Here is a 50,621-nt window from a genome sequence, read left to right as displayed (position 1 = left end):
TCATATTACCGTCCAAATTGCTCTGTACGCCCCGAGACTTACCGCTAGAAAAACAGGTTCATCGTGACGCTTGCTTCAAAGACCCGCCGTGTCCTTCTTGCCGCCGTGAGCGCATCGACACTCTTCGCTTTCCACGTGCAGGCACAGGACAGTTTTGGCCGCCTGCCGCCGGATGCTGTGCTCGTGACACCGCAGGGCGAGATTCTCGATTATGTTCCGGAATCGGGCGAAGTGCAGACGATGCGCGACCGCAACGGCCGCACCGTTCTGGTCGATAACTGGGGCAATGTTGTCGCCACCGTCATGCGCAATGGCCGGTCCGGCAACGCCGTCAACCGGCGCCAGGCCAATGTCGATGTCTACTCCAACCAGGGCTTTGACAACGAGGCCTACGATTCCGATCGCGGCTACGGTTTTTCAGAGCCCGGCGACGTAACAGGTTCCATTCCGGATTTCCGCGAAGTCACGCCGCAGGGTGTGGAGCGGGGGGAACTGCCCAACACCCTGTCCGCACCGGCAGACGAAAACGACATGGCAGCCCTGCCTGCCGAGGACGAGACCAACCCGCAGCGCCAGTCGACGCTGCCGCGGGCCATGGCGGTCACGAAGAAATCCAGCGCCGAGATTACAGCGCTGCAGGTCTTCCTCGACCGCGAAGGCTTTTCACCCGGTGTCATCGACGGCAAGATGGGCTCGAACGTCACCAAGGCGATCGAGGCCTGGCAGCAGGCGAAAGGCGAAACGCTCGATCCGAACAACACGGACGATATTCTCGAGCGCCTGCGCCTGAACGGCGGCCTGCCGATCACCAGCTACACGATCACGGCGGCAGACGCTGCCGGCCCTTATGTCGCCTCGATCCCGGAAGACTACGCGCACAAGGCCGTTTTGCCGCATCTGTCCTTCACCTCGACCACGGAAATGCTGGGCGAGAAGTTCCACATGGACGAAGCCTATCTGCGCGAACTCAATCCCGGCGTCGATTTCACCGTGCCCGGTTCGACCATCAAGGTGATCAATCCCGGCGAGACCAAAAAGGGCAAGGTCGCCCGCATCGTCGCCGACAAGGCGCGCAAGCAGGTCCTTGCCTATGACGACGCCGGGTCGCTGATTGCCGCCTATCCGGCCACCATCGGTTCGTCCGACACGCCGTCGCCGTCCGGTACGGTGCAGGTTGACCGCATCGCCTTTGATCCGGGTTACACCTACAATCCGAAGATCAACTTCAAGCAGGGCGAAAACGACAAGGTCCTGACGCTGCAGCCGGGGCCGAACGGCCCTGTCGGCACGATGTGGATCGCCCTGTCGAAACCGACCTACGGCATTCATGGCACACCGGAACCGTCAAAGATCGGCAAGACCCAGAGCCATGGCTGCGTGCGCCTGACCAACTGGGATGCCAACGAACTGGGCAAGATGGTCAGCGTCGGAACCGTCGTCGAATTCCTCGACTGACGCGCCTGGGGCGGTCGTTCAGGTGCGTCATCGGCTGCAGGCTTTTCGCCTGTGACCGGCGTCTGCGCTGATCATGACGTCATCAGCTATTGTCATTAAAATTCTTTGCGGCGATGGTCTATCTGTCTCGAACAGCAAGACCGACAGCACAAGGAATGCCACGCATGGCCGCGGAACGTCCCCTTCCCAATCTCTGGCACGCAACCGCCCCGTCTGCCCCTGAGACACGTCCGCTGGCCTCGGACATTACTGTTGATGTCGCAGTTGTTGGTGGCGGATTTACCGGCCTATCGGCAGCGCTGCATCTGGCGGAAACCGGCAGGACGGTCGCCGTCGCGGAAGCCAGAACGATCGGCTTTGGCGGCTCCGGCCGCAATGTCGGCCTGGTCAATGCCGGCATGTGGGTCAAGCCCGACGATCTCATCGCAACCCTCGGCAGGGAGGCCGGAGACAGGCTCCTGACCGAACTCGGCAATGGCCCTGCCCTCGTGTTTAGCCTGATCGAAAAACATGCCATCGCCTGCGAGGCCGTGCGCAACGGCACGCTGCATATGGCCATCGGCGAGGATGGCCTGAAGGACATCAGCGCGCGCGCGGCCCAGTGGAAGAAACGCGGCGCACCGGTCGAGCTTCTCGCTTCAGCACAAGCCAGCACGCTCTCCGGCGCCGAAGGCTTTTCCGGCGCCCTGATCGATCGCCGCGCCGGCACGATCCAGCCGCTTGCCTATGCCCGCGGGCTGGCGCGCGCCGCAATCGCTGCCGGTGCACAGATCTACACGGAAACGCCGCTCGTGGCGGCCGAACGCAAAGGCGACCTCTGGACGTTAACCGTGGGAGGCGGCACGATCACCGCCCGCCACGTCATTCTGGCGACCAACGCCTATGGCAGCCTTGTCGCGCAGACGCCGTGGAAGGAACACACCCGCGAATTGACAATCCTGCCCTATTTCCAGTTTGCCACCCACCCGCTGTCCGACAACATCGCCAAGACGATCCTTCCGGAACGCCAGGGATGCTGGGATACGGGCATGGTGATGACCTCATTCCGGATGGACCAGCAGAACCGGCTGATCTTCGGCAGCATCGGACGCCTCGATGCCATGGCGGAGGGTACCCACAGGGCCTTTGCCAAGCGGTCGCTCAAAAAGCTCTTTCCCTATGTCGGCGACGTCCAGTTCGAATACTGGTGGGATGGCCAGATCGGCATGACCACGAACAACCTGCCGAAAATGCACGAACTGGCGCCCAACGTCGTTTCAGTCAGCGGCTATAACGGCCGCGGCATCGCGCCCGGCACGGTCTTCGGACGGGCGCTTGCCCAGCATGTCAGCGGGCAAGCGACGGCCCTGCCGCTGGCCGCCTCGTCGTTGACGCCGGACCCCTGGCGCAGCCTCAAGTCCGCCTTCTACCATGTCGGAGCGCAGGCGAAGCATTTCATCGACCACCGGTTCTGACAGGAGCGGCGTCAGAGCTGTTCTCTGATAATCGCCGCCGCGATCAAGCGGCGCGACGCATCGAACCGACCCTGCGCAGCGGCACAAGACGACGGACTTCATCGGCAAAGACGCGTGCGTTGTCACAGGCCTTTTCGAGATTGCTGATCCGGCTTGCGTCCATCGTCTGCAACGTCCCGCCACAGTCGAAAATATCACGGAACGCCGAGCGCTCGATGATCGGCGTGTCCAGCACCGCCACCCGACGCAAGGCGAGCAGTTCCTTGACGACCTGCAGCGCCCGCGTCGTGACCAGCGAGTTGACCCGGGTGAGCACGACGGAATGCGGAATGCGGATGCCAGCCTGTTTTTCGAGCAGGCCCAGAAGCTCCAGAACCTGCGCACCGCCCCGCGCATCCATCGCACAGCCCTGGATCGGGATGAGCACATGATCGGAGAGCCCGATGGCCGTTGCCATGAGCGTGTTGCGTGCGCCGGCCAGATCGACGATGAAATAGTCGGTATTGCCGCTGTTTTCGCGAATATGGCCCTGGATCGAGGCCATGGTGACGTGGGAGATCACCTCGACATTGCGGATCGGACCGGAAGTTTCCTTCCAGTGCGAAATCCAGTGCTGCGGATCGGCATCCAGAATGGTGACGCGCGCGCCATGGCGCGCCAGCTCGGTCGCGAGAATAAGAGCGGCCGTCGTCTTGCCTGCGCCGCCCTTGGTGTTTGCTAGTGTGATGACTGGCATCGTTGTCCCTGTCTGTATTCCTGCCCGAGCCCCGGCATGGCTCCCGTAAAGCGCAAAACCCATCGCGCTCCGGTTAACCAAAACTTACAGAACATGGTTAACAAAGGTTAAATACAGACACCCCTAACATTAACTATATTAGGCGTTCATGATGTACGAATGGCGATCAGACGGAGACGCCGATGTCAGTTTTCGTTGACATAGATCACAGCAAATTCATCGGCATAGGCCTGCCGCCAGCCCGGCAGTTGCCGGAAGGTCGGAATACGGTCGTCCGCCGGCGGCAGCAGCGCCCAGCGGATATCGTATTTCCCGATCTGTGCCTGCAGCAGTGACTTTCCGGCGGCTGTGTCCATCTCGAACGTGGATTTCATGAAGCCACCGAGGAACAGTTGATCGGTGCGACCGTCGATATAGGTCTGGATGCCGTGGAAAATCAGCGACCCGCCGAAGTCATAGGCATTGAAGACCTTACCGGTCAGCCCCTCCTGACGGGCAAAGGCAAGCGCACCGGTGGCCCCTGTCTTTTCGCTGGGCGAGACCCCGGAATAGGCGACAAACAGAGTGCCGACAGCCAGCCAGCCGGCAATCAGCGCGGCGCTGATCGGTTTTGCATGGGCGGCGATGAGCGTTTCGAGCCCGTCCCGCGGCACTGCCATCCACCGTCGGCTGGACAAGGCGGGAAACTGCGTCGCGACATCGACAGCCACGACGATCGGCACGAGAAGCAGCCACAGATACTGGAAACGGCTGTAGGACAGGAACAGATGCAGCGTGAAGAGGAAGAAGGCCACATAGGTCCAGCGCATCCGGAAGCCCGAAAGCAGGATCGCTGCGATGCCAATCAGAAGGGCCGCCTCCCCGCCGTGATCGGATCTTGCATTGAAGGGTCGCCACTCGGAGATGAGTGCCACAGCCTCATTGCCGGATGCCACCGTGAAGGTCGCAAGGATCGCCTTGAAACCATAGGGATTGATCATCGTTATGAGAACACTGAGCAGACCGAACAGCACCCATCTGGCAATCAGCGCCCGCTGTTTGAACCCGACGCGCGAAAGGCAGTCGAGCCCCGCAAAGGCAGCAATCACGAAGCCGAACGTGAACGTCGCGTGCAGATTTGCCCACAGCATGATCAATCCGAGCGCCCAGAACGGCGGTGCCCGGTGTTCGCGCGCCGCCTGAAAAAGCAGGACGGTCCACAGGACGATGATGGGAAAGCTGAAGATCAGTGGCCGCGCGTTGTAGACCGGAGCAATGGCGATTGTAATCGCCAGCGTGACCGCAACGGCAAGGATCGGTTTCAGCGACGCACTGAGGTTCCAGGCGAGGAAAAACATCGTCGCCGTCACGGCCGTGATCGTCATGAAGGCGACGCCGCTCCAGCCGAGGTTCGTGTATCCGGCTGCAAGGATCACCTGCGCCAGCCATTCCTTGGCAATCCAGGGCTGGCCGGAAAAGGTGTAGGAATAGGTATCCACGGTCGGCATGGTTCGCGAGGCGGTGAGATCGAGACCGACCTTGACCTGCCACCAGTTGTCCGGATCCTGAAGCAATGCCTTGGCATAGAGGCAAAGGAACAGGGTGACAAAAAAGCCTGCCGCCAGACAGAAAACCAGCCGGATACGCTGCGCCTCCTGCTCCCCCGGTCGCCCGCTCGCCGGTGTTTGCGCTGCCGCATCATCCTGAAGATCTACAGTCGTACCGGTCACAGCCATGGCGCTTTCACTTCAGGTTTTTCCGGGCATTGCGTGTTTCAACCGGGCGGAAGACGACATACGCCGAGGCCAGATAGAAAAGCACCGAATAGACGATAATTCCGAGCAGATGAACGAGGGGATTGGCCGTCACGCCAAATGAAAGGGCGACAAGCACGATGAGCAGATTAGCGCTGTAGGAGACGGCAAAACACAGGCCGTAGCGGACAGCGACGCCGGCACCGCCGCGCCGCGCATCCGAAAACGTCCAGCGGCTGTTGAGGACAAATCCCAGAACCAGGCCCGCAGCGTAACCTGCAGCGTTCGACGGGAGATCGCCATAACCAAGCGCAAGACAGGCGAGGATGACTGAGTATCCGAGCGCAGTGTTCAGGACGCCGACGGCCGCGAAACGCAGCAGCCGGCCGATCTCAAGGGCCCGGTTTGACAGCATGGACAAAATACTGCGCTCCCATCGGCAGGCGGGCGAGGTAGCGCTCGAGCGGCCTCAGCCTCGCCAGAAAATGCGGAAAGAAGATCCGGTAGACGGTTTTCGTCCGGGTCAGGCCAGCCTGCGCCATGCGCCGCTGCATCTGCGGGGCGTTGATGAGCACGGCATTTTCGTCGAACGTGCAATTGCGCACCGCATGCTGTGTCAGCGGGTTCCACGGATTGTGCTCGAACAGGAAGAAGCTTCCGCCCGGCTTCAGGACGCGGCCGATCTCGCCGAGCAGCCCGACATGCATTTCTTCGGGAATATGGTGGAACACGCAGGCCGTGAAAATCAGGTCGAACTGGCCATCCTCGAAGGGGATGGTCTGGCCATCGAACGCCTGAAAGCTGGCCTGGCCCGGGAACCGCGCCTGCGCAATATCCAGCGATTGCGCCGACGGATCGAGAAGCACGATGTCGCTTTCGGGAAAGGCAGCCCGCATCGGGCCGAGCGAATTGCCGACGCCGGCCCCGAAATCCAGAATGCGCCGGGGCTTTTCGCCACGGCGCGCCATCCGTGCGGCGATATCGGCGATCTTGTATTCGGCGAAGAACTGCGGCGCCTCTCCGCTCAGCCGGATGCTGGCGGCATGGGCCTGCTCGTATTCGCCGGCGAACTTGTCGAATTCCGCCTCAAGCACGGTTCCGCTCCTCCAGCAAGGCCTGAAGGTCATGCACAGGCGATGCCTTCGTCTCTGCCGCCCGGTCAAAACGGACGATCTCGTTGACGACATAGAGCGGCCGGCGCTTGGTCTCCATGTACATCCGGCCGAGATATTCACCGAATATGCCCAGCATCAGCAATTGCACGCTGCCCAGGACCAGCACGATAGCGGCAATACTGGTCCAGCCCGGCAGCACATCGCCGCTCAGCCAGGAAAACAGCGTATAGCCCAGCGTCAGCAGGCCGATGAAACCGAAGAGCAGGCCGAGATGCGAGGCCAGCCGCAAGGGCACGATGGAAAAGCTGGTCATGGCGTCGATCGCCAGAAGCAACATCTTGCGCAGCGGGTAATGGGTCGTCCCGGCAAACCGCGCCTGCCGCTGATAATGAAAGGCCGTCTGCTTCAGGCCGATCCAGTTGACCATGCCGCGAATGAACCGGTAGTGCTCCGGCATGGCGTTGAGGTGCTGGAGCGTGCGGCGGTTCATGAGGCGGAAATCGCCGGTGTCGGCAGCGAGATCGATGTCGACCATCTTGCGCATCAGTCGATAAAACAGGGCGGCCGTCGCCTTCTTGAACCAGCTCTCACCTTCGCGCTTCAGCCGCTGGCCGTAGACGACATCAAAGCCCTCGTCCATGCGCGCCATCATGGGTCCGAGCAGTTCCGGCGGATCCTGGAGATCGGCGTCGAGAACCAGAATGCGTTCGCCGCGACAGAACTCAAGACCGGCGGTCAGGGCAATCTGGTGTCCAAAATTGCGGGAGAGATCGATGACGACAATCCGGCCATCCGTCTGGGCAAGGCTGAACGCAGCCTCGCGGGTGCCGTCCGTCGCCCCGTCGATCACCAGAACGATTTCAAACTCGTCGCCCACCTGCGCCTCGCAGGCAGCGGTGACGCGTCGATACATCTCGGCCATGCCGTCGCGTTCGTTGTAACAGGGAATGACGACCGACAGAGCCACAGTTCCCGTCGCAAGTTCCGGCTTTTTCGACACCGCCACACTCCCTTTTCAGAAGGGATGTACGCGATATTGATTAAAAACCGGTATCGGGGAAGGCCGTTTCCCGGCGGCTCTTTGCAAAGCCGCCGGGCTATACCGTCACAAGGCGTGCTAGATGCAGTCCCTGAACAGGCTCTTGGCAGCGTCGAGCGTCAGTTCGACCGGATTGCCGCCAGCCGTCGGATCGACGATGGCCATCGCCGCCATTTCATCAATGCGGTCGGTGCCGACGCCAAGCGCCGACAGCCTGTCGGGAACACCGAGGTCCGCGCGCAACTGCAACACATAGTCATAAAAGCCGTTGAAGCCGCCGGATATCCCAAGATAGGCAGCAGCCATGCCGATCTTGCCCTCGATGGCCGGCCGATTGAAGCGTAGCACCGGCGGCATGACAACAGCATTGGTCATGCCGTGATGGGTGTTGTAGATGGCTCCAACAGGATGCGACAGCGAATGGATGGCGCCGAGCCCCTTCTGGAAGGCGACAGCCCCCATCGCGGCCGCCGACATCATGTGGGCTCGCGCCTCGATGTCAGTTCCGTCCTTGTAAGCGCGCGGCAGGTAGTCCTTGACGAGACGCAGGCCTTCGAGCGCAATGCCGGCCGACATCGGATGATAGAACGGCGAGCAATAGGCTTCCAGGCAATGGGCGAACGCATCCATGCCTGTCCCGGCCGTAATGACCTTCGGCATGCCAACCGTCAGCTCCGGATCGCAGATGGTGATCGCCGGCAGGAACTTCGGATGGAAGATGACCTTCTTGGTATGCGTCTCCGAATTGGTGATGACCGAGGCGCGACCGACTTCCGATCCGGTGCCGGCTGTCGTCGGTACGGCAATGATCGGCGCGATGCCGTCGACGCTGGCACGGGTCCACCAGTCGCCGACATCCTCGAAATCCCAGACCGGGCGGCTCTGTCCGGCCATGAAGGCGACGCACTTGCCGAGATCGAGGCCGGAACCACCGCCGAATGCGATGACGCCATCATGGCCGCCGGACTTGAATGCCTTGACGCCGGCGTCGAGATTGACGTCGGTCGGGTTTGAATCGACATCGGCGAACAGCGCGCGGCCAAGACCAGCAGCATCGAGAATAGCGAGCGCATTCTGCGTGATCGGCATCGGGGCCAGACCACGGTCGGTGATCAAAAGCGGGTTCTTGATACCGAGCGCCTTGCAGTGATCCGCGAGTTCCTTGATGCGCCCTGCCCCGAACTTGATGGATGTCGGGTAGCTCCAGTTGGCTGTGATGGTCATCGGTCAGGCTTTCTTCAGGTGATAGGATTTCGGGCGGGTCAGGTTCTGGAAACCGATGACCGACAGCGATCCGCCACGGCCGGTTTCCTTGACGCCGGTCCAGCAGAGTGCCGGATCGAGATAATCGGCGCGGTTCATGAAAACAGTACCGGTTTCAAGGTCCTGGCCTATCCGGGCTGCGCGCTCTGCATCCTTGGTCCAGAGCGACGTCGTCAAACCGTATTTGCAGTCGTTCATGAGGCCAAGCGCTTCGGCGTCGGACTTCACCTTCATGATGCCGACGACCGGCCCGAAACTCTCTTCGGTCATCACCTTCATCGAGTGATCGACATCGACCAGAACCTGTGGTGCAAGATAGGCGCCGCCGTCATCAGCCGGAAACAGTTTCGGGTCGACAAGCGCTTTTGCGCCCTTGGCAATGGCTTCCGCCGTCTGAGCACGGACCTCCGCGGCAAACCGCTTGTGGGCCATCGGCCCGAGCGTGGTTTCCTGCTCGAGGGGATTGCCGAGCGTATAGGCGGAGGCAAAGGCGACGGCTTTCTCGACGAAATCGTCATAGAGGTTTTCGTTGACGTAGATGCGTTCGATACCGCAGCAGCACTGCCCCGAATTGAACATCGCACCGTCCATCAGCGTCTCGACGGCCGCATCGAGATCCGCATCCTCCATCACGTAACCCGGATCCTTGCCGCCCAGCTCGAGGCCAAGGCCGGTGAACGTTCCCGCAGCGGCGCGCTCGATCGATCGGCCGCCCTCGACGGAGCCGGTGAAGTTGATGAAATCGAAGCTTTTGGCGGCGATCAGCGACGAGGTCGTTGCGTGATCAAGGAAGATATTCTGGAACACGTCTTCCGGCACACCGGCCTCGACAAAGGCCCGCACCATGCGCTCGCCGACAAGGATCGTCTGGCTGGCATGTTTGATGATCACGGTGTTGCCCGCCATCAGAGCCGGCGCGACAGTGTTGATCGCCGTCATATAGGGGTAGTTCCACGGCGCGATGACAAACACGACGCCGTGTGCGACCCGCTCGATCCGGCGCTCGAAGCTGGCGCTGTCCTCGACGACGATCGGCGCCAGCGCATCGGCAGCAATGGTCGCGACATAGTTGGAGCGTTCGTTGAAGCCGCGGAATTCACCGCCATAGCGGATCGGCCGGCCCATCTGCCAGGCGAGTTCCGGCACGACCTCGTCGACCATTTCGTTGAGCCGTGCGACACCGGATAGCACCAGCTTGACGCGGTCCTCGACCGGGCGTTTTGCCCAGTCCTTCTGCGCGGCGCGGGCGCGGGCAACGACCGCCGATGCGGCGGTCGCCTCCATCGCCGGACGTTCCGCATAAACCGATCCATCGATCGGGGAAATGCACTGGATCATGGTCATGATCATCTTCCTGTCTTGTCGTCCTAGAGAATGATTTTGCCACGGAAAGACCCTGGCCTGTCCGTGGCTGATAGGGCGCGACTGCACCCGAAATGTGGCGTCAGGCCCGTTCGAACCCGCGCGCCACCTCCCAATCCGTGATTTTGCGGTCGTATTCCTCCTGCTCCCAATCGGCAGCGCGGGTGTAATGCTCGATCACGTCCTCGCCGAACGCATCGAGCAGCATCTTCGAACCGTTCAGTGCGGCAGCCGCATCGCGCAGCGTGCGCGGGATTTCGCGGATGTTCTTGCCGGCATAGGCGTCGCCGACAAACGGTGCCTCGAGCTCCATCTTGCCTTCGATGCCGGCAATGCCGGCCGCGATCAGGGCCGCCATCGCCAGGTAGGGGTTAAGGTCGGATCCACCGACGCGGCATTCGATGCGGATGCCCTTCGACCCTTCGCCGCAGAGACGGTAGCCGGCCGTGCGGTTGTCCTTCGACCAGATCGCCTTGGTCGGCGCAAACGTGCCGGCGACAAAGCGCTTGTAGGAGTTGATATAGGGCGCGAGGAAATAGGTGATCTCGCCGGCATGGGCGAGAAGCCCGGCCACATAGTGCCGCATCAGCTCCGACATGCCATACTGGCCGTCCTTGTCGAAGAATTTCGGCGTCTTGCCGTCAGCGCTCCACAGCGACTGGTGAATGTGCGACGACGAGCCGGCCGCCTGCTGGTTCCACTTGGCGAGGAAGGTGATGGCCTTGCCCTTCGACCAGGCGATTTCCTTGCAACCGTTCTTGATGATGACATGGCGGTCGGCCATGGTCAGCGCGTCGGCATAACGCACATTCACCTCTTCCTGACCGGCCCAGGCTTCGCCCTTGGTGTTTTCCACGGGAATGCCGGCGCCCTGCAGACCATTGCGAATGGCCCGCATGACGTCCTCTTCCTTGGTCGTCTGGAAGATGTGGTAGTCCTCATTGTAGCCGCTTGCCAGCCGCAGGTTGCGGTAACCGCTTTCCCGTGCGTCGTCATAGGTCTGGTCAAAGAGGAAAAATTCGAGTTCGGTCGCCATGAAGGCCTTGAGCCCCATGGCCTCGAGCCGGGCAACCTGCTTTTTCAGGATGGCGCGCGGCGAATGCGGCACTTCCTTTTGCGTATGGTGGTCGAGCAGATCGCAAAGAACAAGAGCTGTGCCTTCGAGCCAGGGAATGCGCCGCAGGGTCGAAAGATCCGGCTTCATCGTGTAGTCGCCATAGCCGGTTTCCCAGCTCGTCGACTTGTAGCCCGGCACGGTTTCCATCTCGAGGTCGGTGGCCAGCAGGTAGTTGCAGCTGTGGGTTTCCTCCCAGGCACTGTCAACGAAGAACTGCGCATGGAAACGCTTGCCCAGCAGGCGGCCCTGCATGTCGATCTGGCAGGCCAGGACGGTATCGATGCGGCCCTCGGCAACATCCTTCTTCAGGTCTTCGAATGTGTAATTCATGGTCATGGACTTTATCCTGGCGGTTCAGACCCTTGCCGGGTTTCTCATTCGGAGCGTTCGCTCCGGGCCGTGCGCCCGGAGCAACGTGTTCACAGGCCGTTTCAGCCGTTGGTGTAGGGAGGCCCTGCCTTCTGGAGCACAGCATTGTAGTCTTCGAAGATCTTCACGACCTTGGCTGCAGTTTCGCCCTGTCCGGCGATTTCCTTCCAGAACACCTTTGCAGCGTCTTCCACAGCTTTCCATTCCTCTGCCGGAATGGTCGTCAGTTTCAGCTTCGTACCCTCAGCGCGCAGCTTCGCCTCACCGCCCCAGTACCACTGGTCACGATAATTGTTGCCAGCCTCGATGGCGGTCATCACCAGTTTCTTGAGGTGGTCCGGCAGTTCAGCCCACTTCTTTTCATTGACGAAGAAAGAGCCGATCCACGCGCCGGAAATGTTGTTGGTGAGGAAGTAATCGGTCACATCGGCCCAACCGACCGTGTAGTCCTCGGTAATGCCCGACCAGGCCATGCCATCGAGTTCACCGGTCTGCACGGCAACCTGTGCGTCTTCATAGGGAATTGTCACCGGGACAACACCGAATTGGCCAAGGAAGCGGCCAGCCGTCGGGAAGGTGTAAAGGCGAAGCCCCTGCATATCCGCGAGAGAGTTGATCGGCTTTTTCGTGTTGAAGTGGCAGGGATCCTGGCCCGACGAAGAAAGCCATACGACCCCTCCGACCTTTTCATAGGCTGTCTTCCAGATGTCAGCGAGGCCGTATTGCTTGAAAAGCACCGGTACATCCAGAATCTGCTTGGTGGCGAGCGGGAAGTAGCCGCCGAACACCGCGATTTCCGCTGGCGAGGCCATCGAATCGTCATCGGAGTGAACGGCATCAATCGTACCGCTCTGCAAGGCGCGAAACAGTTCGCCCGTCGGGACGATCTGGTCGGCATAAAAAAGTTCGATTTCGAGTTCGCCCTTCGCGGCGATATTGATCGCATCGATGATGGGCTTGGTGACGTGCTCTCCGAGCGCCGCGCCGGCATAGGTCTGGAAGCGCCACTTGATGGCACTCTGCGCTTTTACGATGCCGGGTGTAGCAAGTGTTGCGGCACCGATCGTCACGGCACCGGCCCTGCCCAGGAATTGGCGTCTGCTTGTCATGGCTTTGTTCCCTCTTTTCCAGTTTTGAAGTGCTCCGAAAAGACCGCTTGTTCCGAAGTCCAGAGTTTATTGTTTGTTTTTGCGGCCTGTTATTCCCGTCTTCCATCACAGGGCCGACCGTGAGGTCGGCCACAGGATCATTTTGCGTAGTAGTAGTCCGGCAGCCACGTGGCGATTTCCGGAAACAGCGCGATGATAAGCAAGCTCGCTGTCATGATGCCGACGAACGGCCAGATCGACCTGTAGATATCCCTGATGCCGATTTCCGGCGGCGCCATCGCCTTCATCAGGAACAGGTTGTAGCCAAAGGGCGGCGTGATGTAGGCGATCTGGCAGGTGATCGTGTAGAGAATGCCGTACCAGACAAGGTCAAAACCGAGTTTCTGCACCAGCGGAATGTAGAGCGGCGCGACGATGACCAGCATGGCGGTATCGTCAAGGAACATGCCCATGACAATGAAGGAGACCTGCATCAGGATCAACACCTGCCATGGTGTCAGACCAAGGTCTCCAAGGAAGAAACGCTCGATCGACTTGACGGCGCCGAGACCGTCGAACACCGCGCCGAAGCAAAGCGAGGCCAGGAGAATCCACATGAACATGCAGGAGATACCGAGCGTCTTTTGCAACACTTCGGTCCAGAGTTTCCTGGTCAGGCGGCCCCGAAGCCAGGCAACGCCCGCAGAGGAAGCAGCGCCAACAGCCGAACTCTCGACGAGACTTGTCGTGCCCGTCAGGAACAGTCCCATCATCACTGCGAAGATGCCGAGTGGCAGGATACCGGCCGAAAGCAGGGCCAGCTTTTCGCCCATCGGCACGTTGCGATCCTCAACCGGCAAGGCAGGACCGAGCGACGGATTGATACGGCAACGGATGTAGATATAGACCGCCATCATCGTTGCCATCAGCATGCCGGGAAAAAGCCCCGCCAGCCAAAGCTCACCAACCGGAACGCGGGCGATCATTCCATAGAGAACCAGCACCACGCTCGGCGGAATGAGAATGCCAAGCGTGCTGCCACCCTGCACCACACCGGTCACCATCGTCTTGTCGTAGCCGCGCCGAAGAAGCTCCGGCAGCGCGATCGTCGCGCCAATAGCCATGCCGGCAACCGAAAGACCGTTCATCGCCGATATGATCACCATGAGACCAATCGTGCCCAGCGCGAGGCCCCCGTTGATCGGGCCCATCCACACATGAAACGCCTTGTAGAGGTCTTCCGCTATGCCGGATTCCGAGAGCATGTAACCCATGAAAATGAACATGGGCAGGGTCAGCATCGGATACCATTTAACAAGCTTCATGGCGGAGGAGAAACCGAGTTCCGAACCGCCGTCTCCCCAAAGCAGATAGGCTGCGACCACACCGACACAGCCGATGACAGCAAAGACACGCTGGCCCGTCAGGAGCAGCACCATCATGGCGGAAAACATTGTTATGGCGATGAATTCATAACTCATGCGATCGGCTTTCCGCGGACTTCGGCCACATCCTTGAAGAGTGCGGAGAAGGACTGAGCCAGCATCATTAGGACGCCGAACGTCATGACGATCTTGATGGGCGCCATGTAGGGTGCCCAGGCCGAAAAGCTCTTTTCGCCGTACCGGATGGCATAGGTTGTGCTGGAGATGCCGCCATACAGCATGAAGCCGAGATAGGTGATCAAGGCGAGGCAGGTGACGAGATCGATCATCGCCCGCCTGCGAAGCGACAAGGAGCCATAGAAAAGATCCATGCGCACATGGTCACCCATCTGCATCGCAAAGGCGCCGCCGAGCATGAAATAGGCCGCCATCGTGAACTGCGCGGATTCGAGCGTCCAGTTTGCCGGCAGGTGGAACGCTTTCGAAACGGATGAGTAGAGCAGGATGCCAAGCATGACAAAAATCAGGTACATGGCAAAAATGCCGACACGCCGGTTGAAGGCATCCACGACGCGGACATAGGTCTTGATGAATTCAGGCATCGACCCGGCCTCCCCTGACCGGGCATACCCAGATGCCGCAAAGCGCCTTTGGCAGCACAAACTGATGCATATGCGTTATCTCTCCCGTGCAGCGCCGAAACCTTCAACCGCGGCCAACAAAACCATTCCCCAGGTCTTTTATTTCGGCAGTGACGCCAGGCCCTGGCCCAGCAACCCCACCAGATAATCGGCCATGACCTTCTGGCCGACATCATCGGAAACGAGATCGTTGCGGATCTCGATCATTGCGTTGAGCAGGCCATTCTTCAAGCCATGCTCGATCAATGTATGCGTGACACCGTCGATCGGCCCATAGGGCTCGTTGCGGCGCGTATCGAAGGCCGCGCCTGCCGCGGCCGCCAGCATCGCATCCGCCAGCCTTGCATCGGTGTCGTGTAAAATGCCGACTTCCACAGAACGCGGCTTGCCGTGGTAGACCGGCGTGAAGCTATGCATCGTCACCAGCACAGTCGGCTGGCCCGCTGCCGCACGGGCAGCGATGAGATCGGCAAGCCCGTTGCGGAACGGATCGTAGATCGCCTGCGTCCGCGCCAGCCTTTGTTCGGCCGACAGACCGGCATTGCCCGGAATGTCGTAAATTTCGCTGACCGCCGGCATTGCAGCCTCCGCTTCCGGTGGCCGGTTGCAATCATAGACGAGCCGCGAAAACCGCTGATAGAACAAGGTCGCGTCGAGCTGTTCGACCATTCTTAGCGAAACCGCCAGAGCGCCTGGATCCCAGGAAATATGGCTCTCGAGTGCCTCCGGCCCAAGGCCAAGGTTCCCCATGTCCTGCGGCAGGCGACGCGAGGCATGCTCGCACACCAGGACCACCGGGCTGCTGCCGTGTGGGTTTTCAATGGCAACCGGGCTGCCGTCCGCATCTGTCAAAAGCCGCGCCAAACCCGCACCACTACGCTTAATGTTTCATTAGTGAAAAGAATTCTTCACGAATGCCCCTCTGTCAATCGAAATCTGAAACGATCTCTTCAAAAAACCGATTGACTCGAATTGTGACAGCGATGTTTAATCTGTCACAAAGCTGGCGTAGATCGGCTTCAGGGGAATAAAATTGACCAACGTCGCCACCTCCATGACGGTGTCGGATGTGATCAGCGCCCGTTTCACGACGCTCACCCGCGCCGAGAAACAGCTGGCTGAGATGCTTCTCGACAATTATCCGGTGTCCGGGCTCGGCAGCATCACGACGGTTGCCGAAAATGCCCGTGTCTCGACGCCGACGGTTGCGCGCATGGTGCAGAAGCTGGGATTTCGCGGTTTTCCCGATTTCCAGTCGCATCTGCACCAGGAACTGGAAGCGACGATCTCGAACCCGATCAGCAAACATGACCGCTGGGCGGCGAACGCGCCGGGCACCCATATCCTCAACCGCTTCGCCGATGCCATCATGAACAATATGCGCAACACTTTGGCGCAGATCGAGACGCAGGAATTCGACGGCGCCGCCACCCTGATCGCCGACCGCAAGCGCAACATCTATATCGTTGGCGGTCGCATCACCCGGGCGCTGGCCGACTATTTCTTCACGCATCTGCAGGTCATCCGCTCGGGGGTCACGCAGATCGCCTCGAACTCCAGCTCCTGGCCACATTACGTGCTGGACATGAAACAGGGCGACGTCCTGATCATCTTCGACATCCGCCGCTATGAACTGGAAATGGAAACGCTCGCCAAGATCGCAAAAGACCGCGGCGTCGAAATCATCCTGTTCACGGACCAGTGGAGTTCACCGGTCGCCAAATCGGCGCGCCGCATCTTCCGGATCCAGATCGAGGCACCGTCGGCCTGGGACAGTTCTGTTGTCACGCTGTTTGCCGTGGAGGCCCTGATCGAAGCCGTGCAGAGTTCGATCTGGGAAGAGACACGCGACAGGATGAAGACGCTCGAGGCCCTGTTCGATTCAACCCGACTTTTTCGAAAGCCGCTTTAGGAGGAGTACGGCAGGAACCGGACGCGCGAAAATGCGGCCGGATAGGACGACAAGGAGAAAGGTCCACAATCTTGTGGATCAGAATTTTGAGAATGAAATGAATATGTTCCGGGAAAGATCCAGCCGTCGCGCGGAAACACCTCCTGTCACATAAGCTTCATCGGACCCCAGTATCAGCTTCATCGAAACTGACTGAAATAACCAAAAGGAGAAGACCAATGATGTCACATATGCGCCGCCTGCTTTCACTTTCGACAGCCATGATCGTCGCTTCGACGGCCATCGCATCCGCCGAGCCAAGCGCCGAACTGATTGCCGCTGCCAAGGCTGAAGGCAATCTGACGACCATCGCGCTGCCCCACGACTGGTGCGGCTACGGCGGCGTCATCGCAGGCTTCAAGGCCAAATATCCGGAAATCACCGTCAACGAACTGAACCCGGACGCCGGCTCGGCCGACGAAGTCGAAGCCATCAAGGCCAACAAGGACAACAAGGGTCCGCAGGCACCTGACGTCGTCGACGTCGGTCTCGCCTTCGGTCCGCAGATGAAGGCCGAAGGCCTGACCCAGCCTTACAAGGTCTCCACCTGGGACGAAATTCCGGATACCATCAAGGATGCCGACGGTCACTGGTATGGCGATTATTACGGCGTCATGTCGCTGCTCGTGAACAAGGACCTCGTGGCCAACACCCCGAAGGACTGGTCCGATCTGCTGAAGCCGGAATATGCCGGTCAGGTTGCTCTCGCCGGGGATCCGCGCGCCTCCAACCAGGCCATCCTCGGCGTTCTCGCAGCTGGCCTTGCCAGCGGTGCAGCCGCCGGCCAGGCAGCAGGCGAAGCTGGCCTGAGCTATTTCGGCGAACTGAACAAGGCCGGCAATTTCGTTCCGGTTATCGGCAAGTCGGGCACGCTGGCTCAGGGCGCAACCCCGATCATCGTGATGTGGGACTACAATGCCCTGGCCGCCAAGGACACGCTGGCCGGCAATCCGCCGGTTGAAGTCGTCGTTCCGACCAAGGGCGTCCTCGCCGGCGTCTACGTTCAGGCGATCTCGGCCTATGCGCCGCACCCGAACGCTGCCAAGCTCTGGATGGAATACCTCTATTCGGACGAAGGCCAGCTTGCTTGGCTGAAGGGCTATTGCCACCCGGCGCGCTTCAACGCGATGGCCGCTGCCGGCAAGATCCCGCAGGAACTGCTCGACAAGCTGCCGCCGGCTGAGTCCTACGCTGCCGCCTACTTCCCGACCCTGGAAGAAGTCGACGCCAACAAGGCTGCCGTCACCGGCGGCTGGGACAAGGTCGTGGGCGCAAACGTCCAGTAATCGTCCCGTCAATGACCCCGTCCCGGCCGCATCGGCCGGGACGGGTTTCGCTTGAACAGGTCACGCCGTAGTCCGGCCGGAGAACCCACAGGATGCAATCCGACAAAACCAGTGTCCCGGCAGCGACGGTAACCATGCCGGTTCGCACGCGGCGCACCCTCCCGCTGAATTGGCTGGGCGTCCTGCCATTTGCCATTTTCGTTACGCTTTTTCTGATCATGCCGACGATGAAGATCGTGGTCGGCGCCTTCCAGACACCGGACGGCAGCCTGACGCTCGACAATATCCGCGGCCTGTTCACGCCCTCGATCATGGCGGCCTACTGGATTTCCATCAAGATCAGCCTCGCCTCGGCCATCCTCGGCTGCATCATCGGATTTGGTGTCTCTGCAGCGGTCGTTCTCGGCGGCTTGCCGCAATGGATCCGCGGGCCGCTCCTGACATTTTCGGGCGTCGCCTCCAACTTCGCCGGCGTGCCACTGGCCTTCGCGTTCCTCGCGACGCTCGGCCCGGTCGGCATCCTAACCGTCTTCCTGAAGACCCAGCTTGGGCTTGACCTGCGGCTGCTCGGCTTCAACCTTCTGTCCTTCTGGGGCCTGACGCTCACCTACCTGTTCTTCCAGATCCCTCTGATGGTGCTGATCATCACACCGGCGCTCGACGGCCTGAAGCGCGAATGGCGCGAGGCCGCCGAAATCCTCGGCGCCAGCGGACCGCAATACTGGCGCATGGTCGCCTTCCCGATCCTGTTTCCTTCTCTGCTCGGCACGCTGGCGCTTCTCTTCGCCAATGCCTTTGGTGCCGTCGCCACTGCCATCGCGCTGACAGGTTCGTCGCTGAACATCGTGCCAATCCTGCTGTTTGCGCAGATCCGCGGTGACGTTCTGGGCGATCCCCATCTGGGCTATGCCCTCGCCTTCGGCATGATCGTCATCACCGGCATTGCCAACACACTCTATATCTGGCTGCGCGCGCGCAGCGAAAGGTGGCTGAAATGAAGCGCATCTGGGCTTGGGGCGCGCTGACATTCGGGCTGCTCTACTTCTTCCTGCCGCTGATCGGCATGACCAATTTTTCCTTGAAAATGCGGCGCGGCGAATATTCCTTCGACGCCTATGCGCGGGTGCTGGCGGATCCGAAATTCCAGGAAACCTTCGGGTTTTCGGTGATGATGGCGCTTTTCACCATCCTCTTCGGCATCTTCCTGATCGTGCCCACGGCCTATTGGGTGCGCCTCAAGATGCCGGGTCTTCGGCCCTATATCGAGTTCGTCACGCTCCTGCCGCTGGTCATCCCGGCGATCGTCATCGTCTTCGGCTATATCCGCCTCTACAACACTTCGAGCTGGCTGCCTCTGACCGGCACGACCACGGGCACCAACCTCCTGTTGATGTTCGGTTATGCGACGCTCGCCCTGCCCTATATGTACAGGGCAGTCGATACCGGGTTGCGTACCATCGATGTGACGACGCTGACCGAAGCGGCACAAAGCCTGGGGGCCGGCTGGATCACCATCCTGTCGCGCATCATCCTGCCCAACGTGCTGGTCGCGGTCCTCTCCGGCGCCTTCCTGACCTTCGCGATCGTCATCGGCGAGTTCACCATGGCTGCCCTGCTCAACCGCCCGGCCTTCGGCCCCTACATGCAGCTTCTCGGCGCCAACCGGGCCTATGAACCCGCAGCCCTCGCCGTCATCGCCTTTGGCATCACATGGGCCTGCATGGGCCTGATCCAGCTGGTTACCCGTTTCTCCAAACACACGAGAGCACAACGCTAATGGCTTTTCTCGACATCAAGAATCTGGAAAAGGTCTTCGGACAGAACCGGGTTGTGAAGGACTTCAACCTCGCGATCGAAAAAGGTGAGTTCATCTCGCTGCTCGGCCCGTCCGGCTGCGGCAAGACAACCGTGCTGCGCATGGTCGCGGGCTTCGAGACATCGTCCTCCGGCGCGATCCTCATCGATGGCAAGGATGTCGTCTCCAAACGGCCGAACCAGCGCAATATCGGTATGGTGTTCCAGGCCTATGCCCTGTTTCCCAACCTGACGGTCGCCCAGAACGTCGGCTTCGGCCTCAAGGTCAAGGGCATTGCCGGCTCGGAGGCTGACAACCGGGTCGCCGAAATGCTGAAGCTGATCGGCCTGCCGGATCTCGGCAATCGCTATCCCTTCCAGCTGTCAGGCGGCCAGCAGCAGCGCGTTGCGCTCGCCCGGGCACTTGCCCCCAAGCCGCAGGTTCTGCTTCTCGACGAACCGCTTTCGGCGCTCGATGCCAAGATCCGCGTTTCGCTGCGCGAGGAAATCCGCATGATCCAGCAGCAACTCGGCATCACCACCGTCTTCGTTACCCATGACCAGGAAGAGGCGCTGTCGATTTCCGACCGGATCGTGGTCATGAATGGTGGCCGCGCCGACCAGATCGGCACGCCTTTCGACATCTACAATCGCCCCTCGACCCGCTTCGTCGCCTCCTTCGTCGGCACGCTCAACCTGATCGAGGCCAAGGTTATCGATCCCGCCGCCAATCGCATCTCGATCGGCGACCAGGCCATCACGCTGAAAGAACCGCTTGGGGCCGCGAAGGTCGGTGATACGATTTCCCTGGCGCTGCGGCCGGAAGCCGGCTCGATCGTCGAGGGAGCCAACGGTGATACCGCACTTGTCGGGCAGGTAATGACCAGCAATTTCCTCGGCTCCGTCATCCGTACGCGCATGAAAGTCGGCACGGCGGTGATTTCCTTCGACATGTTCAACAGTCCGGGGCTGACACCGCCATCGGTCGGAGAGACCGTAACCCTGCGCTTCACGGCCAGCGACCTCCTGATCATCCGCGAATAGCGGTTTGGAAAAATATGCCTGGAATGACGAACGCGGCAGGATGGACCTGTCGCGTTTTTCGTTGGCAGTGTCGTCGGCACCCTTTGACGTGCGCCCTGACATCTCTATAGTCAACGGCGCACGTTCTCAGGGCGGGGTGAAACTCCCCACCGGCGGTAGCGGGAGAAGTCCCGAAGCCCGCGAGCGCTCTCTGTCGCAAGCTGGAGAGGTCAGCAGATCCGGTCAAATTCCGGAGCCGACGGTTAAAGTCCGGATGGAAGAGAGCAAGCAGAACACCTGTCCCCTGCCGGGGATGGTGCGTCTGCGTGTTCGCCCAAGGGGATCATTGAAAAATGGCAACCTTGAAAGGCCAGACTGACATGACATTCGCTTCCCACCCGACACCGAAAATCGCCATCATCCGCGCGCGCTGGCACGCCGATATCGTCGATCAATGTGTCAACGCCTTCGTTTCCCATTGGCAAAAGCTTGGCGGCCAGAATTCGGACATCGAGATTTTTGACGTGCCCGGCGCGCTGGAAATCCCGCTTCACGCCCAGACGCTGGCAAAGACCGGGCGCTTCTCGGCGATCATCGGCTCGGCCTTTATCGTCGACGGCGGCATCTATCGCCACGACTTCGTCGCCGGCACCGTGCTCGATGCAATGATGCGGGTGCAACTCGACACCGGTGTGCCGGTTCTCTCGACCGTGCTCACCCCGCATCATTTCCAGGAAACCGAGGTCCACATCCGCTTCTTCCGCGAGCATTTCGTTCAGAAGGGCATCGAGGCCGCCAACGCCTGCTCGCAGATCCTCAACGCACGGGCGCAACTGGCGCTTTTGAACGCGTAATGCAAAATCAGGGCCGCGCCAGACACGCGGCCCTGATGTTCGTGTCATCCCACAGCCACATACCCGATCCCCTTCTTCGCGATCTCGTCCAGCGACTCTTCATATCCCGCATCCGCATAGCGGATGACGCCAAGCGCCGTGTCGTTGGTCAGTGCATGGCTGAGCCGTTCCGCGCCATCTGCAGTGCCATCGGCAACCACAGTCACGCCGCAACTGGTCATGTAGCCGGCATACCCGCCACCGCCGGAATGCACGACGACCAGATCGGCCATCGATGAGCAAAGCAGCATCGCGTCGAGCAGCGGCCAGTCGGCGATGGCGTCTGAGCCGTCCTTCATGCGCTCGGTCATGATGTTGGGATGCGCCATGGCGCCGGCGTCGAGATGATCGCGGGAAAAGGCGATCGGGCCTTTGAGCTCTCCTGAAGCGACGAGCGCATTGACGGCAACGGCCAACGCAGTGCGCTCCCCATGGCCGAGCCAGGCGATGCGGGCCGGTAGCCCTTCGAACGGCACATGCGCCCGCGCCAGCCGGATCCAGTTGGTGACGATCCTGTTGTCCGGAAACATTTCCAGCAAAAGATCGTCGATGCGGGCAATGTCGCTCTCCTCGCCCGACAGCGCCATCCAGCGGAACGGCCCGATCGCACGAGCAAACAGCGGCCGGAGATAGGCTTCGGTGAAGATCGGAATGTCGAAGGCATTGGCGACACCGCCGTCGCGGGCATGGGTGCGGATGAGATTGCCATTGTCGAAGACTTCCGCACCCTTGGCCTGGAATTCGAGCATCGCCTTGACGTGATCGACGATCGAGGCGCGGCTGGCGGCCATCAACTGGCCCTGCCCGTCGACGCGAAGGCGCCTGACTTCCTGCAGGCTCATGCCTTTTGGCACATAACCGTAGACAAGATCATGGGCCGAGGTCTGATCGGTAACAATGTCCGGCACGATGCCGCGCTTGGCGATTTCCGGGTAGATCACCGCTGCATTACCGACAAGCCCGATCGAGGTCGCGCGCTTTTCCTTCACGGCCTGATCGATCATCGCCAGCGCCGCATCGAGATCGGGTGCGACATGTTCGAGATAGCCGATGGCTTTTCGTTTCTCCGCACGCTCGGCATCGATGTCGATGCAGAGGATCGCCGCCCCCGCCATGCGGCCAGCGAGCGGCTGCGCGCCGCCCATGCCGCCAAGACCGGCCGTCAGGATGAAGCGGCCGGAGAGATCGCCACCGAAGCGATTTTCGGCGATCCGCATGAAGATTTCATAGGTGCCCTGGATGACGCCCTGGCTGCCGATATATTGCCAGGCACCGGCCGTCAGCCCGCCCCAGCAGATCAGCCCCTGCCGCTCCAGCTCATAGAACACCTCGGCCTTTGCCCATTGCCCGACGATGTTGCAATTGGCCATGATGACAAGCGGCGCCTTCGCATGGGTCTTGAGCAGCGCCACCGGCTTGCCCGACTGGATCACCAGCGTCTGGTCCTCGTCCATCTCGATGAGCGTCTTGACGATGGCCTTATGGGATGCCCAGTTCCGCGCGGCCTTGCCGAGTGCTGCATAGACAATCAGGTTTTCCGGATCCTCGCCGACGCATAGCACGTTTTCCAGCAACCGAAGCAACGCCTCCTGCCGCCAGCCCTTGGCACGCAGATCCGGGCCGCCGGGAATGGGAAAATTTGGGTGGCGGGAATTGGGTTTTGGCATAATGAGATCCCATGAGAGCGACGTTTGCAGGCGGCGTTGCAGTTGTATCCCCGACCCTCAGGGCGAGGGTGAAAGTGCATACCGCGCCAGCTCGATCCCCATCGCCTTCTCCACCGATGGATAGACGCTCGGATCGAGAACGCTGGACGCCAGCGGAATGACCGTCTTCGGCACATGCAGCACGAAAATCGTCATGCCGACCTGCAATTGCCCGACGCTGAGCGGCTCACCCTCCGGCGACAATGTGGTGATGACGTCCGGGAAGGTCGCAAGCCGCGTGCCGCCGGCATCCTCGACAGCCATGTATTCGTTCATGATGTGGAGTACCGTGGAGTCATCGCCCTTGCCGAGGGAAACCGTGCCGATATCGAAGGCTTCCCTGGTGTAGACGACGGATTTGTCCGTGATCACGCCTTCGGCCAGGATCGTGCCCCTGGTGGTCTTCGCGATCGTCTCGATAATGGCGCTGCCGCCCCTGCCTTCCGCAGCGATGATCGCCTCACCCAGAGTCAGGGCGAGCGAGATGCCGCCGAGTGCCGCGTTGTTTCGCACATAGGAGGCCCGCAGCGGATTGCGGCAGGAGGCGATGAAGCCGCCGGACATGTCGGAGGCGGTGCGCAGGATCGGCGAGACCTTGGCGGTCGCACCGCGCACCACGAGTTCGATGTAGCGGTTCGCGTCGCGATTGCCGCCAACAGCAGTCTGGATCATCGGTTCGGGCGAGCCGGCCATGCCGATCGAGCCCATGTCGCCTGTCGGATGCGCCCGCATGTCGCCGACGGCATCCAGCACCTTGGTGCCGAGAATGGCCGATGGCAGCCAGCCATTCAGCGTCGAGGACTTGCCGTTCTGCCCGACCATCAGCGCCGACAGCTTTTCGCCCAGCGCGTCTTGTAGGAGTTCGACCGCCTTGACGTAATCGACGCCGCGCATTTCCCATGCTGTCGTCGAGGCAGGCGCGCCGATTGCGGCTGCGGTCGCCACCCAGTCGTCGTCGGAAAGCTCGTCGATCGAGACCAGCTCAGGCTTGCCGATCGAGACGGCGGCGTAACCGAGCATGCGGCCGTGATCGGCCCAGCCACCACCGCCAGCGGCATAGACGGACCCGCCCCTGACCGCAGCCTCGACGTCTTTTTCCTTTAAAATCCGGCCCATTAGACTGTCTCCTGAATCGGTTTCTGAAGTTCGCCATCGAGGTCCATCACCGCATGAAGCAGCACAGCGGCGCCCAGCGTAATGTCGTCGGTCTCGGCCCATTCGTCCGGCGTATGCGACCGGCCGTCGCGGCAGGCGACAAAGATCATCGCGGCTCGCGAGATCCGGGCCATCCACGCCGTGTCATGGCCGGCCCCGGATGCCATGCGGCGATGGCTGGCACCACGCGCATCGCATGCCTTGTCAAGCAGACGCAGGACCAGCGGATCGCCGGGTGTCGGGTGATTATCGGAGACGATCTTGGGCGTGGCGATACCGACGCCGGTTGCCTGCGCCATCCAGTCCGCAAGGTCCGTCACCTCCCGCAGGAAGCGCTCCATGGCGGGCCGCAATTCGGCCCGCGCATCGATGAGCAACCTTGCCCGCGACGGCACGACATTGGCGGCGTTCGGCTCGATCGAAAACTCGCCCACAGTCGCGGTGAAATGCCCCTCGCCCTTGGCAAGCTCGATCGCCAGTTTCTCGATCGCCACCACCAACCGCGCGGCGGCAACCAACGCATCCCGGCGGCAGCCCATCGGTGTTGTGCCTGCATGATCGGCCTGACCGTCAATGACAATCTCGATGCGGGTGATGCCGGCAATCGCCGTGACAACGCCGATATCGCATGTCTCGGTTTCGAGCACCGGTCCCTGCTCGATGTGCAGTTCGAGGAAGGCCTTGATATCGGAGCGCTTCTGGCTCGCCAGCCGCGATGGATCGCCGCCGACCTCGACGATCGCCTGGCGCAGCGTGACGTCATCATGCGTCCGGCTCAGCCAGCCATCCGGCAATAACCCGGCCATGCCACGGCTGCCGATGCAGGACACCCCGAAGAGCGAGACCTCCTCCGCAAGGAAATCGACCACCTCCAGATCATGATCAAGCCGGATATCCGCATCCGCCAGCGCCTGCGCCACTTCGAGCGCGCAGGCCACGCCGACGATCCCATCGAACCGACCACCCTCCGGCACCGTGTCGGAATGCGAGCCGAGCATGATCGTGCCAAGCCCGGACCGACGCCCCTTGCGGCGGCCAATCAGGTTGCCGGCCGCATCGATGCGGGTTTCGAGGCCAGCCGCCTTGAACTGGCGTTCGAGAAAGGCACGCCCCTCCAGAAACAGCGGCGTGAAAGCACGGCGCGTATAGGGCCGATCCGGCTCGGTGATCCGCGCCAGTCCCTTGATCGTCTCGGAAATCCGTTTCGAATCGACAGGGAGATTGGTGTCGCGCATTCTCATGCGCGATTGCCCATGAGCGGCAAGGTGGGCAAAGGCCGGACAAATGTGCCTGTCCCCGGCTCCGACAGAACGTCGGTGCCGTCAAAGGCGAGCCGCCCGCGCAGATAGGTGGCCTTGACCCGCCAGGGCAGGCGAATGCCGTTATAGGGCGACCAGCCGACGACGTTGTGGCCGCTTGCGGCGGCGTCATAGGTGTAGGGTTCCGGTGTCAGGACCGTGATGTCGGCATCCTTGCCGGCTTCGAGCGCGCCCTTGACATGCTCCAGCCGGAAATGCCGGGCGGGGTTGAGGCTCAGCAGTTCGGCCGCGCGGGTGAGCGGAATGCCCCGCTCCAGCGCACCCTTGACGAACAAGGGGACCATGACTTCGAGCCCCGGCACGCCGGATGCGTTGGCCAGCATGTCCGGATTGGTCTTGCGATCTTCCGACCAGGACACATGATCGGTGGAGACCATGGTCACCCGTCCCTCCGCCACATGCCGCCAGAGCTTTTCGACCTCGGCGCGGGCGCGGATCGGCGGGTTGATCTTGGCCTTGCCGCCAAGCCGCGCAACGTCGTTTTCCTCGTCCAGAACCAGATAATGAATGCAGCATTCGATCGTCGCGCGAAACCCCTGGGCGCGGTAGGCCGCGGCGATCTCGTAGCCGCGACCAAGCGAGCAGTGCACGACATGCGCCGGGCAGCCCGTTGCTGCCCCCGTCTCGTAGATCTGGTTGGTCGCCAGAAGTTCGCTCAGCGGCGGCCGCGACAGGCCGTGCGCCCGATAGTCGGTGATGCCGGATGCCTTGACCCTGTCGATCGCGGCGCGCACCGCCTCGTCATCCTCATTGTGCACGCCGGCCGTCAGCCCCGTTGGCGCGATGGCGGCGAAACATTGCTCGAGCAATCCTGCCGGGATGCGGGGAAACCGTTTGGGGTCGGTGCCGAAGGTGGAAAACTTGAAGGCCGCCACGCCGCCCTCGACCATTTCCGCGATGCGCACCGGCCCCTCCTCCGGGTCGATCGTGCCGTAGAGCGCAAAATCGACGCGCGCCTGCTCCCCCGCATGGACGACCTTGCGGGCAAGTGCATCGGCCGAACAGACCAGATTGCCCTCGTCATAGGGCATGTCGACAACCGTGGTGACGCCGCCGGCCGCCGCCGAACGGGTCGACCAACGGAAATCCTCCTGATCCCTCTGCGAGAGCGAATGCACCTGCGCATCGATCGCGCCGGGCAGGATCAAGGCGCGGCCAAGATCATGCCGTTCGCGCGCCGCCGGCATTGCCCCCTGCCCGACCTGCACGACCTTGCCGTCGCGCACGGCGACATGCCCGGCCTCGACGATACGGTCCGCCAGGACGAGGGTACCTTTCAGGACCAGATCGAAATCAGACATCGCAGTTCCCTTCGGTTTCAGACCTGTGAACGATCAGACGGAGAGCGCAAAGAAATCATCAAATTCGGGCATGGGGGCCGCCGCAACAAAGGCTTTGAGAAGATCACCGGATGCGAATGCCCGGTGCAGCGCCTCGATCTCGTTCGAAAGCGGCCGATCCTTCAGATAGACCGGGCTGAGGGCACGGACACGATCATAGGCAAGCCGCGTGACGCCATCGGGCACATCGCCGAGAAGATCGATCGCCTGCGCCGACAAAAGCGCCTCGATCGCCGCCATCTGGCGCAGATCGCGAACCTGCGTTTCCATGCGCTCGACAATCAAAGGCAGGAAGGTCGCCTCTTCTTCCAGGCCGCCGGCAACGACGATCGATTGCGCCGAAAGCGGCACCGCCATCGACTGGACCCGCATATAGAGTTCGACCACCAGCTTCATCAGCGGCCCGAGACCGCTCGCCACCTCGCCGGTCGCAACGAGATTGACCGGCAGGTTGCGGCGCACCCCGTTGGACAAAAGGATGCAACGGTTCAGCACATTGCGCGCCACGTGCGAAAAACCGACCTGCGCCGTCTCGATATAAAGCGTCGTCGTCAACGGCAGCGAGGCGCCGGACGCGTGCACCTGACCACCCAAAACGACGGGATTGTCATCCGACAGATAGGTCGCATCGACAAGACGCTCGGCGGCGACCAGCAGCGTATCGACAGAGGCCCCGAACACCTGCGCCGTCATGCGCAGGCTGAGCGGATCGTGGATTGCGGTTGGCAGCGGCCAGTCGACGACGCCGGACTGACCGTAGAGCCAGGAGCCAACCAGCGCATCGCCCCGCGTGCCCAGCGTTGCCGCCACCCGCCAGGGATCGGCAGACGCGCCGAGCGCCAGCGACGACATCAGCCCGGTGACCATCAGCACCCGCACGGCAGACGCCGCCTCCCGCAACACGTCGGCGGCGGCCGCATAGGCAATCGCATTGACGCTAAGCGACGCCAAAGCGTCGCGCGGCTGCATGACGAAGGGTTGCAGGCCGGCCAGGCGCAAGGCCTCTTCCGCGGCCATGAGGCGTCCGTCAAAATAGGCTTCGCCGGCACCGGTGAGAACCGAAGCGACCTGCCCCATCAGGCCGATATCGGCGCACCCGATCGATCCATGCCGGTGCACGGCCGGCACCACGCCATGGGCGAGCAGCCCCAGAAAGGCCTGAACCAGTTGCACGCTGCATCCGGTATGGCCGCCAAGCGCCGTGTTGATCCGGATCGCGATGGCCTTGCGGATGATGTCCTCGCAAAAGAACGGACCGGTACCGAAATGATGCGCCTTGACCAGGCCGCTGTTGAACTCCGAGAGATCACCCGCAGTCCACAGGCGGTCCTTCATCGAGCCGACGCCGGTATTGGCACCATAGACCGGCAGCCCCATGGCAATTCGCTCGGTGATGACGCGATAGGCCGCCTCGACCTTATCGAAAGCGCTGTCGGCAACGACAGGCACGGCCGTCCCCTGGCCAATCCGCTGCAACGCCGCAAAATCGAGCGGTCGCCCCGTCAGAACAAGTGTCATTGCCGATGCAAGCATGCCGTCATTTACCCCGTTAGCGGCATGCTATGCGCTTTCGCATCGATTGTGCTATATCCCAAAGACGGAACATCCGATGCCGAAAGCAGGACAGGCTTTGCCTGTCTTTCGCATCCTTCACACATTGCAGGTCAGCATGGACATAGCGACACTGACGATTGTCCACGCCGTTCTGGACGAGCGCGGCATTCGCAAGGCCGCACGCCGCATCGGCCGCCCGGTGACCAGCGTCAGTGCGGCTTTGAAACGTCTGGAGGCAGCGATCTCCGTGCCGCTGGTGCGCAGCGAAGGCGGGCACCTGGTCCCGACGCTCGAAGCGCGTCGCCGATTTCCGGATCTCGCCGCCGCCAGCCTCGCCGCCACAGCGCTGACGGCGCTTGCCGGTCGTCGGGAAAATCCCGGGGCAATTCCGTCGATTGGCCTTGCGACCCTGCAGCGCTTCGTCGCCTGCGCCCGCAACGGCAGCATTCGCGGCACGGCCAAACAGCTCGGCCTTGGCCAGCCGCAACTGACGCGGCAGATGGCCGACCTCGAACGGGCGCTCGGCTGCGTGCTTCTTGCACGCTCGGCATCCGGCATCACCTGCACCGCCGATGGTCTTGCCGCCCTTCCGCTCGCCGAGGAACTGATCGATATCTGGAACCGGCTGTCGCGCGCCTCCGGTGATCGCTTCCGCCGCACCGCCGCCACATGGCGGCTGGGCTCGGTGATGCCGCTTGGCCCGGAAAGCGAGATTGCCCGCATGCTGGCGGCGCTGACGGCGGAGTGGCACAGGACGCGGCCGCGCCAACCGCTGTCCGTTTCGAGCATGACTGCCGACGAACTGATCGCCGGACTGAAGAACCGCCGCTTCGACGCTGCCCTGCTCGACCTTGCCGATATCCCCTCCGACTTCGAGGGCCGGCTGGTCTCGCAGGCGGCGTTGGCGCTGGCCGGTTCCCACGAAATCTTCGCCGAAAACAAAGGCGACATCCGCCGCTTGCTTTTGACCCGGCCAATGGCTGTGCCGAGCCTTAAAAGTGGCCTGCGCCAGCAAGCGACACGCTTTCTCGAACAGACCCTGAGCGAGGCAGAGCGCAATCGGATGACCCTGGTCGAGGTCGATTCGATCCCCGTCATCATCAACATGGTCATCCACCACGGTTATCTCTCGGTCCTGCCGGAAAGCTCGATCGCCCGCATCCAGACACCGCCGGCGATGATCAGGCTCGACACGGATTATGTGCAGTCGCTCTCGCTCGTCTGGCAGAAGAACGCCCTGTCTCGCCAGGTCGGCGAAGCCATGTTTGCGATGATGGGGCAGCAAAACCGGCAGGCGACACCGCAAAACGCGTGAATCTCATTGTCCGTCCTCGCCTTCAAGCCTCTGTTTCGAATCGATAAATTCGGACTTTTGATTCAACGCGCGAAGCCTTTGATTCAGACCGTGAACTTCAACCGCTTGCGGGTTTCGCTCGGGCTTTCGCGGTAGTGGGCGCGATAGCTGCGGGAAAAGGCTGACGATGAGTTGAAGCCGGTGATCGCCGCAATCTCGGCAAAATCGGCGCGCGTCTCGATGACCTTGCGACGGGCTGCATTGAGCCTGAGCGCCAGATAATGCTGGTGCGGTGCGACGCCCATCGTTTCCTGGAAAAGATCCTGCAGATGGCGCGCGCCGACGCCGACACGCCGCGCCAGCCTTGCCAGCGTCAGCGGCACCTCGACCGTTTCCTCCATCAGCTTCACCGCTGCGCCGACGCGCGCATCCAGGATCCGCATATTGCCGATAACAGGCACCTGCAGAAGATCACCACGCGTTCGTTCCTGCTCGTAGATGAACAGCCGCGACACTTCGAGCGCCAGCGAATAGCTGTGCTGGCGGCGGATCAGTTCCAGCATCAGGTCGAGCGTCGGCAGGGAACCACCTGTCGTGATCCGCTTGCCGTCGATGACGAAGCGTTCGCGCACCATGGTGATCTGCGGATAGGCGGCAGCAAAATCCTCGAAATCCTCCCAGTGGTTGGTCGCCCGGACATTGTCGAGCAGGCTGGTCTCCGCCAGGATCCAAGAGCCCGCTTCAATGCCCGCCATCAACGTCCGGTGCCGTGCCGTCTGCGAAAGCTGCATGCGCAGGTGCGAACTCGTATGGGCCTGCCAGTTGTAGCTCGACAGCACGAACAGCGGCTCGGTCTCCTTCTGCGGCCGGAAGGCGCCGGATACCGGGATCGGGATTCCGCTTCTGGTCTCGATCGGCTTGCCGTCCGGGCTGAAGAAGCGCCAGGTGTAGAGTGTGCGCCCGGCGATACGGTTGGCGGCCCTGAGCGGCTCGACGACGGAGGCGACAAGAATGAGGTTGGTCTCCGGCAGGATCAGCAGATCGAGGTGCTGGCTGTCTTCGCGCGGGGCAAGCATGTCGAACTCTCCGTCAAAAGTACCGATAATGTACAACATAGCTCTGAAATTGAAAAGCAGAGGCCGAAATCTTGGATCGTAATGTGACCCAGGAAAAGAGGGAGAGATCCATGCCACTCAGCATGAACCGCGACGTTTTCATCACCTGCGCCGTGACAGGTTCCGGCGACACCGCCGGAAAATCCCCGCATGTGCCGCGTTCTCCGAAAGACATTGCAGCCTCGGCCATCGATGCCGCCAAGGCCGGTGCCGCCATCGTGCATTGTCACGTCCGCGATCCCGACACCGGTGCACCCAGCCGCCGCAACGACCTCTACAAGCAAGTCACCGACCTGATCCGCTCCGCCGATGTCGATGTCGTGCTGAACCTGACGGCCGGCATGGGCGGCGACATGATTTTCGGCAATGTCGAAAGCCCGCTGCCGCTTAACCCCAATGGCACGGACATGGCCGGCGCCACCGAGCGCGTTTCGCATGTTGCCGAATGCCTGCCGGAAATCTGCACGCTCGATTGCGGCACGATGAATTTTTCGCTCGGCGACTATGTCATGACCAACACGCCGTCAATGCTGCGCGCCATGGCCAAGATGATGACCGATCTTGGCGTGCGCCCGGAAATCGAGGCCTTCGACACAGGCCATCTCTGGTTCGCCAAGCAACTTGTCGAGGAAGGCCTGATTGAGGACCCTGTTCTGATCCAGCTCTGCATGGGCATTCCCTGGGGCGCACCCGACGACCTCAACACCTTCATGGCGATGGTCAACAACGTCCCGCCGACCTGGACCTTCTCCGCATTCTCGATCGGCCGCAACGCACTCGCCTATCCGGCCGCGGCAGTGCTCGCCGGCGGCAATGTCCGCGTCGGACTGGAGGACAATCTCTATGTCGGCAAGGGCCAGCTCGCGACGAATGCGCAGCTCGTCGAAAAGGCCGTCGGTGTCATCGAAGGCATGGGCGCGCGGATCATCGGGCCGGCGGAAGTGCGTGAGAAGCTGAAGCTGGTGAAACGGTAGACCGAACGGGCAGAGCGAGCGGCGCGCCCCCTCATCCGCCCTTCGGGCACCTTTTCCCCGCTGGGGAGAAGAGGGAGTGTGCAGCAAACGACGAGGCCCAGACTGAACCGGAAAGACGCCGCGCGCACCCTCTTCTCCCCCACCGGGAGAAAGAAGGCCCGAAGGGCCGGATAAGGGGGGCGGCACGACGCGACAACAAGGGACACGAGAATGACCACAATCAAAAAAGCAGCCTGCATCGGTGGCGGCGTTATCGGCGGGGCCTGGGCGGCACGTTTTCTTCTCGCCGGCATCGATGTCGCCATGTTTGATCCGCATCCGGAAGCGACCCGCATCGTCGGCGAAGTGCTGGCCAATGCCGAGCGCGCCTATGCCATGCTGACCATGGCGCCACTGCCTGCCAAGGGCAAGCTCACCTTCGTCAAGAGCGTTGAAGAGGCCGTGCAAGGCGCTGACTGGATTCAGGAAAGCGTGCCCGAGCGCGTCGATCTGAAGCGCAACGTCATCACCCAGATCGATGCCGCCGCAGACCCGAAAGCGCTGATCGGTTCGTCCACCTCGGGCATCATGCCGACCGACCTGCAGCGCGACATGAAGCATCCCGAGCGCATGTTCGTCGCCCACCCCTACAACCCCGTCTATCTGCTGCCGCTTGCCGAACTCGTCGGTGGCGAAAGGACCTCCAAGGAAACCCTGCAGGAGGCGAAAGCCAAGCTGGCGCCGATCGGCATGAAAGGGGTGATCATCAACAAGGAGATCGAGGCCTTCGTCGGCGACCGCCTGCTCGAAGCCGTCTGGCGCGAGGGTCTCTGGCTGATCAAGGACGACATCTGCGACACCGAAACCCTTGACGACGTGATCCGCTATTCCTTCGGCATGCGCTGGGCCCAGATGGGCATGTTCGAGACCTACCGTATTGCCGGTGGCGAAGCCGGCATGCGCCACTTTCTCGCGCAGTTCGGCCCCTGCCTGTCCTGGCCCTGGACCAAGCTGATGAATGTCGTCGATCTCGACGACGAACTGGTCGACAAGATCGCCGGCCAGTCCGACGCCCAGTCCGGCGCGCGCGGCATCCGCGATCTGGAGCGCATCCGCGACGAAAACCTCGTCGGCATCATGCATGCGCTGAAAAGCGGCGACGGCGGCAAGGGCTGGGGAGCCGGCAAGCTGCTCGCCGATTTCGAGGAAAGCCTCTGGGCCAAGGCCGAAAAACCGAAGACCGATCTCGGCGAGGCGCAGCCGATCCGCATCCTTGATACCAAGGTCAACGCTGCCTGGGTCGATTACAACGGCCACATGACCGAGCACCGCTATCTGCAGGTCTTCGGTGACACGTCAGACGGCCTTTTGCGCCTGATCGGCGTCGATCTCGATTATGTCCGCAACGGCCACAGCTATTACACCGTGGAAACCCACATCCGGAACCTCGGTGAAGCCAAGCTCGGCGACGCCCTGTACTCAACCTGCCAGATCCTCTCCCATGACGAGAAGCGCCTGCACATCTTCTCGACGATCTACAACGCCGCCACCAGCGAACCGGTGGCAACCGCCGAGCAGATGCTGCTGCATGTGGACAGTAAGGCAAGCAAATCCGTCCCGGCGCTGCCGGAAGTGATTGCGAAGGTCGAGGCGATTGCTGGGGCGCATGCGCAGTTGGCCAAGCCAGAGGGTGTCGGTCGGAGTGTCGGGCAGAAGCGGTAGAAATCCCTCTTCTCCCCGTCGGGGAGAAGTGCCGAGCAAAGCGAGGCGATGAGGGGTGGTGGCACAAACTCTCAGGGTTTGGCTCCCCCTCATCCGGCCCTCCGGGCCACCTTCTCCCCGCTGGGGAGAAGAGGCGAATGCCGCGAAACAAGAATACAAGAGGGAACAGATCATGGATTTCGCACTGACCGCAGAACAGCAGATGATCGTCGAGACCGTGCGCGGCTTTGTCGAGACCGAAATCTATCCGCATGAAAACGAGGTCGAGCGCACCGGCGTGGTGCCGAAGGAACTCGGCCAGGAAATTGCGCAGAAGTGCAAGGACCTCGGTTTCTTCGCCTGCAACATGCCGGAAGAGGTCGGCGGCGCAGGGCTCGATCACCAGACATTCACGCTGGTCGAGCGCGAACTCGGGCGCGGTTCGATGGGCCTCACCGTGTTCTTCGGCCGTCCCTCGGGCATCCTCATGGCCTGCAATGACGAGCAGCGCGAAAAATACCTTATCCCGGCGGTCAAGGGCGAGAAATTCGATGCGCTGGCGATGACCGAGCCGGATGCCGGCTCCGACGTGCGCGGCATGAAGTGCTTCGCAAAGCCCGATGGCGATGACTGGATCGTCAACGGCACAAAACATTTCATCAGCCATGCCAACATCGCCGATTTTGTCATCGTCTTCATCGCCACCGGCGAAGAGGAAACCCCGCGCGGCCCGAAGAAGAAGATCACCTGCTTCCTCGTCGATCGCGGCACACCGGGTTTCGAGATCCGCAACGGTTACGACTCGGTGTCCCATCGCGGCTACCAGAACTGCATCCTGTCCTTCGACGATTGCCGGCTGCCCTCCTCGGCCATTCTCGGCGAGGTCCACAAGGGCTTCGACATCGCCAATGACTGGCTCTACGCCACCCGCATCACCGTTGCCGCCACTTGCGTCGGCCGCGCCCGCCGGGTGTTCGACTATGCCCTGCCCTATGCGGCCGAGCGCAAGCAGTTCGGCAAGCCGATCGGCGCCAACCAGGGCGTCTCGTTCAAGCTCGCCGACATGATCACCGAGATCGATGCCGCCGACTATCTGACGCTGGCGGCCGCCTGGCGGCTCGACCAGAAGCTTCCGGCCAATCGCGAGATCGCCTCGGCCAAGCTCTATGCCTCGGAAATGCTCGCCCGCGTCACCGACGAGGCGATCCAGATCTATGGCGGCATGGGCCTGATGGACGACCTGCCGCTCGCCCGTTTCTGGCGCGACGCCCGCGTCGAACGGATCTGGGACGGCACCTCGGAAATCCAGCGCCATATCATCAGCCGCGACCTGCTGCGTCCGCTGGGGGCATGAGCATGACCCGCGACCTTTCCCGCCTGATCCGGCCAAAATCCATCGCCGTCTTCGGCGGCAAGGAAGCGCGCCGGGTCATCGAGCAATGTGACAAGATGGGTTTCACCGGTGAAATCTGGCCTGTCCACCCGAAGAACGATGAGATCCTCGGGCGCAAATGCTACCGTTCGGTGGCCGACCTGCCCGGCGCGCCGGACGCAGCCTTTGTCGGCGTCAACCGGCAGCTGACCATCGAGATCATCCGCGATCTCTCCGCCCGCAAGGCCGGTGGCGCTGTCTGCTACGCCTCGGGTTTTCGCGAGGCCGTCAGCGAACTGGCCGATGGCAGCGACCTCCAGGAAGCGCTGGTGACGGCGGCGGGCGAGATGGCAATCGTCGGTCCAAACTGCTACGGCTTCATCAACATGCTGGATGGTGCCCTGCTCTGGCCGGACCAGCACGGCATGCAGCGGGTCGAACGCGGCGTCGCGGTTCTCACCCAGTCGTCCAACATCGCCTGCAATGTCTCGATGCAGATGCGCGGCCTGCCGCTTGCCTATATCATGACCGCCGGCAACCAGGCGCAGACCGGCCTCTCCGAACTCGCCATCGCAGCCCTCGAAGACCCCCGCGTCACCGCGGTCGGCCTGCATATCGAGGGCTTCGACAGCATCGAGGCGCTGGAGCGTCTGGCGATGCGCGCCCGCCAACTGAAAAAGCCGGTGGTCACCCTGAAGGTCGGCAAATCGGAGGCAGCCCAGCTTGCCACCGTCTCGCACACGGCCTCGCTTGCCGGCAATGACAAAGTCTCGTCGGCGCTTCTCGAACGCCTTGGCATCGGCCGGGTCGACACACTTCCGGAACTGCTCGAGACGCTGAAGCTGCTGCACCTGCATCCGCCGCTGAATAGCTTCGACATCTCCTCCATGAGTTGCTCGGGCGGCGAGGCCTCGCTGATGGCCGATGCCGGCGTCAGGCGCAAAACCGTTTTCCGTGCCTTGAGAGACGACCAGCGCCAGCCGCTGCGCGACAGCCTTGGCGAGATGGTGACGATCGCCAATCCGCTCGACTATCACACCTTCGTCTGGGGCAATCGCGACAGGCAGACGACGGCGTTTACCGCGATGATGCAGGGCGACTATGCGCTCAACCTGATCATTCTCGACTTTCCCCGCCAGGATCGCTGCGATGCCACGGACTGGGTGACGACCTGCGACGCCGTGATCGCCGCCTCCCGCGCAACCGGCGCCGTCGCCGGCATCGTTGCCAGCCTTGGCGAAAGCATGCCGGAATCCACCGCTCTGGCACTGATGGCGGACGGGGTCGTGCCCTTCTGCGGCATCGACGAGGCGCTGGCGGCGGCCGAAATCTCCGCAACGATCGGCAAGGCCTGGTCGAAACCGGCACCGGCACCCCTGCTGAAAACGCCGGCTGATGACGGCGAGATCGTCACGCTGTCGGAGCATGAGGCGAAACAGACGCTTGCGACATTCGGACTGTCCATTCCGCAGGGCAAGACAGCGTTGACCGCCGAAGATGCGGCAGATGCGGCCGAAGCGCTCGGTTTTCCCGTGGTCGTGAAGGGGCTGGGCGTTGCCCACAAGACGGAAGCCGGCGCCGTCAAGCTCAACCTTGGCACGCGGGAGGCGGTTCTTGCTGCTGCCAGCGACATGGCGGCCGTTGCATCCGGTTATCTCGTTGAAAAAATGATTGGAAAACCGGTGGCCGAAATCATTGTCGGTGCGCTGCGCGATCCGCTCGCCGGCCCCGTCCTGACCATTGGCGCAGGCGGAATTCTCGTGGAATTGCTGGAGGATTCGGCCATTTTGACCCTGCCGGCATCCGAAAATGCCATCCGCGAAGCGATATCCGGGCTAAAAATCAAAAAACTGCTCGATGGCTATCGCGGCGGCCAGAAAGGCGACATGGACGCGCTCGTCGCCGCTGTCGCTGCCGTGGCATCCTATGTCGCTGCGGATGCCGCAAAGCTGGAAGAACTCGATATCAATCCTATCATGGTTTTGCCTGAAGGGTCTGGGACCCTCGCAGTCGATGCCCTGATCCGTCGAAGGAACCAAAGCCTATGACCGGACCTATCCAGACCCGCCGCGAAGGCGGCATTCTCGAAGTCACCATCGATCGCCCGAAGGCCAACGCCATCGATCTCGCGACATCCAGGATCATGGGCGAGATCTTTGCAGGCTTCCGCGATGACGACAGCCTGCGCGTCGCGATCATCACCGGCGCCGGCGAGAAATTCTTCTGTCCCGGATGGGACCTCAAGGCCGCAGCCGGCGGCGATGCCGTCGATGGCGACTACGGTATTGGCGGCTTTGGCGGCCTGCAGGAATTGCGCGATCTCAACAAGCCGGTGATTGCCGCGATCAACGGGATCTGCTGTGGCGGGGGCCTCGAAATCGCGCTTTCGGCCGACATGATCCTGGCGGCCGAGCATGCCACCTTCGCACTGCCGGAAATCCGCTCGGGCACCGTCGCCGACGCCGCCTCGATCAAATTGCCGAAGCGCATCCCCTACCACATCGCCATGGACATGCTGTTCACCGGCCGCTGGCTCGATGCGACAGAAGCCAACCGCTGGGGCTTCGTCAACGAGATCCTGCCTGCGACCCAGCTGATGGAGCGGGCCTGGGAGCTCGCCCGCCTGCTCGAAAGCGGTCCGCCGCTCGTCTATGCGGCCATCAAGGAAGTGGTCCGAGCGGCCGAAGGCGAAGACTTCCAGACGACGATGAACAGGATCACCAAACGGCAGTTCAAGACCGTCGATATTCTTTATTCCAGCGATGACCAACTGGAGGGCGCAAGGGCATTTGCAGAGAAACGCGATCCCGTGTGGACCGGAAAGTGAACTCACAGCGAAGGGACTATCCATGAGAGAATCCCTCGACTTCCATAAGTAGAATTTATGAATTTTGTCGAATCTTTGCATCAATACAACTTTACCATTCGCCACTAGCATGAGGAAAAGACACGGCTTTCAGGTGTAGCAACAGGCCAGAAGGTGCTGACGATACCAGGGTCGTGGTCGTTTCCAGCGCAGGGTTTGCGGCAACAAGGGGTTGGAATGTCCACCTCCAGCAGGCATTCTGCATGGGACGGCCGGCATTGACCGAACAATAATCAACGAACGGCGCACGCCGTCAAAACGAGAGGAACAGGGGAATGACCGAATACACGAACTACCTCGCCAGGCAGGTTATGCTCGGCAAGATGAACCGCCGCGAATTCATGGGGCGCGCATTGGCTGCCGGGGTTGCTCTTTCGACCGCAGGCACGCTGTTTGCGACCAGCGCGCAGGCGCAGGAGCCCAAGCGCGGTGGCAACCTGAAGCTCGGCCTTGAAGGCGGCTCCGCCACCGATTCGAACGATCCGGCAAAATTCCTGTCGCAGGTGATGTTCTGCATCGGCCGCTGCTGGGGCGACATGCTGGTCGAATCCGAGCCCTTGACCGGACAGCCGGTTCCGGCGCTTGCCGAATCCTGGGCACCATCCGCTGATGCTGCCACATGGACCTTCAAGATCCGCAAGGGCGTCAAGTTCCATGATGGCAAGGACCTGACGATCGACGACGTCGTCAAGACGCTGCAGCGCCACACCGACGAGAAGTCGGAATCCGGAGCGCTTGGCGTCATGAAATCGATCAAGGAAATCAAGGCTGACGGCGACGATCTCGTTCTCGTCCTGACGGAAGGCAATGCCGACCTGCCGCTGCTGCTCACCGACTACCATCTCGTTATCCAGCCGGGCGGCGGCTATGACAATCCGGGCGCCGGCATCGGCACCGGCCCCTACAAGCTTTCGAGCTTCGAGCCGGGCGTACGCACCACGCTCGAAAAGAACGCCGACGACTGGCGGACCGATCGCGGTTTCGTTGATTCGATCGAGATCATCAACATGAACGATGCGACAGCGCGCATCGCAGCCCTCTCCTCCGGTCAGGTGCACTACATCAACCGGGTCGATCCGAAGACCGTCAACCTTTTGAAGCGCGCGCCCAATGTCGAGATCCTCTCGACCTCCGGACGCGGCCACTACGTCTTCATCATGCATTGCAACACCGCGCCGTTCGACAATGTCGACCTGCGCATGGCGTTGAAATATGCGATGGATCGCGAGAACATGGTCAAGACCAGTCTCGGCGGCTACGGCAAGGTCGGCAACGACTTCCCGATCAACGAGACCTATGCGCTCTTCCCCGAAGGCATCGAACAGCGCGCCTATGATCCGGACAAGGCGGCCTTCCACTACAAGAAATCCGGCCACAGCGGTCCGGTTCTCTTGCGCACCTCCGATGTCGCCTTCCCGGGTGCCGTCGATGCCGCCGTGCTCTATCAGGACAGCGCCAAGAAGGCCGGCATCGAGGTTGAAGTGAAGCGCGAACCCGGCGACGGCTACTGGTCGAACGTCTGGAACGTGCAGCCCTTCTCCACCTCCTACTGGGGTGGTCGCCCGACGCAGGACCAGATGTATTCGACGGCCTATCTGTCGAGCGCCGACTGGAACGACACACGCTTCCTCCGCCCCGACTTCGACAAGATCCTGCTCGAAGCCCGCTCCGAACTGGACGAGACCAAGCGCAAGGACATGTACCGCACCATGGCAATGACGGTCCGTGATGAAGGCGGCCTGATCCTGCCGATGTTCAACGACTTCGTGAACGCCTCGACCAAGGCGGTGAAGGGCTATGTCCACGATATCGGCAATGACATGTCGAACGGCTATGTGGCGACCCGCGTCTGGCTCGACGCCTGATGGCGGCGCTGGGACCTGACACCGGTCCGGCGCAGGCAACGGCAGCAACTGCGGGGGGCGAAAGCCTTCCGCAGTCCGTTGCCGTTTCCGGAACCGAACCGCCCGCCATGGCAACAGGGCCGGTGACCGGTTCGGTCTGGCGTCGTTTCAGCCTGCGCCGTCCGCTGGCGGCGCTGATCCTTCAGCGCCTGGGTTTAAGCGTCGGCCTGCTCTTTGCCGTCTCGCTGATGATCTTCGGCGGCGTCGAGGCTCTGCCCGGCGATTTCGCAACCACCTATCTCGGCCAGTCGGCAACGCCGCAGGCAGTTGAAAACATCCGCAAGGACCTTGGCCTCGACCGCCCCATGACCGAGCGTTATGTCAGCTGGCTCGGTGGCGCCGTCCAGGGCGATTTCGGCACCTCCTGGGCCAGTCGCAATTCGGTCAGCGAACAGATCGGCAAGCGTCTCGGCAATTCGCTGTTCCTCGCCTTCTTCGCTGCCATCATCTCGGTTCCGCTCGCCGTGGCGCTCGGCATGCTCGCCGTGCAGTATCGAAACCGGCTGCCGGACAAGATCATCAATGTCGTGTCGCTAGCGGCGATCTCACTTCCGGAATTCTTCGTCGGTTACCTGCTGATCCTGTTCTTCGCCGTTCAGCTCGGCGTCGCGACCTTTCCGTCGACCGTCTATGACAGCATGGGTTTTGGCGAGCGCCTGTCCGCCATCGCTTTGCCGGTGGCCACGCTCGTTCTGGTCGTGCTCGCGCACATGATGCGCATGACACGCGCCGCCATCCTCAATGTCATGGCCTCGGCCTATGTCGAGACGGCGGAACTCAAGGGCCTGAGCGCGTTTCGCATCATTGCCCGCCATGCGGCCCCCAATGCGGTCGCCCCTGTTATCAACGTCATTGCGCTGAACCTTGCCTATCTCGTCGTTGGCGTCGTCGTCGTCGAGGTCGTCTTCGTCTATCCGGGCATGGGCCAGTACATGGTCGATGCCGTCACGGTGCGCGACATGCCGGTGGTCCAGGCCTGCGGCCTGATCTTTGCCGCCTTCTATATCTTCCTCAACATGGCGGCCGACCTTCTCGCCATTATCGCCAATCCCCGTCTGAGGCATCCGCGATGAGAGTGAGCACCATTCCGATAAGCGCCTGGGTCGGCATTGCCGGCATCGTGCTGGCCTTGTTCTGCGCCATCTTCGCCCCGTGGATCGCGCCCTTTGGCGAACGCGAGGTTGTTGGCGATATCTGGCTGCCGATGGGCGGAGACTTTCTGCTTGGCACCGACAATCTCGGTCGCGACCTGCTCTCGCGGCTGATCTACGGCGCCCGGACCACGATATCAGTGGCCCTGGCAGCCACCTTCCTGTCGTTTTCCCTCGGCATGCTGCTGTCGTTCACCGCCGCTGTCACTGGCGGCTTCATCGACCAGATGTTCTCGCGCTTCAACGACCTGATGATGGCGATCCCGACACTGATCTTCGCGCTCGTCGTGCTCGCCGTCCTGCCCCAGCAATTGTGGATCCTGATCCTTGTCATGGCCGTGCTTGATAGTACCCGTGTCTTTCGCATCGGCCGTGCCGTCGCACTCGATGTCGCGGTGATGGAGTTCGTCGAGGCGGCACGGCTGCGCGGCGAAGGCACCGGCTGGATCATCTTCCGCGAAATCCTGCCCAACACGCTGTCGCCGCTTCTGGCCGAATTCGGCCTGCGCTTTGCCTTCTCGATCCTGTTTCTATCCACCCTCTCCTTCCTCGGCCTCGGCATCCAGCCGCCGGCGGCAGACTGGGGCGGCATGGTCAAGGACAACAAGGACGGCATCATCTTCGGCATATCCGCAGCGCTCATTCCCGGCGGGGCGATCGCAACGCTTGCCATCTGCGTCAACCTTGTCGTCGACTGGCTGATGAAACGCACCTCCAGCCTGAAAGGAGGCCGCGGCGATGCCTGAGCCCGAAAGCACCACGCTCCTGTCCGTCCGCAATCTCAAGATCGAGGCGACCAGCTATCCGCCGGGCGAGCCGCCAAAGACCGTGACTTTGGTCGAGAACGTCTCCTTCGACCTCGAAAAGGGCAAGGTGCTCGGACTGATCGGCGAGTCCGGCGCCGGCAAATCGACGATCGGGCTTTCCGCATTGGCCTATGGCCGGGGTGGCGCATCGATCACCGGGGGGCAGGTGCTGCTCGACGGCGTGGATATCCTGACTTTGGGCCGCAACGGCATCCGCACCATCCGTGGCTGCAAGGTCTGCTACGTCGCGCAATCGGCGGCCGCCGCCTTCAACCCGGCCCACAGGCTGGGCGAACAGGTGATCGAGGCATCGCTGCGCCACGGCATCATGACGCGCGAGGAAGCGACAAAACGGGCGCTGTACCTGTTCACCGTGCTTGGCCTGCCAAGCCCGGAAACCTTTGGCGAGCGCTATCCGCATCAGGTCTCCGGCGGGCAGTTGCAGCGCGCGATGACGGCCATGGCGCTCTGCCCCAATCCCGAACTGATCGTCTTCGACGAACCGACGACCGCACTTGACGTGACGACACAGATCGACGTTCTGGCGGCGATCAAACACGCGATCGAGGAAACCAACACGGCAGCCCTCTACATCACCCACGACCTTGCCGTGGTCGCGCAGATTTCAGACGACATCATGGTTCTGCGCCATGGCAAGACGGTCGAATACGGGACGACGCAACAGATCATCGAAGCGCCGAACGAGGACTATACGCGCGCACTCGTCAACGTGCGCCAGACCAAGCGTCAAGAAGCTGTCGACCAGTCTGATACGCTGCTCAAGGTCGACAATGTCAGCGCCGGTTATGGCAACGGCTTCAAGGTGCTCGACAACGTCTCCCTGCACCTGCCCAAGGGCCAGACACTCGCCATCGTCGGCGAGAGCGGTTCTGGAAAGTCAACGCTTGCACGTGTCATCACCGGCCTTCTGCCACCCTCTGAAGGCACGATCCGTTTCGAAGGCAAGGAACTGCCAAAGGCACTGAAGGCCCGGACCAAGGACGAATTGCGCCGGGTGCAGATGATCTACCAGATGGCCGATACGGCGATGAACCCGCGCCAGACGGTGCGCGACATCATCGGCCGGCCACTTTCCTTCTACTTCGGCCTGCGTGGCGCGCAGAAGACCGAGCGGATCAAGGAGCTGCTCGACCAGATCGAGATGGGTGCGCCCTTTCTCGATCGCTATCCGGCCGAACTTTCCGGCGGGCAAAAACAGCGCGTGGCGATCGCCCGCGCGCTGGCGGCCAAGCCAGAACTTATCCTCTGCGATGAGCCGACCTCGGCCCTCGATCCGCTTGTCGCCGAAGGCATCCTGAATCTTCTTCTGAAGCTGCAGGAGGAAACCGCTGTTTCCTATGTGTTTATCACCCATGACATCGCGATTGTCCGGGCCATTGCCGACAGTGTCGCCGTCATGCACAGGGGCAGGCTCGTGCGCTTCGGTCCGAAATCGAATGTGCTCTCGCCGCCCTTCGACGACTACACCGACCTTCTGCTGAAATCCGTTCCCGAAATGAAAATCGGTTGGCTGGAAAGTGTCCTCACCACCCGCCGCATGGCCAGCGCCGGGAATTGAGCGGTGCCCATTTCAAGCTTACCTCGTCGTACAAGCCACATCGCCAAGGCGCGGCGCAGCTTGCCCTTCCATGGTGACAGATGGATCAGCGCGTGCCGCGCAGTCGCCTTTGTCCCCGCTTCCGGCCCGAAAATGCACGGCTGGCTGGCCCTCGATGAAAAGACTGGGAACGATCTCGTAAAGTTCCGGCGGGCAATGGACGACATCGGAAAGCCGCAGGGCCGGCTGGCCGCCGATCCTGACGCTGGTGGCGCCAGAGAGCGCACAGGCCGGCAGCGGCGTGGCAGTCTCTGCAGCAACGGCAGCAGGCTGCACCACGATCATCAGACAGGCGGTAAGACCGGCTCTCGCCAACATCAACATTCCCCCGGGACACAATCGGCGGCTGACGGCCCCCGATGACGTCTCAGCATGCAGAAAAGACAGGTTCATGACCACAGGCAAATTCAGCGTCATCGAAAATCAATGGATCGTGCTTGAGGACGGAACGCGGCTTGCGGCACGCATCTGGATGCCGGACGGCGCGGATCAGGATCCGGTTCCGGCTGTGTTCGAATTCCTGCCCTACCGCAAAAGGGATGGAACGAGCCCGCGCGACGAATCCACATATCCGGTGTTTGCCGAAGCCGGCATTGCCGGGGTTCGGGTGGATATCCGTGGATCGGGCGAATCCGACGGTGTCATCGACGGCGAATATACGCCGCTGGAACTCGAAAACGCCTGCGAACTGATCGCCTGGATTGCTGCCCAGCCCTGGTCGAATGGTTCGGTCGGCATGATGGGGATCTCCTGGGGCGGGTTCAACTGCCTGCAGGTTGCCGCGCTCAAACCACCGGCGCTGAAGGCCGTGATCTCGATTGCCTCGACCGTCGATCGCTACAATGACGACATCCACTACAAGAACGGCACGCACCTCTCTGCGCAACTGTCCTGGGCAGCGACGATGCTTGCCTACCAGTCGCGCGCGCCCGATCCTGAACTGGTTGGCGACCGCTGGCGGGCGATGTGGATGGAGCGGCTCGAAAACGAGCCCTTTTTCCTCGAGGAATGGCTTGGGCACCAGCGCCGCGACGACTACTGGAAACACGGCTCGATCTGCGAGGACTTCGACGGCTTCCCGGTCCCGGCCATGGTCATCGCCGGCTGGGCCGACGGCTACCGCAACACGCCGATGCTGGCTGTCGAGGGGCTCGGCGACAAGGCCAAGGCGTTGATCGGCCCCTGGGTCCATAAATATCCGCACTTCGCCTTGCCGAAACCGCGTGCCGACTTCCATGGTGAGGCGATTGCCTGGTGGAACCACTGGCTGCGCGGAAAAGACACCGGCGTCGAGGCCCTGCCGCAGATGCGCGCCTACATTCTTGACGGTCCGAAGCCGGCGCTGCGTCGGAATACGGATCCCGGCTTCTGGATCGCCAAGGACAGCTGGACGCCACCACGGATGCAGCCGATGCATGTCGGCCCGACCAGTGCGCTCGACGTCGGCAAAGGCCAGGCGAATGCCGTGCGCGACATCTATTTGAAATCACCGCTCGACACTGGCACGGCATCCGGCGAATGGTTCACGCTGAAGCCCGATGCGGAGATGGCCGGCGACCAGCGCGTCGACGATGCCGGTTCGCTGACCTTCCAGAGCGCGTCTCTCACCGAAGCCTTCGATGCTCTTGGGCAACCGGTGCTGACGCTCGATGTCGCCTGCGATGCCGACTGGGCGAACCTTGCCGTGCGCCTCGTCGACATGCATCCGGATGGCGCTGCCACCCGCGTCACCTTCGGCGTGCTCAACCTTTCCCATCGTGACGGCAATGCCGAGCCGAAACCCATGCCGAAAGGGGAGAAGACGACCGTGCGCCTCGTGCTCGATGCCTGCGGCTATCGTTTCGGCGTCGGTCACCGCATCCGCCTGTCGCTGTCGACATCCTACTGGCCAACCATCCTGCCGGCACCGATCGATCCCGGCCTGACCATCGATACCGGCAGCATCGCGCTCGACCTGCCGATGCTGGGCGAACACCGTGCGATCGTCATGCCGGAGCCGGAAAATCTGGATCCGTTGCCCACCTACATCGAACATGCGCCGTCCGAAACCCGCCGGACGGTCGAACACGACCTGACCCATGGCACGACGAATTACCGCATCCACGAGGATACCGGCCTGTTCGAACATCCCGGCACCGGCCTCTCGACGCGGCAATTGCGCGACGAGATCTGGTCGATCGCATCAGGCGATCCGTTGTCGATGAAAGGTGTCTCCACCTGGACCTGCGACATGGCCCGCCCCGGCTGGTTCGTCCGCACGGTCTGCGTCGCCTCGATTGCCTGCACCAACGGCGAATGGCTGATTTCGGCAAAGGTCGAGGCCTTCGAAGGGCAAACGCTCGTGTTTGAAAAGACCTTCGAGAAGGCGGTGGCGCGCGACTTCATGTAGCCATGCAAGGCTCAGGCCTTTGCCAGTTGCCGGAGCACCTGCAAGGCCCGATTCGCATCGGCCCCGGGTATGAAGAGATGGTCGTGGTAATAGGCGGCAACGACGTTGGCGCTGATATTTGCCTGCGTCAACGCCGTGGCGACCGCTGCGGTCAGCCCGACGGCTTCGAGCGCCGAATGCACATTGAGCGTAATCATCCGCATGACCGGCCCATGGGCAAGGCCGGCACGATCGGCCACCGGCTTGCGCAGAATGAGGGTCAGGCCCTCCTCTTCGCGGAACATGCCCTGCGCCGAAGCGGCAAGCGACGCCGCGGGATTGTCAGGGGCGATGCAACAGAAGACAAACGCGTCTGGATCCAGCGTCGGGCGCATCTCGGCCAGAAGTCTGGAAAGATCCGTAATTCCGTCCGTACCCATCGCCGCATCCTGTCCTATATCCACAAGGCAGGCGTAAATCCAATCCCGCGCCAGTGCAAGCCGGCCCTCTGTCTGTCACTTCGGCGTGACACACGCAGTTGCGAATTGACCGGAGGCGACGACCTGCGCAAGGTTTCGCCATGCATTGCCGCGACTGCATATGCGGGGGACTGCGGAGCCATCTGCTACAGCCTGACTCGGAAGCGAAGGACCAGACCATGACGAAATTGTTCGAAATATCCCTGTCCAAGCGGACGTTGTTGGGCACGATCGCCGCCGCAGCGATGACCGCAGCCCTGTTGTCCCTGTCGCCAAGGGCAACCATGGCAGCAGAACCAGCCTTCCTCATCCCGCCGCCATCGATCGACGCAACGGCAAGCGGCAATACGCAGAAAGCGATCTTCGCCGGCGGCTGCTTCTGGGGTGTGCAAGGCGTGTTCCAGCATGTGAAGGGTGTGAAGAACGCCGTCTCGGGCTATTCCGGCGGCGACCAGGCAACGGCCAATTATGAAACCGTGAGCGGCGGACGCAGTGACCATGCCGAAGCCGTCGAGATCACCTATGATCCGAAGGAAGTAACCTACGGCCAGTTGCTGCAGGTCTTTTTTTCGGTTGCCCACAATCCGACCCAGCTGAACTATCAGGGCCCGGATCATGGGCCCCAGTACCGTTCGGAAATCTTCACGACAGACGACGAGCAGAAAAAGATCGCGCAGACCTACATTGCGGAACTCGACAAGACCAGGATCTACGGCGAACCTGTCGTGACGAAAGTGTCGGACCTTTCCGCATTCTATCCGGCCGAGGACTATCATCAGGACTTCCTGACCCTCAATCCGACCTATCCCTATATCGTCTACAACGACATGCCGAAGATCGACAATCTGAAGGCCCTGTTCCCGGACAGCTTCGCCAGCACACCCGTCCTGGTTTTGAAGGCCAAGGGTTAGACTGTCCCGACAAGGCCGGCGACGCCGCGGCAGAGGTGGTCGAAGCCAAGCCGCGCGCCGTCGCTCATGTGGCGCGCGCGAAGCCAGGCATGGATCATCTGCGGCTCCTCGCGGACGGTGACGTCGACACCCGCCATGATCAGCCGCGCCGCATAGAGCCGCGCATCGTCGCGCAGCGGATCGAAATGCGCCGCCGTGATATAGGCGGGCGGCAGGCCTGACAGGTCGGCAGCATTCAGCGGATGGGCGAAGATATCGTCTTCCGGCGCCCCAAGAACAGTGCGGTAGTAGCCGACATCAGCCGTCGACAAGCCGGGCGCCTGCGCCATCTCGCGGTAGGAACCGGACACGAGATCGCCCCCCAGGCCGGGATAGATCAGCACCTGACCGACAATACCGTCCATGTTGCCCTGCTTGGCTTTCAGGGCGATCCCGGCCGCCAGATTGCCGCCGGCGCTGTCACCGGCCACCACCAGCGGGCGCCCATCCGCCAGCAACCACACCAGCACCTCGAAACAATCATCGAAGGCTGCCGGCCAGACATGCTCGGGGGCAAGGCGGTAGTCGATGGAAACCAGTTCGGCACGGGCGGCCTGCGCCAGGTCGGCACAGATCGCATCATGGCTGTCGAGCGAGCCCACCACGAACCCGCCGCCGTGGATATAGAAGATGCGGGTTGGCGTCGCGATTTCAGCGGGCAGATACCGGCGGATTGCAATGCGCCCCTCGACCCGTTCATCCCGCCGCACCAGGCCTGCCGGAGAAGGCGCATCGAACGCGGCACAAAGCGCGTCATACCAGGCCCGCTGCTGCCCGATCGAAGCATTCACCGCATCGGCCGGGTAAAAATCCTCGCAGCGCTTGTGGAAGGCGAGGATACCAGGCTCGGTGGGCATGGGGTATGGATTATCGTGCGTCATCATCGCCTTCTTACGCTACGTCTTCACTGTCTAGCACAGCTGCCAACCAAGCGGTGTTCGGAAACCGACAAGGACAGTTCGATCATTTCTCACTGCAGGACGCCGCTGGCGCCCGATCAATCTTGCCACGCCCCCCTTCCCGCATGTTAACTGATCGCCATGGCCTTTACCCTCCGTCAGCTCCAGTATTTCATCGCCGTTGCCGAACAGGGCTCGGTCACGCGCGCAGCACAGAACCTGTCGATCTCGCAATCCTCGGTCACCGAGGCGGTCAAGGAACTGGAAAGCGATCTCGGCGTCGAACTGTTCGAGCGCCATCCGCGCGGCCTGCACATAACCCATAACGGCCATCAGTTCCTGCGGCATGCAACGAAGATCCTTGCCGACGTCTCGGATGCGCGGCGTTCGTTCTCGCAGGAACGCGATATGCGCAGCGGTACGCTCAATCTCGGCGTCACCTCGCTGGTCGCCGGTTACGTGCTCTCCGATCTGCTGGCTCGCTATCGCCGCGCCTGCCCCGGCGTCGCCGTCAGTGCGATCGAGGACAATGGATCCTACCTGGAGCATCTCCTCGTCGGCGGCGAACTCGACGTGGCGGTCATGGTCATTTCCAACCTGCGCGACCGCATGGCACTGCAGGCCGAAATCATCGAGACCTCGCCCTACAGGCTCTGGCTGCCGCTTGGCCATCCGCTCGTCGCCGCCGACATCATCTCGGTCGCCGATATCGCCAAGGAGCCGCTGATCATGCTGACGGTGGATGAAATCGAGGAGAACACCGGCAAGCTTCTGACGGCACTCGGCGCCCGGCCGCATGTCGCCTTTCGCACCCGCTCGGTGGAGGCCGTGCGCAGCCTTGTCGCCACCGGCGCCGGTATCGCGCTTCTGCCGGATCTCGTCTATCGCCCCTGGTCTCTGGAAGGCGACCGCATCGAAAGCCGCGATGTTTCCGGTGCGCTCCCGGTCGTTCAGGTCGGCATGGTCTGGCGCAAGGGCTCGGGCCTGCCACAATCGGCCAAGGACTTCATCGGCGTCGCTGAGGCGTTGAGGAGCGGCAGGACCCGATCCGCACAGTGATATCGGAAAAACCGATAGTGGCATTCTGATTAATGAATTTGCGAAAGCGGCGAAATCGCGGCACCTTCCACCCGGGAACAAACCGTAAAAATGCGGACCTCAAACCGGGAGACTTCACGATGAAGCAGATTCTGAAATCCTGCACTGCGCTCACTCTGTCACTGGCCTTTGCCGCCCATGCTTTTGCGCAGGAACCGCTGCAGGCACTGGGTGCCGGCGAAGGCGAACTCTCGATCGTGGCCTGGGCCGGCTATATAGAGCGCGGCGAAACCGACAAGAATTTTGACTGGGTCACCGGTTTTGAGGAAAAGACCGGCTGCAAGGTCAGCGTCAAGACGGCAGCGACCTCGGATGAAATGGTCGCGCTGATGAACGAAGGCGGCTTTGACCTCGTCACCGCATCGGGCGATGCCTCGCTGCGCCTCGTGGCCGGCAAACGCGTCCAGCCGATCAACACAGCCCTCATCCCGAGCTGGTCGACCATCGACGAACGGCTTCAGAGCGCGCCGTGGCACACGGTGAACGGCACCCATTACGGCACACCCTATGTCTGGGGCCCGAACGTGCTGATGTACAACACCGACGCCTTCAAGGGTGAAGCCCCGACAAGCTGGAAGGTCGTGTTCGAGGAAATGACCCTGCCGGACGGCAAGTCCAACAAGGGCCGCGTCCAGGCCTATGACGGGCCGATCCACGTCGCCGACGCCGCCAACTACCTGATGTTCCACAAGCCGGAACTGGGTATCAAGGACCCCTTCGAGCTCAACGAGGATCAGTACAAGGCCGCCCTCGACGTGCTGCGCGTCCAGCGCACGCTGGCCAGCCGTTACTGGCACGATGCCATGATCCAGATCGACGACTTCAAGAACGAAGGCGTGGTGGCCTCCGGTTCCTGGCCCTTCCAGGTCAACCTGCTGAAGGCCGACAAGCAGCCGATCGCCTCGGTGTTCCCGGAGGAAGGTGCCACCGGCTGGTCCGACACGACGATGCTGGCCGCCGAAAGCGAACATCCAAACTGCGCCTATATGTGGATGGAGCACTCGCTCTCGCCGAAGGTCCAGGGCGACGTCTCTGCCTGGTTCGGCACGGTTCCCTCTGTTCCCGCCGCCTGCAAGGGCAATGCGCTTCTGACTGACGAAGGCTGCGCCGCAAACGGCTATAACGACTTCGAGAAGATCAAGTTCTGGAAGACCCCGGTTTCCAAATGCGAAAGCCAAGGCGAGTGCGTGCCCTACCACCGCTGGGTCTCCGACTATATCGGCGTCATCGGCGGACGATAAGGTCTGACCTTTCCCTCCCCCTGTGGGG

The 50,621-nt window shown here is 61.8% G+C and carries 43 protein-coding genes and 1 riboswitch; of the genes, 22 read left to right on the top strand and 21 right to left on the bottom strand.

The window, feature by feature from the left end; translation table 11 throughout:
- The first annotated feature begins 63 nt into the window (after positions 1–63).
- Both AX760_RS14815 and AX760_RS14810 read left to right on the top strand, forming a co-directional pair.
- On the top strand, positions 64–1,455 hold the full coding sequence (locus AX760_RS14815; RefSeq protein WP_071833696.1) for a L,D-transpeptidase family protein: 1,392 nt from the start codon (positions 64–66) through the stop codon (positions 1,453–1,455).
- Between the two features lie 164 nt (positions 1,456–1,619).
- Positions 1,620–2,909 carry an NAD(P)/FAD-dependent oxidoreductase gene (locus tag AX760_RS14810; protein ID WP_071833695.1) on the top strand — a complete coding sequence of 430 codons (1,290 nt, stop codon included), beginning with the start codon at positions 1,620–1,622 and terminating at the stop codon, positions 2,907–2,909.
- 43 nt (positions 2,910–2,952) lie between these two features.
- Here the strand turns inward: AX760_RS14810 and AX760_RS14805 are convergent, their stop codons facing one another.
- The 12 genes from AX760_RS14805 to AX760_RS14750 all read right to left on the bottom strand — a co-directional run bounded on the left by AX760_RS14805 (position 2,953) and on the right by AX760_RS14750 (position 15,621).
- Positions 2,953–3,645: a ParA family protein gene (locus AX760_RS14805; RefSeq protein ID WP_071833694.1), complete on the bottom strand. Its 693-nt coding sequence runs from the start codon at positions 3,643–3,645 to the stop codon at positions 2,953–2,955.
- Positions 3,646–3,830: 185 nt separating this feature from the next.
- Positions 3,831–5,360: a hypothetical protein gene (locus AX760_RS14800; protein WP_071833693.1), complete on the bottom strand. Its 1,530-nt coding sequence runs from the start codon at positions 5,358–5,360 to the stop codon at positions 3,831–3,833.
- Positions 5,361–5,367: 7 nt separating this feature from the next.
- Positions 5,368–5,793: a GtrA family protein gene (locus AX760_RS14795; protein WP_071833692.1), complete on the bottom strand. Its 426-nt coding sequence runs from the start codon at positions 5,791–5,793 to the stop codon at positions 5,368–5,370.
- Positions 5,771–6,472, bottom strand: a complete 702-nt coding sequence (locus tag AX760_RS14790) for a class I SAM-dependent methyltransferase (RefSeq protein ID WP_071833691.1) — start codon at positions 6,470–6,472, stop codon at positions 5,771–5,773. The genes AX760_RS14795 and AX760_RS14790 overlap by 23 nt, the downstream gene beginning before the upstream one ends.
- A complete protein-coding gene (locus tag AX760_RS14785; protein WP_071833702.1) occupies positions 6,465–7,493 on the bottom strand; it encodes a glycosyltransferase family 2 protein in 1,029 nt (342 codons plus the stop codon). The genes AX760_RS14790 and AX760_RS14785 overlap by 8 nt, the downstream gene beginning before the upstream one ends.
- 117 nt (positions 7,494–7,610) lie before the next feature.
- Positions 7,611–8,756 carry an iron-containing alcohol dehydrogenase gene (locus AX760_RS14780; RefSeq protein ID WP_071833690.1) on the bottom strand — a complete coding sequence of 382 codons (1,146 nt, stop codon included), beginning with the start codon at positions 8,754–8,756 and terminating at the stop codon, positions 7,611–7,613.
- Positions 8,757–8,759: 3 nt separating this feature from the next.
- Positions 8,760–10,139 (bottom strand): aldehyde dehydrogenase family protein, encoded by a 1,380-nt coding sequence (locus AX760_RS14775; RefSeq protein ID WP_071833701.1) that lies wholly within the window; start codon positions 10,137–10,139, stop codon positions 8,760–8,762.
- 100 nt (positions 10,140–10,239) lie between these two features.
- Entirely contained in the window at positions 10,240–11,604 is a 1,365-nt protein-coding gene (locus tag AX760_RS14770) for a glutamine synthetase family protein (RefSeq protein ID WP_087149259.1), read from the bottom strand.
- Between the two features lie 101 nt (positions 11,605–11,705).
- Positions 11,706–12,752, bottom strand: coding sequence for a TRAP transporter substrate-binding protein (locus AX760_RS14765; protein WP_071833688.1), 1,047 nt, complete (start codon positions 12,750–12,752; stop codon positions 11,706–11,708).
- Positions 12,753–12,889: 137 nt separating this feature from the next.
- Positions 12,890–14,212: a TRAP transporter large permease gene (locus tag AX760_RS14760; protein ID WP_071833687.1), complete on the bottom strand. Its 1,323-nt coding sequence runs from the start codon at positions 14,210–14,212 to the stop codon at positions 12,890–12,892.
- Positions 14,209–14,718, bottom strand: a complete 510-nt coding sequence (locus tag AX760_RS14755) for a TRAP transporter small permease subunit (RefSeq protein WP_071833686.1) — start codon at positions 14,716–14,718, stop codon at positions 14,209–14,211. The genes AX760_RS14760 and AX760_RS14755 overlap by 4 nt, the downstream gene beginning before the upstream one ends.
- A 138-nt stretch (positions 14,719–14,856) precedes the next feature.
- Positions 14,857–15,621: an N-formylglutamate amidohydrolase gene (locus AX760_RS14750; protein ID WP_071833685.1), complete on the bottom strand. Its 765-nt coding sequence runs from the start codon at positions 15,619–15,621 to the stop codon at positions 14,857–14,859.
- Between the two features lie 190 nt (positions 15,622–15,811).
- Here AX760_RS14750 and AX760_RS14745 point away from each other — a divergent pair, with 190 nt between their 5' ends.
- From AX760_RS14745 to AX760_RS14720, 6 genes are all read left to right on the top strand, one after another.
- On the top strand, positions 15,812–16,669 hold the full coding sequence (locus tag AX760_RS14745) for a MurR/RpiR family transcriptional regulator (protein WP_071833700.1): 858 nt from the start codon (positions 15,812–15,814) through the stop codon (positions 16,667–16,669).
- Positions 16,670–16,887: 218 nt separating this feature from the next.
- Positions 16,888–17,994 carry an ABC transporter substrate-binding protein gene (locus AX760_RS14740; RefSeq protein ID WP_071833684.1) on the top strand — a complete coding sequence of 369 codons (1,107 nt, stop codon included), beginning with the start codon at positions 16,888–16,890 and terminating at the stop codon, positions 17,992–17,994.
- Between the two features lie 92 nt (positions 17,995–18,086).
- Positions 18,087–18,992: an ABC transporter permease gene (locus AX760_RS14735; protein WP_175552068.1), complete on the top strand. Its 906-nt coding sequence runs from the start codon at positions 18,087–18,089 to the stop codon at positions 18,990–18,992.
- Positions 18,989–19,771 carry an ABC transporter permease gene (locus AX760_RS14730; protein ID WP_071833683.1) on the top strand — a complete coding sequence of 261 codons (783 nt, stop codon included), beginning with the start codon at positions 18,989–18,991 and terminating at the stop codon, positions 19,769–19,771. Before AX760_RS14735 ends, AX760_RS14730 begins: the two co-directional genes overlap by 4 nt.
- The gene (locus AX760_RS14725) at positions 19,771–20,832 is read left to right on the top strand and encodes an ABC transporter ATP-binding protein (RefSeq protein WP_071833682.1); all 1,062 of its coding nucleotides are present in this window, start codon (positions 19,771–19,773) and stop codon (positions 20,830–20,832) included. The genes AX760_RS14730 and AX760_RS14725 overlap by 1 nt, the downstream gene beginning before the upstream one ends.
- A 118-nt stretch (positions 20,833–20,950) precedes the next feature.
- A riboswitch (FMN riboswitch) is annotated at positions 20,951–21,101 on the top strand.
- Positions 21,102–21,191: 90 nt separating this feature from the next.
- Positions 21,192–21,665 (top strand): 6,7-dimethyl-8-ribityllumazine synthase, encoded by a 474-nt coding sequence (locus AX760_RS14720; protein ID WP_071833698.1) that lies wholly within the window; start codon positions 21,192–21,194, stop codon positions 21,663–21,665.
- Positions 21,666–21,709: 44 nt separating this feature from the next.
- Here AX760_RS14720 and AX760_RS14715 read toward each other — a convergent pair whose 3' ends face one another.
- Genes AX760_RS14715 through AX760_RS14695 form a run of 5 tightly spaced genes read right to left on the bottom strand, consistent with a single transcriptional unit; the run spans position 21,710 to position 28,757 of the window.
- On the bottom strand, positions 21,710–23,371 hold the full coding sequence (locus tag AX760_RS14715; RefSeq protein ID WP_071833681.1) for a thiourocanate hydratase: 1,662 nt from the start codon (positions 23,369–23,371) through the stop codon (positions 21,710–21,712).
- Positions 23,372–23,428: 57 nt separating this feature from the next.
- Positions 23,429–24,526, bottom strand: a complete 1,098-nt coding sequence (locus tag AX760_RS14710) for a thiohydantoin desulfurase (RefSeq protein WP_071833680.1) — start codon at positions 24,524–24,526, stop codon at positions 23,429–23,431.
- Positions 24,526–25,806 carry a Zn-dependent hydrolase gene (locus AX760_RS14705; RefSeq protein WP_071833679.1) on the bottom strand — a complete coding sequence of 427 codons (1,281 nt, stop codon included), beginning with the start codon at positions 25,804–25,806 and terminating at the stop codon, positions 24,526–24,528. Before AX760_RS14705 ends, AX760_RS14710 begins: the two co-directional genes overlap by 1 nt.
- The gene (locus AX760_RS14700) at positions 25,803–27,185 is read right to left on the bottom strand and encodes a dihydroorotase (RefSeq protein WP_071833678.1); all 1,383 of its coding nucleotides are present in this window, start codon (positions 27,183–27,185) and stop codon (positions 25,803–25,805) included. The genes AX760_RS14705 and AX760_RS14700 overlap by 4 nt, the downstream gene beginning before the upstream one ends.
- 33 nt (positions 27,186–27,218) lie before the next feature.
- Positions 27,219–28,757: an aromatic amino acid lyase gene (locus AX760_RS14695; protein WP_071833677.1), complete on the bottom strand. Its 1,539-nt coding sequence runs from the start codon at positions 28,755–28,757 to the stop codon at positions 27,219–27,221.
- A 76-nt stretch (positions 28,758–28,833) separates the two neighbouring features.
- Here AX760_RS14695 and AX760_RS14690 point away from each other — a divergent pair, with 76 nt between their 5' ends.
- Positions 28,834–30,093 (top strand): LysR family transcriptional regulator, encoded by a 1,260-nt coding sequence (locus AX760_RS14690; RefSeq protein WP_071833676.1) that lies wholly within the window; start codon positions 28,834–28,836, stop codon positions 30,091–30,093.
- An 83-nt stretch (positions 30,094–30,176) separates the two neighbouring features.
- Here the strand turns inward: AX760_RS14690 and AX760_RS14685 are convergent, their stop codons facing one another.
- Positions 30,177–31,148 carry a GlxA family transcriptional regulator gene (locus AX760_RS14685; protein WP_071833675.1) on the bottom strand — a complete coding sequence of 324 codons (972 nt, stop codon included), beginning with the start codon at positions 31,146–31,148 and terminating at the stop codon, positions 30,177–30,179.
- Positions 31,149–31,258: 110 nt separating this feature from the next.
- On the opposite strand from AX760_RS14685, the gene bcoG reads away from it, so the two are divergent.
- The 9 genes from bcoG to AX760_RS14640 all read left to right on the top strand — a co-directional run bounded on the left by bcoG (position 31,259) and on the right by AX760_RS14640 (position 43,519).
- Positions 31,259–32,161, top strand: coding sequence for a 3-dehydrocarnitine:acetyl-CoA trimethylamine transferase BcoG (gene bcoG, locus AX760_RS14680; protein WP_071833674.1), 903 nt, complete (start codon positions 31,259–31,261; stop codon positions 32,159–32,161).
- A gap of 210 nt (positions 32,162–32,371) precedes the next feature.
- The gene (locus AX760_RS14675; RefSeq protein WP_071833673.1) at positions 32,372–33,862 is read left to right on the top strand and encodes a carnitine 3-dehydrogenase; all 1,491 of its coding nucleotides are present in this window, start codon (positions 32,372–32,374) and stop codon (positions 33,860–33,862) included.
- A 172-nt stretch (positions 33,863–34,034) separates the two neighbouring features.
- Positions 34,035–35,195: an acyl-CoA dehydrogenase family protein gene (locus AX760_RS14670; RefSeq protein WP_071833672.1), complete on the top strand. Its 1,161-nt coding sequence runs from the start codon at positions 34,035–34,037 to the stop codon at positions 35,193–35,195.
- Between the two features lie 2 nt (positions 35,196–35,197).
- Positions 35,198–37,261, top strand: coding sequence for an acetate--CoA ligase family protein (locus AX760_RS14665; protein WP_071833671.1), 2,064 nt, complete (start codon positions 35,198–35,200; stop codon positions 37,259–37,261).
- Complete coding sequence (locus tag AX760_RS14660; RefSeq protein ID WP_071833670.1) at positions 37,258–38,040, top strand: carnitinyl-CoA dehydratase; 783 nt, start codon at positions 37,258–37,260, stop codon at positions 38,038–38,040. Before AX760_RS14665 ends, AX760_RS14660 begins: the two co-directional genes overlap by 4 nt.
- 314 nt (positions 38,041–38,354) lie before the next feature.
- Positions 38,355–39,944, top strand: coding sequence for an ABC transporter substrate-binding protein (locus AX760_RS14655; RefSeq protein ID WP_071833669.1), 1,590 nt, complete (start codon positions 38,355–38,357; stop codon positions 39,942–39,944).
- A gap of 107 nt (positions 39,945–40,051) precedes the next feature.
- Entirely contained in the window at positions 40,052–41,056 is a 1,005-nt protein-coding gene (locus AX760_RS14650) for an ABC transporter permease (protein WP_425348863.1), read from the top strand.
- Entirely contained in the window at positions 41,053–41,880 is an 828-nt protein-coding gene (locus AX760_RS14645; RefSeq protein ID WP_071833667.1) for an ABC transporter permease, read from the top strand. The genes AX760_RS14650 and AX760_RS14645 overlap by 4 nt, the downstream gene beginning before the upstream one ends.
- A complete protein-coding gene (locus tag AX760_RS14640; RefSeq protein ID WP_071833666.1) occupies positions 41,873–43,519 on the top strand; it encodes an ABC transporter ATP-binding protein in 1,647 nt (548 codons plus the stop codon). Before AX760_RS14645 ends, AX760_RS14640 begins: the two co-directional genes overlap by 8 nt.
- 18 nt (positions 43,520–43,537) lie before the next feature.
- Here the strand turns inward: AX760_RS14640 and AX760_RS14635 are convergent, their stop codons facing one another.
- A complete protein-coding gene (locus AX760_RS14635; RefSeq protein ID WP_071833665.1) occupies positions 43,538–43,876 on the bottom strand; it encodes a PAAR domain-containing protein in 339 nt (112 codons plus the stop codon).
- A 73-nt stretch (positions 43,877–43,949) separates the two neighbouring features.
- Here AX760_RS14635 and AX760_RS14630 point away from each other — a divergent pair, with 73 nt between their 5' ends.
- Entirely contained in the window at positions 43,950–45,947 is a 1,998-nt protein-coding gene (locus AX760_RS14630; protein WP_071833664.1) for a CocE/NonD family hydrolase, read from the top strand.
- Positions 45,948–45,958: 11 nt separating this feature from the next.
- On the opposite strand, the gene AX760_RS14625 is transcribed toward AX760_RS14630, so the two are convergent.
- Positions 45,959–46,366: an ACT domain-containing protein gene (locus AX760_RS14625; protein WP_071833663.1), complete on the bottom strand. Its 408-nt coding sequence runs from the start codon at positions 46,364–46,366 to the stop codon at positions 45,959–45,961.
- A 218-nt stretch (positions 46,367–46,584) separates the two neighbouring features.
- Here AX760_RS14625 and msrA point away from each other — a divergent pair, with 218 nt between their 5' ends.
- Positions 46,585–47,316 carry a peptide-methionine (S)-S-oxide reductase MsrA gene (msrA, locus tag AX760_RS14620; protein ID WP_071833662.1) on the top strand — a complete coding sequence of 244 codons (732 nt, stop codon included), beginning with the start codon at positions 46,585–46,587 and terminating at the stop codon, positions 47,314–47,316.
- On the opposite strand, the gene AX760_RS14615 is transcribed toward msrA, so the two are convergent.
- The gene (locus tag AX760_RS14615) at positions 47,313–48,212 is read right to left on the bottom strand and encodes an alpha/beta hydrolase (protein WP_425348859.1); all 900 of its coding nucleotides are present in this window, start codon (positions 48,210–48,212) and stop codon (positions 47,313–47,315) included. The genes msrA and AX760_RS14615 overlap by 4 nt on opposite strands.
- A 183-nt stretch (positions 48,213–48,395) precedes the next feature.
- On the opposite strand from AX760_RS14615, the gene AX760_RS14610 reads away from it, so the two are divergent.
- Complete coding sequence (locus AX760_RS14610; RefSeq protein WP_071833661.1) at positions 48,396–49,313, top strand: LysR family transcriptional regulator; 918 nt, start codon at positions 48,396–48,398, stop codon at positions 49,311–49,313.
- 119 nt (positions 49,314–49,432) lie between these two features.
- Complete coding sequence (locus tag AX760_RS14605; RefSeq protein ID WP_071833660.1) at positions 49,433–50,593, top strand: ABC transporter substrate-binding protein; 1,161 nt, start codon at positions 49,433–49,435, stop codon at positions 50,591–50,593.
- Positions 50,594–50,621 lie beyond the last annotated feature (28 nt).

The organism is Pararhizobium antarcticum, from assembly GCF_001885585.1.
Taxonomy (GTDB): domain Bacteria; phylum Pseudomonadota; class Alphaproteobacteria; order Rhizobiales; family Rhizobiaceae; genus Pararhizobium; species Pararhizobium antarcticum.
This window is presented reverse-complemented; position numbering and strand designations above follow the sequence as displayed.

Bases quoted from the DNA above. Each gene is read 5' to 3' on its own strand.
- AX760_RS14810 (WP_071833695.1), top strand. From the start codon at position 1,620: ATGGCCGCGGAACGTCCCCTTCCCAATCTCTGGCACGCAACCGCCCCG.
- AX760_RS14805 (WP_071833694.1), bottom strand. From the start codon at position 3,645: ATGCCAGTCATCACACTAGCAAACACCAAGGGCGGCGCAGGCAAGACG.
- AX760_RS14800 (WP_071833693.1), bottom strand. From the start codon at position 5,360: ATGGCTGTGACCGGTACGACTGTAGATCTTCAGGATGATGCGGCAGCG.
- AX760_RS14795 (WP_071833692.1), bottom strand. From the start codon at position 5,793: ATGCTGTCAAACCGGGCCCTTGAGATCGGCCGGCTGCTGCGTTTCGCG.
- AX760_RS14780 (WP_071833690.1), bottom strand. From the start codon at position 8,756: ATGACCATCACAGCCAACTGGAGCTACCCGACATCCATCAAGTTCGGG.
- AX760_RS14775 (WP_071833701.1), bottom strand. From the start codon at position 10,139: ATGACCATGATCCAGTGCATTTCCCCGATCGATGGATCGGTTTATGCG.
- AX760_RS14770 (WP_087149259.1), bottom strand. From the start codon at position 11,604: ATGAATTACACATTCGAAGACCTGAAGAAGGATGTTGCCGAGGGCCGC.
- AX760_RS14765 (WP_071833688.1), bottom strand. From the start codon at position 12,752: ATGACAAGCAGACGCCAATTCCTGGGCAGGGCCGGTGCCGTGACGATC.
- AX760_RS14760 (WP_071833687.1), bottom strand. From the start codon at position 14,212: ATGAGTTATGAATTCATCGCCATAACAATGTTTTCCGCCATGATGGTG.
- AX760_RS14755 (WP_071833686.1), bottom strand. From the start codon at position 14,718: ATGCCTGAATTCATCAAGACCTATGTCCGCGTCGTGGATGCCTTCAAC.
- AX760_RS14745 (WP_071833700.1), top strand. From the start codon at position 15,812: ATGACGGTGTCGGATGTGATCAGCGCCCGTTTCACGACGCTCACCCGC.
- AX760_RS14740 (WP_071833684.1), top strand. From the start codon at position 16,888: ATGATGTCACATATGCGCCGCCTGCTTTCACTTTCGACAGCCATGATC.
- AX760_RS14735 (WP_175552068.1), top strand. From the start codon at position 18,087: ATGCAATCCGACAAAACCAGTGTCCCGGCAGCGACGGTAACCATGCCG.
- AX760_RS14730 (WP_071833683.1), top strand. From the start codon at position 18,989: ATGAAGCGCATCTGGGCTTGGGGCGCGCTGACATTCGGGCTGCTCTAC.
- AX760_RS14725 (WP_071833682.1), top strand. From the start codon at position 19,771: ATGGCTTTTCTCGACATCAAGAATCTGGAAAAGGTCTTCGGACAGAAC.
- AX760_RS14720 (WP_071833698.1), top strand. From the start codon at position 21,192: ATGACATTCGCTTCCCACCCGACACCGAAAATCGCCATCATCCGCGCG.
- AX760_RS14715 (WP_071833681.1), bottom strand. From the start codon at position 23,371: ATGCCAAAACCCAATTCCCGCCACCCAAATTTTCCCATTCCCGGCGGC.
- AX760_RS14710 (WP_071833680.1), bottom strand. From the start codon at position 24,526: ATGGGCCGGATTTTAAAGGAAAAAGACGTCGAGGCTGCGGTCAGGGGC.
- AX760_RS14705 (WP_071833679.1), bottom strand. From the start codon at position 25,806: ATGAGAATGCGCGACACCAATCTCCCTGTCGATTCGAAACGGATTTCC.
- AX760_RS14700 (WP_071833678.1), bottom strand. From the start codon at position 27,185: ATGTCTGATTTCGATCTGGTCCTGAAAGGTACCCTCGTCCTGGCGGAC.
- AX760_RS14695 (WP_071833677.1), bottom strand. From the start codon at position 28,757: ATGCTTGCATCGGCAATGACACTTGTTCTGACGGGGCGACCGCTCGAT.
- AX760_RS14690 (WP_071833676.1), top strand. From the start codon at position 28,834: ATGCCGAAAGCAGGACAGGCTTTGCCTGTCTTTCGCATCCTTCACACA.
- AX760_RS14685 (WP_071833675.1), bottom strand. From the start codon at position 31,148: ATGCTTGCCCCGCGCGAAGACAGCCAGCACCTCGATCTGCTGATCCTG.
- bcoG (WP_071833674.1), top strand. From the start codon at position 31,259: ATGCCACTCAGCATGAACCGCGACGTTTTCATCACCTGCGCCGTGACA.
- AX760_RS14675 (WP_071833673.1), top strand. From the start codon at position 32,372: ATGACCACAATCAAAAAAGCAGCCTGCATCGGTGGCGGCGTTATCGGC.
- AX760_RS14670 (WP_071833672.1), top strand. From the start codon at position 34,035: ATGGATTTCGCACTGACCGCAGAACAGCAGATGATCGTCGAGACCGTG.
- AX760_RS14665 (WP_071833671.1), top strand. From the start codon at position 35,198: ATGACCCGCGACCTTTCCCGCCTGATCCGGCCAAAATCCATCGCCGTC.
- AX760_RS14660 (WP_071833670.1), top strand. From the start codon at position 37,258: ATGACCGGACCTATCCAGACCCGCCGCGAAGGCGGCATTCTCGAAGTC.
- AX760_RS14655 (WP_071833669.1), top strand. From the start codon at position 38,355: ATGACCGAATACACGAACTACCTCGCCAGGCAGGTTATGCTCGGCAAG.
- AX760_RS14650 (WP_425348863.1), top strand. From the start codon at position 40,052: ATGGCAACAGGGCCGGTGACCGGTTCGGTCTGGCGTCGTTTCAGCCTG.
- AX760_RS14645 (WP_071833667.1), top strand. From the start codon at position 41,053: ATGAGAGTGAGCACCATTCCGATAAGCGCCTGGGTCGGCATTGCCGGC.
- AX760_RS14640 (WP_071833666.1), top strand. From the start codon at position 41,873: ATGCCTGAGCCCGAAAGCACCACGCTCCTGTCCGTCCGCAATCTCAAG.
- AX760_RS14635 (WP_071833665.1), bottom strand. From the start codon at position 43,876: ATGTTGGCGAGAGCCGGTCTTACCGCCTGTCTGATGATCGTGGTGCAG.
- AX760_RS14630 (WP_071833664.1), top strand. From the start codon at position 43,950: ATGACCACAGGCAAATTCAGCGTCATCGAAAATCAATGGATCGTGCTT.
- AX760_RS14625 (WP_071833663.1), bottom strand. From the start codon at position 46,366: ATGGGTACGGACGGAATTACGGATCTTTCCAGACTTCTGGCCGAGATG.
- msrA (WP_071833662.1), top strand. From the start codon at position 46,585: ATGACGAAATTGTTCGAAATATCCCTGTCCAAGCGGACGTTGTTGGGC.
- AX760_RS14615 (WP_425348859.1), bottom strand. From the start codon at position 48,212: ATGCCCACCGAGCCTGGTATCCTCGCCTTCCACAAGCGCTGCGAGGAT.
- AX760_RS14610 (WP_071833661.1), top strand. From the start codon at position 48,396: ATGGCCTTTACCCTCCGTCAGCTCCAGTATTTCATCGCCGTTGCCGAA.
- AX760_RS14605 (WP_071833660.1), top strand. From the start codon at position 49,433: ATGAAGCAGATTCTGAAATCCTGCACTGCGCTCACTCTGTCACTGGCC.